The sequence below is a fragment of the Mesorhizobium sp. M0001 genome (assembly GCF_040324255.1).
GTDB lineage: Bacteria > Pseudomonadota > Alphaproteobacteria > Rhizobiales > Rhizobiaceae > Mesorhizobium.
In genome coordinates this window covers 344,914-402,584 of sequence record NZ_JAMYVS010000001.1, presented here as the reverse complement: position 1 = coordinate 402,584, position 57,671 = coordinate 344,914, and the positions used below count along the sequence as shown (strand labels likewise).

Sequence of the window (57,671 nt, the reverse complement as noted above, 5' to 3'; positions counted from 1 at the left end):
GTTGCGGATGGCGTCGACAAGATCGGGTTCGTTGACCTGCTCGAAGCCGCGCGGCGTGCGCTTCATGCGGCCCTCGGTTTCAAGTTCGAAGCCGTTTTTCTTCAGCGTTGAGAGCAGTTTTCGGAAGTCGGCCGGCCGGGCGATGATCGCCTTGCGCATCGCCAGCAGCAGGGACGGCTCCGGATTCCACCAGGCGACATCGGCAAAGCAGCGGTCGATCCCGACATAGACGAAGAACACGCCCTGCTCCATCTTGGTGCCGTCCGGCGACAGCATGGCCGACAAATGCTGGTTGTAGGGCCGCTTGTCCTTGGCGAAGCGCACGTCGCGGTTGATGCGAAACAGTGACTTCTTGCGGTCTCCGCGCAAGCCCAGACCCGCCGCCGCGAAGCGCTCGGTCAGCGTCTCGACCAGATCGCAGAACGGCTCATGCAACTCGCTGTCGTAAAGCGCGCGGTTTTCCTGGAACCATTCGCGGCTCTGGTGGAAGTCGAGCGCCTTGAGGAACGGTATGGCCTTTTGCCCGAACCCTTTGAACGAACCGGCCATCACGCCTTGCCGACCCGTTGCAGCCAGGTGTCCTCGTCGATGACTTCGACGCCGAGTTCGCTGGCCTGCTTCAGTTTGGAGCCGGCGCCCGGCCCGGCCACCAGCAGATCGGTCTTCGCCGACACCGAACCCGCCACCTTGGCGCCGAGCCGTTCGGCCATCGCCTTGGCTTCGGAGCGTGTCATCTTTTCCAGCGTGCCGGTGAAGACGATGGTCTTGCCGGCAACCTCGCTGTCGGTCGACACGGTGACGACATACGGCTTCGGCTTGACCTGTTCGAGCAGTCTGTCGAGCACGTCGTCATTGCGTTCATTGCCGAAGAAATCGCGCAACGCATCGATCACTGTATCGCCAATGCCGTTGATGGAGGGGAAGACGCTGTGCGGATCCTCAGCCGCCGCCGTTTCCTTGCCGACGCGGATCAACTCCTCGATGGTCGAAAACGTCCGGGCAAGCACGGCCGCCGTCGTTTCGCCGATATGGCGGATGCCGAGTGCGAAGATGAAGCGGTCGAGCTCCGGCTCGCGGCGCGAATCGATGGCCGCGAACAGCTTGTCGAGACCTTCATAATTGCGGTCCTCGACACCGCGCACATTCTTGCGCGCCTTGCCCGATGCCGCCTCGCGCAGCCGCGCCTGCTCCTCGCGCCGCTCGGCCAGCGCCCTGGTGACGGCCGGGCGGCGATCCCTGAGGGTGAAGATATCGGCGGCGGTCTTGACCAGTCCCGAATTGAAGAACAGGTCGATATTCTCGGCGCCCAGCCCCTCGATGTCGAGCGCGCCGCGCGACACGAAATGACGCAGCCGCTCCACGGCCTGCGCGGCGCAGATCAGCTCGCCGGTGCAGCGCCGGCGCGAATCCTCCTTGCCGGTCTTCTCGTTGATTTCGCGCGTCGCCGGCGAGCCGCAGACCGGACAAATGTGCGGGAATTCGTAAGGCACCGCATCAGCCGGCCGCTTGTCGACGACCACGCTGACGATCTGCGGAATGACATCGCCCGCCCGTTGTATGACAACCGTGTCACCGATGCGGACATCGATGCCGTCGCGAATCGGCAGGCCGTAGCTGTCGAAGCCCTTGATGTAGTCCTCATTGTGCAGTGTGACGTTTTCGACCACCACGCCGCCAACCGTGACCGGCGCCAGCCGCGCCACCGGCGCCAGCGTACCGGTACGGCCGACCTGGATGTCGATCTTCTGCACCGTCGTCATCGCCTGTTCGGCCGGGAATTTATGCGCAACCGCCCAGCGCGGCTCGCCGGTGACAAAGCCCCAGCGACGCTGCAATTCCAGCTGGTCGACCTTGTAGACGACACCGTCGATGTCGTAGCCGAGCGACGAACGCAGCTCCTCGATCTTGTGGTAGTGCGCGATCAGCTCCTCGACCGACTTCGCCCGCACCATCAATGGGCTGACCTTGAACCCCCACTCGGCGAATTTCTGCACCGAATCATATTGGGTCGGCGCCGGATCCGCTGTCGTGTAGCCCCAGGCATAAGCAAAAAATTTAAGATTGCGGCTGGCGGTGACGGACGCATCCTTCTGTCGCAAGGAGCCCGCTGCCGTGTTGCGCGGATTGACATAGTCCTGGCCGCCCACCGCCGCCGAGCGGGCCTTCAGTGCCTCGAATTCCGCATAGGTCATGTAGACTTCGCCGCGGATCTCGATGGTCTCGGGCCAGCCCGATCCTTTCAGCTTGGCGGGGATGTCGGCGATGGTCCTGAGATTGGCGGTGATGTCTTCGCCGACAGCGCCGTCGCCGCGGGTAGCACCCTGCACGAACACACCGCGTTCATAGCGCAGCGACGCCGACAGGCCGTCGATCTTCGGCTCGGCCGTAAACGCGATGTCGAGATCCTTGTCGCGGTCGAAGAAGCGCCGGCCACGCTCGATGAAATCGGTGACGTCCTCGTCGGTATAGGCCTTGGCGAGGCTGAGCATCGGCACCGCATGGCGCACCTTGGCAAAGCCTTCCGCCGGCGCGGCGCCGACCCGCAGCGAGGGCGAATCCTCGCGCACCAGACCGGGAAAGCGCTCCTCGATGGCAAGATTGCGCCGCCGCAGCGCGTCATATTCCGCGTCCGTAATCGTCGGCGCGTCCTCGGCATGATAGCGCCTGTCATGACCGGCGATCTCCTCGGCCAGCCGCTGGAGCTCATCCGCGGCTTCGCTTTCGCTCAACGATTCGACTGGTTTTTCAGACATGCAGCGGTCCCTGGACAGTGGCGCGACACCATAAATCAGGATTTCGGAAAAAGCATTCCTGAACAGCGGGATGGAGCCATATCCTGACTCAGTCCGAAAGCCTTGCGACGACTACGCTGCAGCAATATTCTCGCGTAGCAGCCGTTCGGCGGCTGCGCGCGCCTCTTCGGTGATGGTGGCGCCGGCCAGCATGCGCGCAATCTCTTCCTGGCGCGCCGCCCGGTCCATCTCGGCAATGCCGGTGGCGACCCTGTCGGTGCCACCGGATTTGGAAATCAGGAAATGCGTTGCCGCGCGCGCCGCCACTTGCGGAGCATGCGTGACCGACAGCACCTGCACGCGCTTCGACAGCCTGGCCAGCCTTTGGCCGATCGCATCGGCCACGGCGCCGCCGACGCCGGTGTCGATCTCGTCGAAGACCAATGTCGGCGCCGAGCCACGGTCGGCCAGCGCCACCTTGAGCGCCAGCAGGAAGCGCGACAGCTCGCCGCCGGAAGCGACCTTCATCATCGGGCCGGGCCTGGTACCGGGATTGGTGCGCACCCAGAACTCGACCTGGTCGATGCCCTCTTCCGTGCGGTTTTCGCCATCGCTGGTCAGCCCGACGATGAACTCGGCCCGTTCCAGCTTCAGCGCTGGCAGCTCGGCCATGACAGCCTTGGTCAGCCCGACCGCCGCGGCATGGCGAAGCGAGGACAGCTGGGCTGCGGAGATATCGTAGGCCTCGCGCGCCGCCGCGGCCTGCTTTTCCAGGACATGCAGGCGCCCCTCGCCGGCATCGAGATCGGCAAGGTCGGCCAACATGGTGTCGCGCAGTTGCGCCAGATCGTCGACAGCGACACTGTGCTTGCGTGACGCCGCGCGCAACGAAAACAGCCGCTCTTCCGCCTTCTCCAGCCGCTGCGGGTCGTATTCGGTGGCGCGCAATGCCGCCTCGACGCCCGATTGCGCGGCATCCAGCGACAGCATCGCCTCATCCAGCGACTTCACCACATCCTCGAGCAGTCCCGGCGCTTCGCTGGCCTTGCGCTGCAGGCGCCTCAGCAGGCTGGCCAGTTGCGGCAGCGGCGAGGACGGGCCTGACAGCACATCCTGTGCATCGTGTATTTCCGAGGCGATCTTTTCCGCCCGCATCATCGTTGCACGCAATTCCGCCAGCTGTGTCTCTTCGCCGGGCTGCGGATCGAGCTTTGCCAGTTCCGCCACCGAGGCCCTGAGATAATCGGCCTCGCGCGCCGCTGCCTCGACCTTGGCGCGGTGCCTGGCAAACTCCTGCTCGGCGCCGCGCCAGTAGCGCCACGCCTCGCCGGTCGCGCGGGCGGCGCCGAGATGGCCGCCAAAACTGTCCAGCAATTCGCGATGCGCGCCTGGATCGACCAGGGCGCGCTCGTCATGCTGGCCGTGGATCTCGACCAGCGCGTGGCCTATGTCGCGCATCAGCGTGACGCTGGACGGCTGGTCGTTGACGAAGACACGGGTACGGCCATCCGCGGTCTGCAGCCGGCGCAGGATGATGTCGCCGTCATCCTCGATGGCGTTTTCGGCCAGCAGCGCGCGCACCGGGTGGTTGCGCGGCACATCGAAGACGGCAATGACCTGGCCCTGGGCAGCACCGTGCCGCACCAGCGAGGCGTCGCCGCGGGCGCCAAGCGCCAGCGACAGCGCGTCGAGAAGGATGGATTTGCCGGCGCCGGTTTCACCGGTCAGCACAGAAAGGCCGGGCTGGAAGTCGATATCCAGCTTCTCGATCAGGACGATATCGCGGATCGACAGTCTGGAAAGCATCAGAACCTGGACCTCAAGCAATTCCAGGAAAAGTGCGTAGCGGTTTTCCGTCCGGAATTGCGTAGAACAAAAAGTTAGGACGGTTCAGCGCCTCAATCAAACCACTGAACCGCTGTGAAGCGGCATGCGACCGATGGAGTCGCAGCGCCGCACTATCTTTTTGTTTGAGCGTCGGATCAATCCGAAAAGCGCGTTCCGCCTCAGTCGATGCTCGGGCGTCAGGCGCCGGTGATCAGCTTGCCGGCCTTGGATATCCACGATCCGGCATTCTCGCGCGGCTCAAGCCCGTTGCTCTGCAACAGCTTGTAGGTATCCTTGTACCATTGGCTGTCGGGATAATTGGTGCCGAGCACAGCAGCGGCGGTTTGCGCTTCCGAGGTCAAGCCCATGGCGTAATAGCTTTCGGCCAGACGCGCCAGCGCCTCTTCGACATGGCGGGTGTTGGAATAGTTCTCGACAACGTTGCGGAAGCGCTTGACGGCAGCAATGTATTCGCGCCGCTCGAGATAATAGCGGCCGATCTGCATCTCTTTGCCGGCCAGCTGGTCGTTGGCGAAACGGATCTTTTCCTTGGCGTCGTCGACATATTCCGACGTCGGCCAGCGCGTCACCAGATCCTGCATCGTCTGCACGGTCTGGCGTGCTTCCTTCTGATCCTGGGTGACGTCCTTGATCTGCTTGTAGTAGCTCAGCCCGATAATATACTGGGCGTAAGCCGCGTCGTCGGTCGACGGATAGAGCGTGAGATAGCGCTTGGCCGAGCCGATCGCTTCGTCATAACGGCCGGCGCGATAGTCGGCGAAGGCGCCCATCACCATCGATTTGCGGGCGAATTCCGAATAGGGGTGCTGGCGGTCGACGGCGTCGAACTTCTTGCTCGCCTCATCCAGGCGGCCGGCATTGAGATTGGCAAGGCCTTGATTGTAAAGGACGTCGGCCGGTTCGGTCTGGTCGACATAGGTCGACAGGTCGACGTCTTTCTCGGACGACATGCAGGCCGAGAGGAAGAGCGATGGCACAACCACCGAAAGCGCCAGGAAAACAGCCCGATACGGCGCTTTCGATTGACCAACTCGCTTGAAGAACATGATTGGATTGCGCCCTTTCGGCGTTAGTTCAATGCCTTTCGCATGGCGTTCCCTCAAAACTGATCCCCACTTTTGAGCGACATGCGCCTAACAGACGGCAGCAGCCATAAACCATAACTGCCTTGCCCAGCAACGCTATGTCTAGCCAATCGCACATTTTTGTGGCGGCTTGGTGTTGCCCCGAATGCTACGCACTTTCACTGGCCGGTGATGCTTTCGTGCAACACCGGCCAGCGTTCAGAGAGCCAGAAAATCGTTAAGAATCAGATCACCCAGGGCGCAAAGACAGGGCCGGTGACGGCGCTCATCTCGGCGGTGCGGCCGCGCTCGCGGCGCGTGGTCTCGACGACCTCGAAGGCCGAACGGTCGGACAGAAGCCGCCGCAAAGCAGCCGCATTCATCCGGTGACCGCCGCGATAGGAGCGGAAGCAACCGATGAAACGGGCGCCGGCCAGCGCCAGATCGCCCATCGCGTCCATCGTCTTGTGGCGAGCGAACTCATTGGGGTAGCGCAGGCCGCCCATGTTGATCACCCGGTTGTCGTCGCCGATCACCAGCGAGTTCTCCAGCGAGGAGCCCAGCGCATAGCCGGCCGCCCACAGCCGCTCGACATCCTTCATGAAGCCGAAGGTGCGGGCGCGCGCGATATCCTGGCGAAAGATGTCGGGGTTGATGTCGGAGGCGAATAGCTGGCGGCCGATCGCCGGGCTTTCGAAATCGATCTCGACCTCGAAGCGCGTGCCGCTATAGGGCCTGAACTCGGCCCAGGACGCGCCATTCTCGATGCGGACGGGCTTGACCACCCTGATGTAGCGGCGCTTGACCGCCAGCGTCTCGATGCCGGCCTGGTCGATGGCTTCCACGAACGCCACCGCACTGCCATCGAGGATCGGAACCTCATGACCGTCGATCTCGATGACGATGTTGTCGATGCCGAGCCCGAAAAGCGTCGCCATCAGATGTTCGACGGTGGCGATATGCTCGCCTGCCGGATCGCCGAGCATGGTGCAGAGATCGGTCGCGCCGACTTCAGCAACCAGCGCGCGGAACTCGCGGCTCTCGCTTCCGTTCGAAAGGTGGAAGAGCACGCCGGTGTCGGCGTCCGCAGGGAGGAAATTGACGGTGACCGGTTTGCCGCTGTGAACGCCGGTACCGGTCAGCGTTGCACGCGATTTCAGTGTCGTCTGATAGTCTTGCAAGACAAACCCCATAGCCCAAACGCCTAAGTCCGCTTTAACCCAAAAGGCGCGGCTCTTTTTTATCGGCAGGCAGGGCCACTTCCCCGAATCCCAGCACACCGAAAGTGCTGCGGCAAAGATAATGGTCCGTCAGGGAGACTCCAAATCACGGTTTCTTACTCTGTGTAACCGCGACAGACCTTGAGCGTCACATCGTAACGCCTTGTTATTAAACCCCTTTAAACGTTAACAGGCAGACAATCTCTCGTCTGCCTGTTAACAAGTGTTACATACCGTTAACGGCTCAGTTGGCCTGGCGGCGCAGGAAAGCCGGTATCTCCAGCTGGTCGTCTTCCTGGGTCGACCTGGTCTGCGGCGTCAACCGGCCCTGATCGTCGAGCTGGCCGCGGCGCGGCGCGTAAAGCTGCGGATCCTGGCTGGCAAGGCGGCGCATTTCCGGCGCCGCCTGGCGCAGTTTCGGTTCGCGCGGCTGTGCCGGCTGCAACCGGGCCGGCTCTTCTTCGCGGCGCGTCAGTCCGTTGGTCAGCCGCTTGAGCAGCCCCATCGGCCCGCTGTTTTCATGGTCGGCCGGACGGCCCTTGGCTTCCACCTCGGCCCGCACCACCGGCGGAAAATCCTCCACCCGCGGCATGCGCTGCGGTGCGGCAGCCACCGGCTGCGGCATTTCCCGCAGCGGCGCCGGTTGCATCACCTGCTGCACGACAGGCTGCGGCTGGGCAGGCGGGGCCTGGAAGATCTTGCTCTGCGGGCGGAAATCTTCCGCCTGGGCCATCGGCGCCGGACGAGCCATTGCCGCCGCATTGGCCTCGGCAAGCTGGATCGCCTCGGCCACCGGATCGGCCGCGCGCTGCTCATAGGTCTGCTGCTGGACCGGTGCCGGACGGCCTTCCGCCCCCGAAGCCGCTGGGCGGCTGACCGGCTTCTGCTGCGGCGGCACGGCCCGGATCGAGATCGGCGCCGCGGCAATTTCAGCTGCCGATTTGTCGATGCCGGTGGCGACCACCGAGACGCGGATGACGCCTTCGAGTTCCTCGTCGAAGGTGGCGCCGAGGATGATGTTGGCGTCCTGATCGACTTCCTCGCGGATGCGGGTCGCGGCCTCGTCGACTTCGAACAGGGTCAGGTCGCGGCCGCCGGTGATCGAGATCAGCAGGCCCTTGGCGCCCCTCATCGAGGTCTCGTCGAGCAACGGATTGGCGATCGCCGCCTCGGCGGCGGCCATCGCGCGGCCCTCGCCCGAAGCTTCGCCGGTGCCCATCATCGCCTTGCCCATTTCGCGCATCACCGAACGCACGTCGGCGAAGTCGAGATTGATCAGACCTTCCTTGACCATCAGGTCGGTGATGCAGGCAACACCGGAGTAGAGCACCTGGTCGGCCATGGCGAAGGCGTCGGCAAAGGTGGTCTTGTCATTGGCCAGCCGGAACAGGTTCTGGTTGGGGATGACGATCAGGGTATCGACACATTTCTGCAGCTCCTCGATGCCGAGATCCGCCGTCTTCATGCGGCGCTGGCCTTCGAAATGGAACGGCTTGGTGACGACGCCGACGGTGAGGATACCCCGTTCGCGCGCCGCGCGGGCAACCACGGGAGCCGCACCGGTTCCGGTGCCGCCACCCATACCGGCGGTGACGAAGCACATATGGGTGTTGGAGAGATGATCGATGATCTCATCGATGCACTCTTCCGCCGCCGCACGGCCCACTTCAGGCTGCGAGCCGGCGCCGAGCCCCTCGGTGACATGCGCGCCGAGCTGGATCAGCCGCTCGGCCTTCGACATGGTCAGCGCCTGTGCATCGGTGTTGGCCACGACGAACTCGACACCGCGCAAGCCCGCGGTGATCATGTTGTTGACGGCATTGCCGCCGCCGCCGCCGACACCGAATACGGTGATCCGCGGCTTGAGCTCGGTGATGTCCGGCTTTTGCAGATTGATCGTCATTGTCTCCGTCCTTTGCCTTTCCCGCCGCTTCGCCGCCGCGGCCGCCTATGGGGCTGTCCCCGTCAATTAGAAACTGTCTCTCAACCACTGACTCATGCGATGCAGTTTTCCGCCCGTCCCGGTCATCCTGAGACCGGAAATTCCTTTCGCCGGATGGCTCTCGAAGCTCGCCATCTGCGGATAGATCAGCAGCCCGACCGCCGTCGAGAAAGCCGGCCCCTTGGCAGCTTCCGGCAGGCCCGCCACGCCGAGCGGGCGTCCGATGCGCACATTGCGTCCCAGAATGCGGCGCGCCGCCTCGGGGAGACCCGCAAGCTGGCTGGCGCCGCCGGTCAGCACGACGCGTTTTCCCACGGCATTGCCGTAGCCCGACTTGTTCAGCCGGTCGCGCAACAGTTCCAGCGTCTCGTCGATGCGGGCGCGGATGACGCGCGTCATCACCGAGCGCGGGATCTGCAGCGGCATCTCGCCGTCTTCGCCGATCGGCTGGATCGAGACCAGGTCGCGATCGTCGGCACTGCCAGGCAGCGCCGAACCATGCATCACCTTCAGCCGCTCCGCGGCGTCGAGCGAGGTCGACAGGCCCTTGGCCATATCGAGCGTCACATGATTGCCGCCGATGGCAATGGCATCGGCGTGGACGAATTTGCCTTCCGAAAACACCGAGATTGTCGTCGTGCCGCCGCCCATGTCGATGCAGGCCGCACCCATTTCCAGTTCGTCGTCGACCAGGGCCGCAAGCCCGCTGGCATAGGGCGTCGCCACCATGCGCTCGACCGAAAGATGCGAGCGGTTGATGCAGAGCTCCAGATTGCGCAGCGGCGCGGCATCGCCCGTCAGCACATGCATATCGACGCCGAGCTGGTCGCCGACCATGCCGCGCGGATCGCGCACGCCGCGCTCGGCGTCCAGCGAAAAGCCGACGGGCAGCGAATGGATCACGTCGCGTTCGGCCTTGAGCGCCTGCTTGGCGCCGGCGGCAAGCACGCGCTTGATGTCGGCTTCGTCGGCCTGATGGCCACCGAGATTGATCGTGGCCGAATAGGTTTCGCTCTTCAGCCGGCCCGCCGTCATGTTGACGATCAGCGAATCCACCGTCAGTCCCGCCATGCGTTCGGCGGCGTCGACGGACAGGCGAATGGCGTGCTCCGCACGGTCGAGATCGACGACCACGCCCGACTTCACGCCTTGCGATTTCTGGTGGCCGATGCCGATTACCTGGATGCGGTGCGAGCGGCCGCGCAACAGCTTGCCGTCCTCGCGCGGCTTCAGTTTCGCCACCACGCAGCAAACCTTGCTCGAGCCGACATCCAGCACGGTGAGCGTGCCGGAACGCCGCGAAGAGGCATCGCTGTTGCCGCCAAGCCAGCTCATATCTTCGTCCCCGACTTGCGCTTCAGATTTTGCGGCTTTTCATTGAGCGCGGCCTGGCGCTGCGTCGCCGCTTCCGGCGTCAGCTGCACCACCAGGCGATCGGAGATGCGCATGTCGACGGCGGCGATGTCCCGCGTCAGAAGCCCGTTGTCGTGGTCCATCCGAACCAGATCGGCGATCGCCTGATCCTCGCCATCCTCGGGCAGCTTGATCGTGATGCCGTTTTCCAGCTTAAGGTCCCAGCGCCGTTCGCCGATGCGGATATAGCCTTTGACCCGAGCCGCGAGCTCGGGAAATTTGTTGATCTTGGCCACGAAGTCGGGGGCCTTGGCCGGCGCGCCGGTGCCGATGATCAGCGGCAGCAGCGCCTGCTTGCCGCCGGAGAACGGCGCGATCACCGCGCCGGAGCGTTCGATGACCGAAAGCTCCGCGCCCTGCTGCCAGAGCGCGAAGGGCTCGCGCTCCTCGACACGCACTTCCAGCGTATGTGGATAGACCTTGCGCACCGCCGCCACTTCGACCCAGGGCAAGGTATCAATACGTTCACGCGCGGCCTCGGCATCGAAGCCGATCAGTGACGTCCAGCCGTCGAGCTCGAGCCGGTCCAATATGTCGATCTCCGAAGTCTGGCGGTTGCCGACCACCTTGATCTGGTCGACGGCAAAGCCGGTCCGGGCGGTGATGCTCTGGACGATGTCGTCGGCATGACCGCCGAGAATGGCGCCATAGAGGCTGCTTGATGCAATGAGCGAAGCCGACAGGATGGCCGCGGAAAAGCGCGGCGCGACGAAGTCGCCGCCGCCCAGGCGCGCCAGCACGCGCACCGGCCGGCGCAGCACGCGCGGCAGCACGAAATGGTCGAACGACAACGGCATGCCGAACAGCGCCGGCCCGGCGCCGCCCCTGCCCTTGTCCTGTCCCCATTTCAACGCAGACACGAAGCGTCCTCCACCATCCAACTCAACAATTTGCCAAACGAGTGCCCGGCCTGGGCGGCGATTTCAGGCACCAAAGACGTCGGCGTCATGCCCGGCTGAGTGTTGATCTCGAGCCAGACAATCTCGCCGTTTTCGGAGTGACGGTCGTCATAGCGGAAGTCCGATCGGGAAACGCCCCGGCAGCCGATAGCCAGATGTGCCTTGAGCGCCAGTGTCTGTATTTTTTGGTAAATATTTGATGAAATTTTAGCAGGGATTTCGTGTTTTGATCCGCCGGCGACGTATTTTGAATCATAGTCGTAGAAGGAATGGCCGGTCGGAATGATCTCGCAGACGCCGAGCGCCACGTCGCCCATGACGGCGCAGGTCAGCTCGCGCCCATGGATGTAGCGCTCGACCATGACGGTCTCGCCATATTTCCATTCGGACGAGCCGATGACCTGCGGCGGATGCGACTGCCCTTCATGCACGATGACGACGCCGAAGCTTGAGCCTTCATTGACCGGCTTGACCACGTAGGGCGGCTTCATCGGATGCTTGTTCTGGATGGCAAAGCGGCTGGCAACCTTCGATTCCGCCACCGCGATGCCGGCAGCCTTGGCGACCTTCTTGGCTTGCTCCTTGTTCATGGCGAGCGCCGAGGCGAGCACGCCCGAATGGGTGTAGGGAATGGCCAGATATTCGAGGATGCCCTGGATGGTGCCGTCTTCACCGAACGGGCCGTGCAGTGCGTTGAAGACGACATCGGGCTTGAGTTCGGTGAGCACGGCGCCGACATCGCGCGCAACATCGACGCGGGTAACCTGGTAGCCTTCATTCTCAAGCGCATCCGCACACGCCTTTCCCGAAGACAGAGACACGGGCCGCTCGGACGAGAATCCGCCCAGGAGGACAGCCACATGCTTGTTCTTCATATCCCGTCATCCCTCTCACGGCGGGCCCGCAACCACGCATTCAGCGACCAGATTGAGTCCGAGTCTCCCGGCAGGTTGCCCCCCCAGACGGAAAACGCGGTCGACGCGTCGAACGACTCAAATCAGGAAACGCTTTAAGGCAGAGAATCAGAGAGTTGATTCGCTGGCAAGTGCTTATGATTCCGACAGATTCACTTTCCGCGAAAACGGCCGGAAAAAGCGTGTTGTGAGTCTTTGGAGCAACGGTGGCGCTGTTGTTTCAGACCGTTTGAAGTTCAAGCATCACATGAACTTCAGCTTGCGCTAAAGAAGCTGTCCGAGGAATTCCTGCACGGCATGGCCGGGGCGGAAATTGCCGAGCCGCTTGATTTCCCACTGCAGGCGGATGCCTGAATTTTCAAGCACGCGGGCGCGCACCGTCTCGCCGAGATATTCGAGGTCGTATCCGGTCGCTGTTCCGGTGTTGATCATGAAGTTGCAGTGCATCGGCGACATCTGCGCGCCGCCGATCATCAGCCCGCGGCAGCCGGCCTTGTCGATTTCCTTCCAGGCCGAGGTGCCTTCCGGATTCTTGAAGGTCGAGCCGCCGGTCTTCTCGCGGATCGGCTGCACCGTCTCGCGATGCGTCTGGACGGCGTCCATGGCCGCCTTGATCGCCTCCTGGTCTTCCAGAACACCTTCGAAAACGGCGGAGGTGAAGATCAGCCCGGCAGGTGCGGCCGAGTGACGATAGGCATAGCCCATGTCTTCATTGCTGAGGGTGTGGAGATTGCCCTTGCGGTCGAGCGCCCGAACCTCGACGACACGTTCCCGCGTCTCGACGCCATTGGCGCCGGCATTCATCCTCAGCGCCCCGCCGATGGCGCCGGGAATGCCGTGATAGAAATGAAAGCCGCCAATACCGGCCTCATAAGCGACGGCCGCGACGCGCTTGTCGGGCGTCGCAGCACCGGCCTTGATGACGGTCGGCGAAACCACCTCGGCTTCGCCAAAGCCCTTGGCCGAAAGCCGGATGACGAAACCCGGAATGCCGCCGTCGCGCACCAGGAGGTTGGAGCCGACACCGACGATGGTGAGCGGGATGTCCTCCGGCACGGCGCGCAGGAAGGCAGCCAGATCCTCCTCGTCGGCCGGCTGGAACAGGGCGTCCGCCAGACCGCCGGCGCGGAACCAGGTGATCTTGTCCATCTCGGCATTGGGTGTGATGCGGCCGCGCAGGCCGGCAAGCCGGTCGCCAAGTTTGTCGAGCAGGTCCTGGCCGCGCATCATGAGACGGTACCGCCGAGTTCCCCAGGCAGCGCATAGGCCCATTGGGTGATGTTGCCGGCGCCCAGGAAGATGACGAAGTCGCCCGGTTTCGCCAACGCGCGGATGACGGGCGAAATCGCGGCAGGGGTTTCGACGTAGCGCGCATCGCGATGGCCCCCGGAGCGGATGCGCGACACCAGCGCCTCCGAGGTCACGCCGTCGATCGGCTCCTCGCCCGCCGCATAGACCGGCGCCACCATCACCGTGTCGGCATCGTTGAAACAGACCGAAAACTCGTCGAACAGATCGTGCAGCCGGGTGAAGCGGTGCGGCTGCGCAATGGCGATGACGCGGCCCTTGGTGGCGCTGCGCGCCGCTTTCAACACCGCCGTGATCTCGACCGGGTGGTGGCCGTAATCGTCGAAGATGTCGACGCCGTTCCACGAGCCGGTGTGGGTGAAGCGCCGCTTGACGCCGGCAAAGGACGACAGCCCTTTCTTGATCGCTTCGGCCGATAGGCCGAGTTCATGCGCGACCGCAATTGCGGCGGTGGCGTTGGAGACGTTGTGGCGGCCGGGCATCGGCAGCCGCAGATCCGATATCGTCGTCTGGCCGCCGGTCTTGCGGTCGCGGATCACCACGTCGAATGCCGAGACGGCACCGGCCATCCGGTGGTTGGTGAAACGCACATCGGCCTGCGCGTTCTCGCCATAGGTGATGACGCGGCGGTCCTCGATGCGGCTGACCAGCGCCTGTACTTCCGGATGGTCGGTGCACATCACGCCAAAACCGTAGAACGGCACGTTCTCGACGAATTGCCGGAACGCCTCGCGCACCTTGTCGAAACTGCCATAATGGTCCAGATGCTCGGGATCGATGTTTGTGACGACGGCGATCTCGGCCGGCAGCTTGAGGAAGGTGCCGTCGCTTTCGTCGGCTTCGACCACCATCCACTCGCCATCGCCCATACGGGCATTGGTGCCATAGGCATTGATGATGCCGCCATTGATCACCGTCGGGTCGAGCCCGCCGGCATCGAGCAGCGTCGCCACCATCGACGTGGTTGTGGTCTTGCCATGCGTGCCACCGATCGCGACCGCCTGGCGGAAGCGCATCAGTTCGGCCAGCATCTCGGCCCGGCGCACGATCGGCAGCAGTTTTTCGCGCGCGGCCTTCAGCTCGGGATTGGATTTCTTGATCGCGGTGGAGACGACCACCACTTCGGCCGCGCCGATATTCTCGGCCTTGTGGCCGACAAAGCATTCGATGCCCTTGTCGCGCAGCCGCTGGACATTGGCGCTGTCGGCCTGGTCCGAACCCTGCACCTTGTAGCCGAGATTGTGCAGAACCTCGGCGATGCCGCTCATGCCGATGCCGCCAATGCCGATGAAATGCACAAGGCCGATGGTCTGCGGCATCTTCATCAATGCGTCCCTTTCCTGAAATCCGAAACGGTTTTTCTGGACGCAATAGCCTCTGTGAGATCAGCGAGCAACCGTGCCGCGTTCGGCCGGCCAGCCGACTTCGCTCCGGCAGCCATGGCCGTCAGCCGCTCGGGATCGTCCATCAGCCCGCCAATGAGAGCCGCGATGCGCTCCGGCGACAGTGACGATTGCGGATGCACCTCGCCGCCGCCCGCCGCGGCAAGGGCGGCTGCGTTCGCCGCCTGATCGTGATCCAGCGCATAGGGATAAGGCACCAGCAGCGCCGGCCGGCCGATGACGGCGATCTCCGAAACCGTCGAGGCGCCGGAGCGCGAGATCACCAGATGCGCCGCGCCCATGCGCTGTGCCATGTCGGTGAAGAAGGGCGAGACCTCGACATGGACGCCGAGTGCCGCATAGCCGGCCTTCACCCGCGCCACGTCGTCGGCGCGGGCCTGCTGGGTGATCACCAGCCGCTTGCGCTGCGCCTCCGGCAGAAGTGCGATCGCCGTCGGCATGGCGTCGGAAAAGAACTGCGCGCCCTGGCTGCCGCCGAACACCAGGAGCCTGAACGGATCCGCCCCTTTGGATGCGGTGTAGGGCGTCTTGGCCGCCTCCAGGATTGGCGGCCTGACCGGATTGCCTGTCGTCACCGTCTTGGCGCCTGTGGCACTTTCATCTTGCGGCAGGAAGCCGCCGGCAATCGCATCGACACGCCCGGACAGCGCCCGGTTGGCGCGGCCCATCACTGCGTTCTGCTCATGGATCAGCGTCGGCAGCTTGCGCCGCGTCGCGGCATAGAGCGGTGGCAAGGTCGGATAACCGCCAAAGCCGACGACCGCATCAGGCTTGATCCTGGCGATGACGGCAGAGGCCTGGCGCACGCCGCGCCAGATCTTCCAGAACGCTCCGAGCAGAGCGGCGGGGTTTTTCGAGCCCATCGTCGCCGACTGGATCGGATGGATGGCGGCGGCCGGGAAATGGCCGGCAAAGCGCTCGGCGCGGTCGTCCGTCGCCAGATGCACGCCCCAGCCGCGCTCGATCAGCTCATGCGCCAGCGCCTCGGCCGGAAACAGATGTCCGCCGGTTCCGCCAGCCGCGAGAAGGATGACACCCCGCGCCATATCACTCCGCCGGCAGGGCGCGCTGCGACAGGGCAAAGCCCATCTGCTTGCGCTTTTCCGGTCGCTTGCGCGTCAGCGCCAGCACCATGCCCATCGAGATGGCAATGGCGATCTGCGAGGAGCCGCCATAGGAGATGAAAGGCAGCGTCATGCCCTTGGCCGGCATCAGTTGCAGGTTGACGCACATGTTGATGACCGACTGCAGGCCGAAGACGGTGACGAGACCGCCGACGGCGTAGCGGGTGAAATCATCATGTTCCTTCAATGCCGTGCTCAAGCCGCGCAGCACGATGAAGGCGAAGATCGACATGATGAAGAAGCACATGATCAGCCCGAACTCTTCGCCGGCGACCGAAAACACGAAATCGGCATGCGCGTCGGGAATGACCCGCTTGACCGTGCCCTCGCCCGGGCCGACGCCGAACCAGTGGCCGTTGATCAGCGCCTCGCGGCCCATGTCGACCTGGAACGTGTCGCCTTCGCCGGTCAGGAATTTGTCGATGCGGGCGGCGACGTGCGGGAACACCGTATAGGCGGCAAACAGGCCGCCGGCGCCGGTGGCGCCAAGCGCGATGATCCATAGCCATGGCAGGCCGGCCATGAAGAACATGACGCCCCAGGTGCCGGTCACCAGCATGGTCTGGCCGAGATCGGGCTGCGCCACCAGAAGCGAGATGACCAGGATCAGCAGCAGCATGGCAAACAAATTGCCGGGGATGTCGGGCTGGCGCTTGTGTTCGGCGAACAGCCAGGCGCAGACGATGACGAAGGCGGGCTTCAGAAATTCCGACGGCTGGATCGACATGCCGACAAACGACACCCAGCGCCGCGCGCCCTTCACCTCGACGCCGATGTAGAGCACGGCCACCATCAGCACCAGCATGATGCCCAGGATGATCAGCGCCATGCGCCGGATCTGCCGCGATTCCAGGAAGGAGACCGCCAGCATCACGCCGAGCGCCGGCACGGTGAAGATGATCTGCCTGGTGGCAAAGTGGAAACTATCGAGGCCGATGCGTTCGGCCACCGCCGGGCTTGCCGCAAAGGACAAGACGATGCCAAGCCCCATTAGCGACAGGAACGCCGCCAGGAACCAGCGATCGATCGTCCACCACCAGGTTGCAACCGGGCTTTTGTCGAGACGGCTTTGCATTATCGTGCCCCTCCGATGGGTTTGACACCCTCGATAGCATTCGCAGCTTGCCTGAAGGCTTCGCCGCGAACTTCGAAATTCTTGAACTGGTCGAAACTGGCGCAGGCCGGCGACAGCAGCACCACCACCTCGCCGTTGTCATCCTTGGCCGAGTCTTTCGCGGCATGGTCGACCGCGGCGGCCAGGGTGCCCGAGATTTCATAGGGCACGGCTTCGCCGAGCGTCGCCGAGAACGCGGGCGCCGCCTCGCCGATCAGATAGGCCTTGGCGATGCGTGGGAAAAAACCGCGCAGCGGCTCGATGCCGCCTTCCTTGGGCAGTCCGCCGGCGATCCAGTAAATGCGCGAAAAACTCGACAGCGCGGGTGCCGCCGCATCGGCATTGGTCGCCTTGGAATCGTTGACAAACAGCACGTGGTCCTTGCGTCCGACCTGCTCCATGCGATGCGCGAGGCCTGGAAAGCTCTCCAGTCCCGCCTGGATCTCGCCCAGGCTCAAGCCGACCCTGAGGCAGGCGGCAACAGCGGCAAGCGCGTTCTGCGCATTGTGCTGGCCGCGCAACGAACCGATGCCTTCGAGGAAGGCGACGCGGCTGTAGCGGCCATGGACGGCTTCCATCAGATCGGAACCGTCTGCGAAATAACCGTCGGTCAGCGGCAGCCGCTTGGAGATGCGGATCACCTCCCGGCCCGCCCTCTCCAGCCGGTCAGCGATCTGCGCGCACCAGGAATCGTCAACGCCGACGATCGCCGTCTCGCTGCCGGCAACCAGCCGCTCCTTGATCGAAGCGTAATGCTGCATGGTGCCGTGGCGGTCGAGATGGTCGGGCGTCAGGTTGAGCAGGATGCCGGCCGTCGGGTTGATCGAGGGCGCGAGATCGATCTGGTAGGACGAACACTCGACGACATAGTCCCGGTCAGCCTGCGGTGGATCGAGCGTCATGATGGCCCGGCCGATATTGCCGCCCATCTGCGTGTCGCGCCCTGCCGATTTGAGGATATGCGCGGTCAGCGCCGTGGTCGTCGACTTGCCGTTGGTGCCGGTGATAGCGATGAACGGCGCATCAGGCGCGCGCGCAATCCGCTCGCGGCAGAACAATTCGATATCGCCGATCACCTCGACGCCGGAGCCACGCGCCAACTCCACCGTCCAGTGCGGCTTGGGATGCGTCAGCGGCACGCCGGGCGAGAGCACGAAGGCCGAGAATTTCGACCAGTCGGCGCCGCGCAGATCGGCGGTCGCAATGCCTTGGTCAGCAGCCTTGGCGACGCTATCGGGATTGTCGTCCCAGGCAAGCACGTCGGCGCCGCCCTCGATCAGCGCGCGCGCCGTGGCGATCCCCGAGCCACCGAGCCCGAAGAGCGAAACGCGTTTGCCCGAAAAGGATGCGGCGGGGATCAAGCGGGTTCCTATCTCAGCTTGAGGGTCGACAGGCCGACCAGCGCCAGGATGACGGCGATGATCCAGAAGCGGATCACCACCTGGCTTTCGGTCCAGCCGAGCTTTTCGAAATGATGATGGATCGGCGCCATCAGGAACACGCGCTTGCCGGTCATCTTGAAGTAGCCGACCTGAATGATGACCGACAGGATTTCCACGACAAACAATCCGCCGACAATGACCAGCACGATCTCGTGCTTGGTGGCGACCGCGACCGTACCGATCAGGCCACCCATGGCCAGCGAACCGGTGTCGCCCATGAAGATCGCCGCCGGTGGCGCGTTGAACCAGAGGAAGCCGAGGCCGGCGCCGATGACGGCGCCAAGCACGACAGCCAGCTCGCCGGTGCCGGGCACGAAATGGATCTGCAGATATTCGGCGAACACCGCATTGCCGGAGAGGTAGGCGATGACGCCAAAGGATGCCGCCGCAATCATGATCGGCACGATCGCCAGCCCGTCGAGGCCATCGGTCAAATTCACCGCATTGCCGGCGCCGACAATGACGAAGCAGGAGAACGGCACGAAGAACCAGCCGAGATTGATGATGAATTCCTTGGCGAAGGGGAAGGTCAGCGACGACGAGAACGGCGCCTGGCCATTATGCATGATCGCCCAGGCGGCGATGCCGGCGATGACGAATTCCAGCGCCAGCCGCGCCTTGCCGGAAAAGCCGAGATGCGACTGCTTGGTTACCTTGAGATAGTCGTCGTAGAAGCCGATCGAACCGAAGCCCAGCGTCACCAAGAGCACCACCCAGACATAGATCGAGGAGAGGTTCGCCCATAGAAGCGACGAGCCGACGATGCCGCACAGGATCATCAGCCCGCCCATCGTCGGCGTGCCGGCCTTCTTGAAATGCGTCTGCGGGCCATCGGCGCGGATCGGCTGGCCCTTGCCTTGCCGCAGCCTAAGCGAATTGATGATGGTCGGCCCGAAGATGAAGACGATCAGCGCCGAGGTGATCAGCGCACCGCCGGTGCGGAAAGTTATGTAGCGGAAGACATTGAAGACCGAGACCTTGTCCGCAAAATCGACGAGCAATGTAAACATACGATTCCGTTCCCCGGACTAGTTCTGTTTCGTGCCTGCGGCTTCCGCCGGATATTTGCCGAGCAAGGCCTCGACCAGCTTTGAAAAGCCGATGCCTTTCGACGATTTGATCATCACCACGTCGCCGGCCTTCAGCGTCGACAACAGCAGCGGCTTCAATTCCTCGGCGCCGGCGCGGTATTCCGTTTTGATCTCGTCGGGCAGGATGTCTGCCAGCGCCTGCATTTCCGGACCGCCGAGAAAGACCGTGTTTGTGCCGGTGCCGACGATCAACTCGGCAAGGGCTGCATGGAGCTTGGCCGAATGGTCGCCGAGCTCGAGCATGTCGCCGAGCACGGCGATGCGCCGGCCCTCGCCCGTGACAGGCGTCGCGTTGAGCAGCGCCATGGCAGCAGCCATCGAGGCCGGATTGGCGTTGTAGCTCTCGTCGATCAGTGTGATCGGTCCCTTCAGCACATGGCGCTTGCCACGGCCGCGTTCGGCGGAGAGATCGGCCAGCGCTTCCGCCACCTTTGCGATGTCGGCTTCAACGAGATGCGCCGCGCCAAGAACGGCGAGCACATTCTGCACCATGTGGCGGCCAGGCGCGCCGAGCCGGGCAACGACATCCTGACCGCCGATCCTGGCGGTGATGTCGGAATGATCGGCATGCAGCTCGCATTTGGTCAGCTTGTAGGTCGACCGTGCATTCTCGCCGAAGCCAAAGACATGTTCGACGCCGGCGGCCCGCGCCATCTTGTCGAGCAGCTTCCAGCGCGCATCGTCGCGGTTGAGCAAGGCCGCACCGCCGGGCTCGATGCCTTCGAAAATCTCGGCCTTGGCCTTGGCGATCTCGTCGAGATTTCTGAAGAAGCCGAGATGCGCCGCGGCAATCATCGTGACGATGGCGACATGCGGCCGGACCATCTTGACCAACGGCCGGATCTCGCCGGGATGGTTCATGCCGATCTCGAACACAGCATAGTTGCAATCATCCGGCATGCGCGCCAGCGTCAGCGGCACGCCCCAATGATTGTTGAAGGACTGCGCCGAAACATGCACCGTGCCGACGGCCGACAGCACATGACGCAGCGCCTCCTTGGTGGTGGTCTTGCCGGCCGATCCGGTCACCGCGATGATTTTTGCGTTGGAACGGGCGCGGGCGGCAACACCGAGTTTCTCCAGTGCTGCCAGCACATCCTGCACGACGATCATCGGCGCCGTCAGCCGCCCAAGCGACGGCAATTTGCCTTCGGCGACGACCAGAACGCCGGCGCCGGCCTTGATCGCCGCGGTCGCGAAGTCATGGCCGTCCATCGCCTCGCCCTTGATGGCGAAGAAGGCGTCGCCCGGCTGCAGGCTGCGGCTGTCGATCGAGATCCCCGAAATTCCCTCCGGCATCGGCCCAAGCGGCCGACCGCCCATGGCGTCGACCAGCGCCTCGGAAGTCCAGAGCACGCTCATGCGGCCCGCTCCCGCAGCGCCGAGCGGACTTCTTCGTGGTCGGAGAACGGAAACGTCTCGGCGCCGATGGTCTGGCCCTCTTCATGGCCCTTGCCGGCAACGATCAGCGTATCGCCCGCTTTGAGCATGGCGACCGCTTCGTGGATCGCCTTGCGGCGGTCGCCGATTTCAATGGCGCCGGGTGCGGCTGCCAGGATCGCGGCACGAATCGTTTCCGGCACTTCCGAGCGCGGATTGTCGTCGGTGACGATGACGACATCGGCGAGCCGCGTGGCGGTTCCGCCCATGATCGGCCGCTTGCCCCGGTCGCGGTCGCCGCCGCAGCCGAACACGACGATGACGCGGCCGGTGGTGAACGGGCGCACGGCGGCCAGCACATTTTCCAGCGCATCCGGCTTGTGGGCATAGTCGACATAGACGGGCGCGCCATTGGCGGTGGCGCCGACAAGGTCGAGCCGTCCCGGTGCCCCCTGAAGTTTCTCTAATGCGATCAAAGCTTTGGCGACCGGCGTTCCAGTGGAAATGGCCAGCCCGGCCGAAACCAGGGCATTGGCGATCTGGAAGTCACCGGCGAGCGGCAGGTCGATCTCGTAGAGCACGCCGTCGGCTTCGACCTCGGCGCGCTGGCGGTGGCGCTCGTGCTCGACCCGCTTCAGGCGCAGGAAATCGCCATGGCGGCCGACCGTCAGCACCTTGAGCCCGGCGTCCTGCGCAGCCTGGATGGTCGGCGCCGACCACGGATCGTCGGCAAAGATGACCGCCGGCGCGCCTTTCGGCAGCAGCGTGTCGAACAGGCGCAATTTCGCGCGATGGTAATCCTCGACCGTCGGATGATAGTCCATATGGTCGCGGCCGAGATTGGTGAAGCCGCCCGCGGCGAGCTTGACGCCATCGAGGCGGCGCTGGTCGAGACCGTGGCTGGAGGCTTCCATCGAGGCATGGGTGACGCCGGCCTCCGCCAATTCCTTGAGCAACTGGTGCAAAGCCACCGGATCGGGCGTGGTCAGCGAACCGTAGTCGTTGCGGCCCGGCGCCACCACGCCGGTGGTGCCAATGGACGCGGCGGCAAAGCCGGCCTGCTCCCAGATCTGCCGGATGAAGGCGGCGACCGAGGTCTTGCCTGCGGTGCCGGTAACCGCGACCATGGTCTCCGGCTGGCTGCCGAAGAAACGTGCCGCGCTCAGCGCCAGCGCCAGGCGTGCGTCGTCGACACTGAGCACCGGGACGGACAGACCGGAAACGGCGCTGGCCTTGCCAACGACAACCGCCGCTGCGCCGCGCTTTGCCGCATCGGCGGCATAGGCCGAACCATCCGCCTTGCTGCCGGCGAGCGCGAAAAAGACCACGCCGGTCTTGACCGTGCGGGAATCCGACGAAATCCCGGTTACCTCCACATCGCGGGAAGATGTTCCCTCGACAGGCAGGATACCGGCTAAATCTCTCAGGTGCATCGAACCCCGTTTATCTCAACAAAATGGCGCGCAGTTGCCGGCGCGCCCTAAGAATCACTGATAGGAAACCAGCGTTGCGCCATTTTCATGGCTGAAATCTGGCTTCACGCCAAGCATGGCGGCTGCCCGCCTGATGATGTTTCCGGCCATGACACCCGCATTGTTGGCGGCGACGTCAGTCATTCCGGGCTTTTCCGGGTGCGGAGCGTCAGCGATCGTAAACACCAGATACTGCGGATCGTCCATCGGGAAGGCGGCGACGAAGGTGTTGAAATTCAGTTCCTTCGAGTAGCGGCCATTGATCACCTTCTCGGCGGTTCCGGTCTTGCCGCCAACGCGGTAGCCGGGGGCCCTGGCGTTTCTGGCCGAGCCTTTCTCGGCATTGAGCGTGTAGAGGTAGCGCATGCCCTCCACAGTCTTTTCGCTGACCACTCTCTTGGCCACCGCCATGGCATCCTGCTCGCTGCGGACCAGGAAAGTCGGCGGGATCAAATAGCCCTGCATCAGCGCCGCGCAGCCGACGGCCGCCTGCAGCGGCGTCGTCGACACGCCATGGCCGAAGGCGATGGTGAAGGAGTTGACCTGCTTCCAGACCTTCGGTTCGGTCGGGCGGGCGACTTCAGGCAGTTCGGTCTGCATCCTGTCCAGAAGGCCAAGGCGATGCAGGAATTCGCGGTGCCCCTCGATGCCGACCATTTCGGCCTCACGGGCCGATCCGATATTGGAGGAGTAAAGGAACACCTCCGGCAATGACAGCACGCGGTTCTTGCCGTGGAAATCGTGGATGGCCTGATGGCCGACCCGGATTGGGTGCGAGGCGTCGAAACGGCTGTTCATGTTCGCTTTGCCGGAATCGAGCGCCATGGCCGAGGTGAAGCTCTTGAAGGTCGAGCCCATCTCGTAGAGGCCGGCCGACATGCGGTTCAGCCGATCCTTGTCCTGCGCATTGAAGGGATTGTTCGGATCGAAATCCGGTACCGAGGCCATCGCCACCACTTCGCCGGTCTTGATGTTGAGCACGACGGCGCCGGCGCCCATGGCCCGATAGCGCTCGAGGCCGGCGGCAATCTCGTCGCGCACCACATGCTGGACGCGCAGGTCGATCGACAGCTGAACCGGCTTCAGATCCTTGGCGATCGCCAAGCCTGAGGCCTGCAGGTCGCTCAGGCCCTGCTCGTCAATGTACTTCTCCATGCCGGAGATGCCCTGATTGTCGATGTTGGTGAGGCCGACAATGTAGGACGAGGTCACGCCGGCAGGATAGAAGCGGCGCTTTTCGGTGCGAAAGCCGATTCCGGGAATGCCGAGCTGCATGATGTCGGCCTGCTGCTTGGGCGTCAGCTGCCGCTGCAGCCAGACGAAGCCGGCGCCGCTCTTCAGCTTGTGATAGGTCTGCTCGGGGTCGATATCTGGCAGAATGGTCGACAGCTTTTCGATCGCCTCGTCGGCATCGACGATGCGGCGCGGCTCGGCAAACAGCGATGCCGTCTTGATGTCGGTCGCCAGCACCTCGCCGTTGCGGTCGACGATGTCGGGACGCGACGCCGTCACCCGGCTTTGCGGCCCATTCGACATGTCGGGGGACTGGAAACCGAGATAGACCAGCCGCCCGGCGATGGTCGAATAGATGCCGAAGAACACCGCCATCGTCATCACGATGCGGGTCTTGGCCTTGCCGCCGGTCGCCTTGCGCGCGCCTTCGACCACGATGGAGCCGTCCTCGCCGGTCCGTGCGCGGCGCTTCAGCAATTTGCCGACCGACGGAAGTTTGGCGCGCATTGGAAATCCAGCGATCATTGGACGATGGCTCCGGTGACCACGGGATCCTTGTCGGCTGGTCCTTTGCCGGAATTGTCGGCCATGCCGCCAAGCCGTTGCGACGACAGGTCCTCGATGTTGAGCGGTTTTGCCGGCAGGTCGTCGAGCCCGACGATCTGCCGCGCATTGACCGGCTCGAGTGCGAGCTGCGATTTGTAGATTTCAGCCAGCTTCTGCAGGCGCGACGGCTGGGTCAGCAGGCTCCAGTCGGCCTTGAGCAGGTCGATCGTGTCCTCCTCATAGCGGATCTGCGCCTCGATCTTCTGCACCGAAGCCAGCTGTTCCTCGGCCTCGCGCTTGGCCTTGTAGGTCAGGGCCGCGGCCGAGACCATGACGGCGATCAGGACTATGTCGCTGGTTCGAAACACGTATTCACCTCTCTCGCGGCGCCTGGATGCCGGGAAGCTTTGGAAGGCCGAAAATGGTGAGATCACCGGCGCGCGCCGGCGCCTCGGTGCGGATGGCGGTACGCAGCCTAGCCGAGCGCGCCCGCGGATTGGCAGCGACCTCGGCATCGCCTGCCGTCACGCCGCCACCAGCCTTGCGGAAGGTCGCAGTGCGCGCGTGCGCCTCGGGCAAATGACGTGAGCCGGTGGCGACGTCGGCGCGGTCGGCGATGAAGCGCTTGACGATGCGGTCTTCCAGCGAATGGAACGTCACCACCGCAAGCCGCCCGCCGGGCTTCAATACCCGCTCGGATGCCATTAGGGCTTTGGCCAATTCGCCCAGCTCGTCATTGACGAAAATGCGCAGCGCCTGGAAGACGCGGGTGGCCGGATGAATCTTGTCCTTCGGCGCGCGGCCGATATGCGTTTCGATGGCGTCGGCGAGATCGAGCGTGCGCTCGAACGGACGTTTTTCGCGGCGTGACTCGATCATGCGGGCAATGCGGCCGGCATTCCGCTCTTCGCCGAGGAAGCCGAAGATGCGGGCAAGGTCGCCTATCTTGAACGAATTGACGACGTCGGCAGCACTCAAGCCCGCCTGCGCCATGCGCATGTCGAGCGGCCCGTCGGTGCGGAACGAGAAGCCGCGCTCGGGCTGGTCGACCTGCATGGAGGAAATGCCGATGTCGAGGACAACGCCGTCGGCGCTTTCGACCTGCTCGTCCAGCGTCGAAAATGGCGCCTGCACCAGCCTCAGCCTGCCGCCGGATTGCTGTTCCAGGCCGCGCCCGGCGGCAATCGCATCGGGATCGCGATCGATCGCCACCACCGAGGCGCCGCTCGCCAGGATCGCCTTGGTATAGCCGCCGGCGCCAAACGTGCCGTCGACGATCACATCGCCGGCTTTGGGTGAGAGCGCCTCCAGCACTTCGGCGAGGAGGACCGGAATGTGGCGGACCGGTCCGCCAACGGCGCTGAGATCATCGCCGTGATCCGCCATCATTCCGGCCGCTCCCCAGCCTTGGCCTCGTGAGCCTTCGTTCCCTGCCGAAGCTGCAAAAGCCGAGCGCGCGCCTGCGCCCCATAGGCGGCCAGCCGTCCAGGCTCCCAGACTTGAAAGAAATTGCCACGGCCGACAAAGGCCACTTCGCTCGTGATGCCCGTATGCTCGCGGATGAAATCGCTCATCGTGATGCGGCCATCCTGATCGAGCTTCAGGAACGTCCCGTCGCCATGGCAGAAGAACGACATATCGTCCGCCGTCTGCAAAAAAGGGTCTTCCAGCGCGATGCGCTGCTCGTAGCGGTCGAGCAGATCGAGCCCGCCGACATCCATCGCAGGCACGTCCAGGCCGCGCAGCGCATAGAGTTCCGAATAGCCGCGCTTCTGCACGACCGCGCGGAAATGCGCCGGAACGGAGACCCGCCCCTTCGCATCGATCCTGTTCACCGCGCTTGACAGAAACCGGTCCATGACACGCTGCAGCCGCTTCCGCCGCCGCACCCCTCTCCATGTTTTCGTCCGCGCCGAAGCGCGTCCCCTGCCGAAAATCCGCTTCGCTCCCAGCGGCAAAACGCCGCAAACGCACAGCCGCCGCGGCTGCCCGATTGGCGTACGCTTTACCCTGACGCGGAACGAAGGCTTTGGTATCGAAATGGGATATCATGGGGCACTATGGGCGTCAACGGGAACAGGCTTCACAAACGCGCGCGCCACAACCGGTGAGAGCAGCTCTGACAACACTCCCGTCTTTATCTCCCATTAAGCCTAACGAACCGTTTAGAGCGGGCTGGCCCAAGCGGAAGCGGCTTGCCGCGCATCACTGCCGCGAATAGCGTCGTCAGTCTTTTCGCTGAGCAACAAGGTCAGAAATCCATGTCCGAAACAGCCAGGTCCCGCGCGGCCTCCCTTGCCCATCTGCGTCGCGACGGACTTGTCAAAGGCGACCCCATCCCATTGCCGCTGACCATGGCCGCTATTTTCCACAACCCGGGCGACGGCGCCGGCTACAGTCAGTACGGCCGTTACAGCAACGCCACCTGGGATGCGGTCGAGCACATGCTGGCGCATCTGGAAGACGCGCCATGCGTCGGCTTCCCCTCAGGAATGGCGGCAATCTCGGCGGTGTTTTTCGGCCTGTTGAAATCCGGCGACCGCGTGCTTTTGCCTTCGGACGGCTACCATGCCACACGCGCGCTGGCCGAACGTTTCCTCAAGCCCTTCGGCGTCGCCTATGATCTGCGGCCGACAGCTACATTCCTCGACGGCGGCTTCGACGGCTACCGCCTTGTCTACGTTGAAACCCCGTCAAATCCGCGATTGGACATTTGCGACATCACAGCCGTCACCGAGGCCGCGCACCAAGCGGGCGCGATCGTCGTCGTCGACAACACCACGATGACGCCGTTCGGCCAGCGTCCGCTCGATCTCGGCGCCGACATCATCGTTGCTGCCGACACCAAGGCGGCCAACGGGCATTCCGACGTGCTGTTCGGCCATGTCGCCAGCCGCAATCCAGATATCATCGCGGCCGTCACCGGCTGGCGCGAGACCGCGGGCGGCATACCCGGCCCGTTCGAGGCTTGGCTGGTGCATCGCGGCCTGGAGACGCTGGACGTACGCTTCGACCGCATGTGTTCTTCTGCCGAGGTGATCGTGAAGCGCCTGAAAGACCATCGCGCCGTTAGCGGCTTGCGCTACCCCGGGCTGGAGGGCGACCCGTCGCACAACCTCGCCCGGGCGCAGATGGAGCGCTTCGGCTTCCTCGTGTCCTTCGAACTCCTCTCCCAGGAAAAGGCCGAGGATTTCATCAACAACTGCACGCTGATGCAGGCGGCAACGTCGTTCGGGGGTGTCCACACCTCCGCCGAGCGGCGGGCCAAGCGAGGAGATTCGGTTCCGCCCGGCTTCGTGCGCCTGTCGGTGGGCTGCGAGCCGGTGGAAGAACTCTGGCAGGCGATCGAGGCATCGCTGGACAAGATCGGCGTCTGAACTGGTGGATTAGGTCACCAAGTCGTCGGCGCCAATATCGCGCCTGCCGTGCAAAACGCGGACGATCTCGATCGCGTCTTCGCCCATGCGATACAGAGTGACATATTCGCCGACGATCAGATGACGAATGCCGGGCGCGATATCATCGCGCGGCGCACCTGAGAACGGGTGCAAGGTGAGCAGTGTCTAGCGCCTCTCCAAAGCGTCCACAAGGCGCATGGCTCCCTTTGGGCTATGTTCCGCAATGTAGTCACCGATGCCTTCGACATCTGATATCGCCTGAGGAAGCAGCCGATATTTCACTCTTCCGAGCCTGCAGCTTCCGACATCCTCTGATATTTGGCTCGCAGCCGGTCCATGAAGGGCTGGCCGTCCACCGCCGGTCCGCTGTCGATCCCCTCCTGAATCAGCCTGCGCAATTCCTCGACCGTGTAGCCGAGAAGATCGCGGCGGTCTTTCCATTGCCGCAGCGCATCACGGATGACTTCGCTGGCCGAGGCATATTCGCCGGCGGCCACGACATCGTCGACCGCCGCCGCCAGTTCCGGCGAAAGCGTGATGCTGCGTTTGTCGACGTGACCTATGATGCGCTCCTGATCAAACCATGACAATCATGGTACGATTAAATCGTACCAGCTTCAAGGATGCGTTTGTCTCGACCCCAGCATGCGTACTTGATTCAATCGCTCAAGCACCTGAATCGCCAGCTGCGCCCGAAGGCGCAGACTGCTGATCCAAAGGATTAATCGCGATATGGGGGAGAAATTGCCAGCTGGCCTGTAAGCCGGGTTTTGTATGGCCCTCGCCCCTTTCGGGGCGAGAACGTGGCGGCCATTCATCTTGGGCGCATGTTGCCATGCGCCTCACGCAACCTACCCGGACGGTGAGCCGGAAACAGCCCTCGAAGGTTTCCCCTCGCACCGTCCCTATTCGGTCTTGCTCCCGGTGGGGTTTACCGTGCCGCTCCTGTTGCCAGTCGCGCGGTGGGCTCTTACCCCACCCTTTCACCCTTGCCCCGATAAATCGTGGCGGTTTGCTTTCTGTGGCACTTTCCCTGGGGTCGCCCCCGCCGGCCATTAACCGGCACCGTGTCTCCATGGAGCCCGGACTTTCCTCACCCGCAGCCTTTCGGCTTTGCGGGTGCGGCCGCCCGGCCAGCTGGCAGAGCGTATAAAGGGGTTCACGTTCCAAAACGCAAATGAAAAAGCAGACTTATGCCGGCGATCCCAATGCCGCCAACTGCACCTTGACCTTGCCGCAATAGGCCGCCGACACCGGGTTCATCCGCGTCGCGGCATGGCCGGCATTGTATTTCAGGATCGTGCCGCAGGTGGTGCCGCCGCCGAGATTGCGCGCCATGGCAAGGTACTTCATGCCGTATTTGATGTTGGTGTCGGGATCGAACAGACCCTTGGCCGAGCCGCTATACCCCATCATCCGCGCCGTTGCCGGCTTGATCTGCATCAGGCCGATTTCACCCGCGCTGCCGACGATGTTCGGCCGGTAGTTGCTCTCGATCTTGATGACCGCCTGGGCCAGCGACACCGGCACGCCTTCGGCCGCAGCATAGCGGGCAATGATTGCCGAATACTGGCCGCCAAGCGCGGCTGCCGCAGTCGACTCCGCAGCGGTGCTTGGGCGGATCGATGCGGTCGTCGTCAGGTCGACGCTCTTCCTGTTGCGCTTAAAATGCCTCTTGGCCGTGGCTTTTCTGGCCTTCACCACGGCTGCTTTGCGCACTTTCGCGGTGGTTGCCCTTTTTGCTTTCGGGTTTGCCTTCGTCATGGTGGCCTTGGCGGGTGCGGCGATGAAGCCCTGGTCTGCCCTCTGGCTCACTGGTGCGGCATCGGCCGTGCTGAAGGCAAAAGTCATTACTCCGGCAGCAATAGCTGCCGTTACAACGGTCAATTTCTGCATGTGGTCCTGTTCTGTTTGGCCGCGCGAAGATCTTCACGCAGCAACGCCTAATCAATATCGGAGCATCCGGGGGGCTGGAGGTCCGATAACTTGCACGAACTGCCTTTGAGGGCGGAATTTGTGTCGAACAAGGCGAGGCAATTCACTTTCAGTGACAGGCTGTAACTTTGATATCAGGAAAAGATTATTTAGACGCAACTGACCTAAGGGAAGTCAGCAGGCTTTGCAGCGTGCTAGACGTAGAGCCGTCGGCGACGCCATCCACCAGGCGTGGTCGGAAATGCCGCTGAAAAGCTTCGACGACGATTTCGGTCTGGCGGTCGAAGACACCTGATATCTCGACGCCATAGCCATAGAGCGCCAGCATCGACTGCAGTGCCTCGACCTCGGCGCCGGTATCGCCGGCTTTCAGCACCGCGCCGCGCCGGACCGGCGCCGCAGGCACGAGATGGCCGACCCCGGCCGCAAACAGCGCCTTCCAGGGGAATTTCTCGCCCGGGTCGATCTTGCGCCCCGGCGCGATGTCGGAATGGGCAAGCACCCTTTGCGCCGTAATGGAATGGCGTTCGATGACACCAAGGCAAAGACCGATCACCGCTTCCACCTGCCGCTTGGGAAAGGCCGAATAGCCGAGCGAATGGCCGGGATTGACGATTTCGATGCCGACCGAACAGGAGTTGATGTCGCGACGACCGAACCAGGAACTTGCACCGGCGTGCCAGGCGCGGTCGCTTTCGCGCACCATCTGGATGATGCGACCGTTCTCATGGACGAGGTAGTGGGACGAGACTTCGCTTGCGGGGTCGCACAGCCAGGCTTCCGCGGCAGCACCCGTCGCCATGCCGGTATAGTGCAGCACGATCATGTCGGGCCTGAGCGTTTCGCGCCGCGGGCCGAAATTCGGCGATACCCTGACCTCCGCGCTTGGCTCGTCGGGCGGGAAGCCGCTCATGCGTGCCTGAGGCCCCGCTCGATCATTTCATAGGCCGCGTTGATCGCCGCGACCCTGGTCGTTGCAATCTTGATGAATTCCTGCGGCAGGCCGCGCGCGATCAGCCGGTCCGGATGATTGTCGGAGACCAGCTTGCGGTATCGCTTCCTGACCTCCTCGAACGGTTTCCCGCGCTCAATGCCGAGCACGATATAGGGATCGCCGGCGCCGAGATTGACGTGCCTGGCCAGGATGGCCTCGTAGTGCACCTCGTCGATGCGGAAAATCTCGGCAATACGGTGCAGGAAAATCCCTTCGCGCTCATGCACCAGCCCGTCCGCCTTGGCGATATGGAACAGACCGTCGAGTATGTCTTCCAGCATGACGCAGTTCGAATGGCCCGAGCCGCACATCTGCGCCATACTCTCGGCATAGGTCTCGAACCCGGCGACGTCGCGCTTGGCCAGATCGTAAAGCCGCGCCACATTGCGGGTCTGTTCTCGCGGCACCTCGAATATTTCCTGGAACGCGCGAACCTCGTCCTGGGTGACGATGCCATCGGCCTTGGCCATCTTGGCTGACAGCGCAATCATCGCCACAGAGAAGGCGACGCGCCGGCGCAGATCGGCGTCACCGGAGAAAACCGTGCGCACGGCCTCGACCACATCGGCGACGCCGGACGTGGCTGAAGATGAAACGCGGTTGATGAAGTCGCCGAGGCGATCCCAAATCGACATGAGCGCTTATTAGGGCCGCCGGCCATCGCTATCAAGCCAAGACAGCGCCGCAGAGGGGATCGAATTCACGCAAGCAACCGACGCGCCAGATCCCAAACCGTAGGAAAGAGCCGGTTCAAGACCCTTGAGCCCCGAATCGACCTAAACGCAGGAAGGCCGGCGCGAAGCCGGCCTCCTCTCTCGTCACGTCAAAGTGACCGAGACTGCTGCTACTGCGCGGGGGCAGGAGCAGGTGTTGCCGGAGCCGGTTCTGCAGGCTTCGGTGCATCCGGCGTCGCCGGCTTCATGGGCTCGGCGGCTGGCGGATTGGTGCTCTGGGTGGTGGTGTTATCCGTACCGCTGTCGCTGCAGGCGGCAACGCCGAACAGGGCCAGGGCGGAAACGGAAGCAAGAATGAGCTTTTTCATGACATCTCTCCTTCAACACACGCTCACATTGCGGTGAACGGTCGAAGGCAAAATGCATCAAACGGCCATGAGTTTCGTAACGTTGCGTTTCCTGATGTAACATCCGCGCACTACCGATTGCGGGCCGGGCGATGCCGAACTAACAGTCTGGACCCAAATGCAATGCCGGAGTTCTGCGTGGACAAGAAATGGGATTTTTGGATCGACCGCGGCGGCACCTTCACCGACGTGATCGGACGTGATCCGCAAGGCGGTTTGCATCCCAGGAAATTCCTGTCGGAAAATCCCGAAGCCTATCCCGACGCGGCCATAGCCGGCATCCGCGAGCTTCTGGGGCTGAAATCCGGCACCGCTATTCCTCCGGGCCTGGTCGGTGACGTCAAGATGGGTACCACCGTTGCCACGAATGCGCTGCTGGAGCGCAAGGGCGACCGTGTGCTTTTGCTCATCACCAAGGGCTTTCGCGATGCGCTGAAGATCGCCTATCAAGCGCGGCCAGACATCTTCGCCAAGGAGATCATTCTTCCCGAACAGCTTTATGAGCGGGTCATCGAGATCGACGAGCGTGTGCGCGCCAATGGCGAGGTCGAGCGCTTGCTCGACATCGCCGCCTGCCGGCCCGCCATCGAACAGGCGAAGGCCGACGGCATCAATGCGGTGGCCATCGTCTTCATGCATGCCTGGAAATATCCCGACCACGAGAAGGCGGTGGCGAAAGTCTGCCGCAAGATCGGGTTCAGCCAAGTCTCGGTCAGCCATGAAGTCTCGCCACTGATCAAACTGGTCGGCCGCGGCGACACCACCGTGGTCGATGCCTATCTGTCGCCGATCCTGTCGCGCTATGTGCAAAGAGTAGCGGGAGAACTGGGCGCGACGCCAATCTCCCCACTTCTGGAGGGTGAGGAGCGGTCGGCCAAAGGCCGAGAAAAAGCCAACGATTTGGCTTTTTCAGCGACGAACGCCCGGAGCCATAGCGAAGGGCAGTCCGCAAAGCGGCCAGAGGGGGTCCTCTCGGAAGGCACCGCCAATGCGCTGAGCCCGGTCGATCCAACCCCACCCGGCGGCTCCGCCGCCACCCTCCCCTCGAGGGGGAGGGAAAACCCTCGCCTGATGTTCATGATGTCGTCGGGCGGGCTTACCGCCGCCGACATGTTTCAGGGCAAGGACGCGCTGCTGTCCGGCCCGGCCGGCGGTGTCGTCGGCATGGTCGAGACGGCGAAACTCGCCGGATTCGAGAAAGTCATCGGTTTCGACATGGGCGGCACCTCGACCGACGTCGCCCATTATGACGGCGATTATGAGCGCGCCTTCGACACCGAGGTCGCCGGCGTGCGCATCCGTGCGCCGATGATGCGCATCCATACCGTCGCTGCCGGCGGCGGCTCGATCCTGCACTACGAAGCCGGCCGTTTCCGCGCCGGCCCGGATTCCGCCGGCGCCAATCCCGGCCCCGCCGCCTACCGGCGCGGCGGCCCGCTGGCCGTCACCGACGCCAATGTCATGCTGGGCAAGCTGCAGCCCGATTTCTTCCCGGCAATTTTCGGCCCAGACCAGGACCAGCCGCTGGACGTCGCCGCCGTGCATAAAAAATTCGCTGCGCTCGCCGCCGAAATCGGCGATGGCCGCACGCCGGAAGCCGTCGCCGAAGGGTTCGTTACCATCGCGGTGGAAAACATGGCCAATGCTATCAAGAAGATCTCCGTGCAGCGCGGCTACGATGTCACCGAATATCTCTTGAACTGTTTTGGCGGCGCCGGCGGCCAGCATGCCTGCCTGGTTGCCGACGCGCTCGGCATGGAGGCGGTACTGATCCACCCCTTCTCCGGTCTGCTCTCAGCCTATGGTATCGGCCTGTCGTCGGTTTTCGCGTCGCGCCAGCAGGCGCTCCTGAAGCCGCTTGCCGAAGAATCCAGGACCCAGATCGGCAGCCTCATCGGCACGTTGAAAAAAGCCGTCATCGCCGAATTGGCAGCGCAAGGCATCGCCGAGGACAAGATTGCGGCAAAGCCGGTGCTGCACATCCGCTATGACGGCACCGACACCACGCTGCCGGTGAATTTCGAAGGCGACTCGATCTTCCAGGCCAGGCGCGATTTCGAAATCGCCCACAAGGCGCAGTTCGGGTTCGTCTATGATGACAAGCCGATGATCGTCGAGACCGTTGGCGTGGAAGGCGCCGAGATCGTCGAGACCACGGCCGAAGCCGTTGCGCCCGCCGGACCGGCAATGGTTGAAGCGGGTGCGTCGGGAACGCGGCGCATCTACACCGAGGGCCGCTGGCATGAGGCCGGCATCCATCGCCGCGAAAACCTGCGCCCATCCAATCTGGTCCCAGGCCCCGCTTTGATCATCGAGCCGAACCAGACCATCGTCGTGGAGCCGGGCTGGCAGGCCGAAATCACCAACCTCAATCACGTCGTCATTCGCCGCACGGAACGGAAAGTTCGCACGGCTGCCCTCGGTACCGAAGCCGATCCGGTGATGCTGGAGGTCTTCAACAACCTCTTCATGTCGATCGCCGAGCAGATGGGCGTCACGCTGCAGAACACCGCCTATTCCGTCAACATCAAGGAAAGGCTGGACTTTTCCTGCGCCGTCTTCGACCGTCATGGAGCGCTGGTCGCCAACGCGCCGCACATGCCGGTGCATCTCGGCTCCATGGACCGCTCGGTCGAAACCATCATCCGGCTGAACTCCGGCGACATCCATCCCGGCGACGTCTTTGCGCTGAACGCCCCCTACAATGGCGGCACGCATTTGCCTGATATCACCGTGGTGACGCCGGTGTTTTCCCTCCCCCTTGAGGGGAGGGTGGCCGCGCAGCGGCCGGGTGGGGTCCTCTCAGAAGGCACCACAAGAGCGTCGAGCACTGCCGCAACGACCCCCTCCGGCGGCTCCGCCGCCACCTCCCCCTCAAGGGGGGAGGAAGTAATCTTCTACGTAGCCTCGCGCGGCCACCATGCCGATATTGGCGGCACGGCACCGGGCTCGATGACGCCGCTTGCCACCACGGTCGACGAGGAAGGCGTGCTGTTCGACAATTTCCGCGTTGTCGATCGTGGAAAATTCCGCGAGACGGAGTTGCACACGCTGCTCACCGACCACGCCTATCCTGCCCGCAACCCACACCAGAACATCGCCGACCTCAAGGCGCAGATCGCCGCGAATGAAAAGGGCGTGGCGGAATTGCGCAAGATGGTCGCCCATTTCGGCCTCGACGTCGTCGAAGCCTATATGGGCCATGTCCAGGACAACGCCGCCGAAAGCGTGCGCCGCGTGCTGGAGCGGCTGCCAGATAGTTCCGAGTACGAATACCCGACCGACACTGGCCAGGTGATCAAGGTGAAGATTACCGTCGATCGGCAAAAGCGCGAGGCGACCGTGGACTTCACCGGAACGTCGAAGGTCGAGAAGAACAATTTCAATGCGCCCGAGCCCGTCGCCCGCGCAGCCGTGCTCTATGCCTTCCGTGTCATGGTCGAGGACATGATCCCGATGAATGCCGGCTGCCTGCGGCCGATCAACATCATCATCCCCGACGGCTCGATGCTGAAGCCCGCCTACCCCGCCGCCGTCGTCGCCGGCAATGTCGAGACCTCGCAGCATGTCACAAACGCCCTGTTCGGCGCCATGGGAGCCATGGCCAATGCGCAAGGCACGATGAACAACCTGACCTTCGGCAACAAGCAGTACCAGTATTACGAGACCATCTGCTCCGGCTCGCCGGCAGGCCGGATGAACTCCGGCCGCGGCTTTGCCGGCACATCCGGCGTCCACACCCACATGACCAATTCGCGCCTCACCGATCCGGAAGTGCTGGAACTGCGCTTTCCCGTCATGCTCGAGGATTTCCACATCCGCGAAGGTTCCGGCGGCAAAGGCAAATGGAGCGCCGGCGACGGCACCAGGCGCACCATCCGCTTCCTCGAAAAGATGGAATGCGCCATCCTGTCCTCGCACCGCAACCGCCCGCCGCAAGGCCTCGATGGCGGCGGTGACGGCGAGGTCGGCTCGACCAAGGTCCGCCGCCAGGACGGCAGCGTCGAGACGCTGAAGGCCTGCGACCAGACCGTGCTCGACGCCGGCGACGCCGTCATCCTGACGACGCCGACGCCGGGCGGGTTTGGCAAGCAATGACGGAGTCTTGCTAGGTGCCGATCAACGGACAATCTGGGCGCGCGAGAATTGCGTTTTGAGGATAAGTACCCATGACCGGGTGACGAACATTCCTGAGGTACTCGGCCGGCGATCTGAGCTTCAACCCGAACTTTTCGGACTCGTTGATGGGATGGCCGATCGGCTGTATCCGCCTTTGCAACCAGTAATGGGGTGGTTAGCCTGGCTGCAGCGGATGCGTGGCGAACTCTTAAAGCTGCCCATTTTGCCGACAGATTTAAGTCACATTAAACGGCCTTTCAATGGGACTCGACTCATCGACCTGCCGGCGTGATAGTCCGCTTGGGTTGAGGGTTTGGCCATGACAGCAGACGTAGAGATGCTAGGTCCTACTATGGACCGCTATTTGACCGAAAACAAAGCTGCTGCGTGCATCTCGATCAAGGCTTCTATCGCCATGCTGAGGGATCGAACTGGCACCATTCTCTCCGACGTTGATCTGGAACAGTTCATCGGGACGATCGCAACAACACTCGGCAAAGCCATCCTGTTCGACCACCATGGCGACAAGGCCTTCAGACTTGGTGCAGGCTGATGCGCAAGACTTTTCACGGATTCTACGAGCCTACGGCGGCAGAGTTTGAAAAAATCTGGTCAGAAGGGCTGCTCGTTCCCGACACCAATGTGTTGTTGCATCTTTTCAGATTCATGCCGAAACAACGGGCGGAGGTCCTGGCTGCATTCCAATCGTTTGGTCAAAGGCTTTGGCTGCCGCATCAGGTAGGTCAGGAGTTTCAGTTGAACTGGCGCTCGGCCGACAGTTCCAACAGAGGCGAGTATCGAAAACTGAAGGACAAGCTCGCGACGAAAAAAGGGGAAGTCGAATCTCTCGTGAGCGCTTTCAGTCGATACGATCCGTGGCCCGCTGGTTCTGGGATGAAGAATATCGGTGGGTTCTTCGATCACCTCGCGAAAGAGGTTGACGATGCCGTCGGCGAGCTCCCCGACGCCCAAGGCGTGTTTGCTGCTGTGACAGATCTATTTGAAGGAAAGGTCGCCGATCAGCCCAAAGATATAGAGGGTCGCGCTAAGGAGGGAACTCGGCGTGCAGCTGCCGAGATACCTCCCGGCTACATGGACAAGCGACCGGGCGACTATCTCATTTGGGCCGAGATGAAGCAAAAGGCCAAATCGACCAATGCACCGATCCTCTTCATCACAGACGACGCCAAGGAGGATTGGTGGCTTATCCAGTCCGGAAAGACAGTAGGTCCGCGCCCTGAGTTAAGGCAGGAATTTTTCGCAGAAACTGGACAGCTGTTTTACTCTTATGCGCCAGCGCGATTCCTGGCGCTGGTTGCAGACCGCACGAAAAATATCGTCTCGCCCGAGACGGTGAAGGAGATGCGGCGAGCTGAACTCGACGCCGTCGCTTCGTCGTGGGCGCATGCTGCGAACTCGCTGAAAAACCGCTCTGTTGAGTGCACAGCAGAACCTGAGCGTTTTATACGGCTGTTGATGAGGTACTGCAATTTTGTGGGAATGCGGGACAGCATCGGGAATGGCTCAGACCGGGCGGAAGGTATTCGACTGGAAATGGAGAAACTGAGGGTTGAACTTTTTTCGCTTCTTAAAGCCGAGACGTTGGAAGAAAGAGTTGGCGTATTTAATGAGTTTGTCGGCTTGGGTGTCAGAGCTCTTCCAGGTCGATGGGGTCATGAAGGGGACGCAGCGCGGTCCAGACTTCAAATGCTTTACGACAAGGCCCATCTCTCGGCCATATCGGATGGTTCACCGTCTGCTTGGGGACCTGGAGATTGAAGCGTTTGGAGGCATAATCCACCATAGCCACAAACATCCCGCCGGTAAAAGGGGCGGGTGATGGCCTTGCGTAGAGCAGCATAGTCCGACAAGCCTGCGTCATTCAGGACAACGATCTCGCCGTCGATAATTGCGCCAGCATGACCTCTATTTCGTCGCATTCGATCTGCTGCACCTTAACGGCCATGACTTGCGGGGTATGGACCTCGACGACCGCCGCGGGCTCAGTTCATTCAATGGAACGGGACAGGCCCGGCGCAGCGGCCTATAGCTGGTAAGCCGGGCTAGACGCTGTGGTGTCACGAGGTCTAGCGGGGATGAATACCAGGGATGCATGGAGGGTGACGTGCTAGAAGAAACCGAAGAGCTTCTTTTCCAGTCAAACTTGGTGCGCCGGGTCAAGAACCTCGCGCTCGGTCCGACGACGCCTTCAAACGCCCTGGTCCCTCTTTACGAGGCAATTTATAATTCAATTCACGCCGTTCAAGATCGCTTCCTACAGGAGTGGGTGAGAGGCGGCCGGATCGGCGTCTCAATTTTCATGGATAATGGCGCTCCAAGCGTTGAAATCAGAGACAACGGAATCGGCCTAGACAACGATAATTTCACGTCTTTTCGGACCTACGATAGCGATCACAAAGCTAAGCGTGGTGGCAAAGGAGTTGGCCGGCTCTCCTGGCTTAAAGTTTTCGATTCCGCCGAGGTCACGAGCGTCTTTGCGCTGGCCGGAGAACTGTATGTTCGGCACTTCTACATTTTGCTGGACAACCTTAGACCGATTCAACAGCACACAGTGAAGCCGGCTCCAGATGGCCAGATCGGCACGGTCGTTAAGCTCATTCGAATGAAACCGGAATATGCGCGACATATGCCGTCACGCACCGATACCATTTTACGGAAAATTGCGGCTCACTTCCTACCCTACCTTGTTTCAAAGGCGAAACCGTCCATAACGATCGAGACCGCGACTGAGAGCTACGATCTAGGCGAGTTTTTGGGTTCCCAAGGAGTAGAACTGGGAGAGCTCGACTTCCCAGTTTCTGAGACCGAGGAGCTGCATCTTGAACACAATCTTCTTCGGCAGGGCGTCCTCGAAGGCAAGGTAAGTCATACGCTGTATCTTGCGGCCCATGATCGAGTGGTAGCATCCTTCGACATCGGCTTGGCGCTCGGCCTAGCGACATATATCGAACGCGACGGACAGCGTTATGCCTATGCAGGCGTTGTGAGTGGAAGCCTTCTGGATGAGGCTGTGAATTCGGAAAGGACAGCATTCGACCTGGATGCGGAAACCATCGAATTGACAAAGAGGGGGGCACTTGCTGAGATCAAAATTATCTTAGGCCCGCAACTCGACAGGGTCATAGACAAGCAAACAGATCTCTTGCGAAATGTGGTCAAAAAATATCCTCGCTTTTCATATCTGCTGAGCAATCCCAGGGATTTCGTGGCCGATAAAATCCCGCGCAATTTTCGCACTTCCGAACAAATCTACCAGCATCTGGCATTGTACGATTTTCGGGAGAACCGCGACATTGAACGTAAGGTCGAGGTGCTCTCGAAAGAGAAAGTCTCTGATGAAGATCCGGTCCAAAGCGGTGTTCAAGCTATTGTGAGCCGGTTGACAGCCCAAGAATTCTCAGTGCTTGCGGACTATACGGTACGAAGAAAGGTGGTGTTGGACCTGTTGGAAAGAAGGCTGGGCTACCGGCCTGACGGCACAATGAAACAGCATGCGGAGGAGGCTCTGCATAGCTTCGTCGTTCCTATGAGGGTTACGAATAGCGAAATCCATATCGACAAGCACAACCTTTGGATCATCGATGACAAACTTACGTACTATGAGCATTGGGCCTCGGACAAAAAGCTGAAAACCCTTTTGGCCGAGAGCGATTCAGGCAGTCGGCCGGACGTTCTCCTGTTCGGAGGCAGAACTGCCTATCACCGCCCAGGAACTGACCAACCGGTCGTCATCATTGAATTTAAAAAGCCGGTTCGAAACGACTACAATGATGACGAGAATCCATTCACTCAGATCTACGGCTATATCGAGGAGCTTCGCGCTGGCAAAGTCCTGGACCGGTCTGGCGGCCTTATCCAAGAGATTTCGGAAACCACACCGTTCTTTTGCTACATCATCGCGGACCTAACACCCAATCTCCGAAAATGGTTGAGGATGGCCCAGATCAACGTCCCGCTACCCGGAGGCGGCGGGTTCTACGGCTATAACGATGACTATAAGGCATTCATTCAAGCGCTGAGCTACCGCTACGTGCTGAAAGACGCACGAATGAGAAACGAGGCGTTCTTCAAGCAACTCGGTATTTGAAAGCTGATCGCGGCCGCCGGCCGAGAGTAGCTTTCTGATGCCAAATGAAGTTGCGCGGAGGTGCCAAACGATTTTGCGCGCTACAGCCTGAACTCGCGTCAACAGGCTGTCACCCGCCTGTCATGCCCCTGAGTTACCCGCTTGCGGCAAAGCAAATGGGGAATCACTTTGCCATGACGGACGTCTCCTCGGATCTCGTTTTTCGCCGCGGCAAGGAAGTTGGAAAAGCCGTCTACCAGAACCGCCCGCTGTCGAAGGCCGGCATCTCGGAGCGGCTGTTCGCCCTCTTGTTTTCCGGTCTCGTCTATCCGCAGATCTGGGAAGACCCTGAAGTCGACATGGAGGCCATGCAGCTTGGCCAGGGTCACCGCGTCGTCACCATAGCGTCGGGCGGCTGCAACATCCTCGCCTACCTCACCCGCTCGCCTGAACGCGTCGATGCGGTCGACCTCAACGCCGCCCACATCGCCTTGAACCGGATGAAGCTGGAGGCGGTGCGGCATCTGCCCTCGCAGGGCGATCTGTTCCGTTTCTTCGGCGCCGCCGGCACCAGCCACAATTCGCAAGCCTATGACCGCTTCATCGCGCCGCATCTCGACCCGGTCAGCCGCCACTATTGGGAGCGTCGCAGCTGGCCCGGCCGCCGGCGCATCACCGTCTTCGACCGCAATTTCTACCAGACCGGCCTGCTCGGCCTGTTCATCGCCATGGGCCACCGCATCGCCAAATTCTTCGGCGTCGATCCCGCCGGTATCATGGCGTCGAAGAGCCTCGCCGACCAGCGCCGCTTCTTCAACGAAGAGCTGGCGCCGGTCTTCGACAAGAAGCTGTTGCGCTGGGCTACCTCGCGCAAGGCTTCGCTGTTCGGCCTCGGCATTCCGCCGGCGCAGTACGATTCGCTGATCACCTCGGGCGATGGTTCGATGGCCAGCGTGCTGAAGGCCCGGCTGGAAAAGCTCGCTTGCGATTTTCCGCTGAAGAACAACTACTTCGCTTGGCAAGCCTTCGCCCGTCGCTATCCCAATCCGGGTGAGGCCGCCCTGCCCGCCTATCTAGAAGAGGCCAACTACAAGGCGATCCGCAACAATGTCGATCGCGTCGGCATCCACCACGCCAATCTGATCGAATTTCTGGCCGGCAAGGACGCAGGCACCGTCGATCGTTTCGTCCTGCTCGACGCGCAGGACTGGATGACGAACGACCAGCTCAATGCCCTTTGGTCGGAGATCACCCGCACCGCCTCGGTCGGCGCCCGAGTCATCTTCCGTACCGCCGCCGAGCCCAGCCTGCTGCCGGGCCGCGTCTCGATCTCGCTGCTCGACCAGTGGACCTACGAGGACGAGGCCTCGCGCGACTGTTCGGCCCGCGACCGCTCGGCCATCTATGGCGGCTTCCACCTCTATGTGAAGCGCGCGGCATGAGCGCGAGCGAGCTGCCGGCCGACCATGCCGAACTGATGGACGGCGTCTATCGCTGGCAACGCCATATCTACGACCTGACCCGCAAATACTATCTGCTTGGCCGCGACCAGATGATAGCCGGGCTGGATGTGCCGGCGAATGGCAGAGTGCTCGAACTTGGCTGCGGCACCGGCCGCAACATCGCGCTTGCCGCCCGCCGCTATCCCGACGCCCGCCTCTACGGCCTCGACATCTCGGCCGAGATGCTGGAGACGGCGAGCAAGGCGATCGGCCGCGACGGCCTGTCCGGCCGCGCCGTGCTGGCGCGCGGCGACGCCACCGATTTCGACGCCAAGACGCTGTTCGGCATCGAGCGCTTCGACCGCATCTTCGTGTCCTATTCGCTGTCGATGATCCCCGGCTGGGAAAAGACGGTTTCAGCAGCCCTTGCGGCACTCGCACCCGGCGGCTCGCTGCATGTCGTCGATTTCGGCCAGCAGGAAGGCTTGCCCAACTGGTTCCGGACATTGCTGCGCGGCTGGCTCAAGAAATTCCATGTCACGCCACGTGAATCATTGCGCGAAGTCTTGGAATCGGAATCTCGGCGAACCGGCGCAAGCTTCTGTTTCCGCGCGCTTTATCGCGGCTATGCCTGGCTGGCGGTCGTCAAGATCGCGCACTCTTACCTCCCCCTCGATGGGGGAGGCCGCGCCGAAGGCGCGGGTGGCCAGGCACCCCGCCCCGGCGCTACGCGCCGACCCTCCCCATCAAGGGGAGGGTAAAGGGAGCTAGCGCAGTGCCTTCATCAGCGCGCCGACCATCACCTGCGGCCGGTAGCCGAGCTTGGCCGGCGTCAACCCCAGCCGCACCACCACCAGTTGCTCCGACGGGATGATGGCGACCGTCTGGCCGTCATGGCCCTCCATCCAGTAGGTATCGTTGGGCAGGCCGGCGGCGACGCCGGCGCCGGGATTTCCTTCGTCCCCCGGGGCTTCGATCCAAAGTTGCCCCTTGCCGTAGACTTTCGAGGCCGGTGCCGGTTCGCGCATCCAGTCGACGAAACCGGCCGGCAGGATCTGGTTGCCGTTCCAGACGCCGCCCTGCAGCAGGAATTGGCCGAACCGCGCCCAGTCATGCCCCGTGGCATAGAGGTAGGATGAGCCGACAAAGGTACCCTCCTCGTCGGTTTCGAGCACCGCGCTTTGCATGCCGAGCGGCCCGAACAGCGCTGCCCTTGGCCACATCAGCGCCTTGTCCTTGTCGCCGATAGCATCCTGCCACAGCCGCGACAGCATCACCGCCGTGCCGCTCGAATAGGAAAAGACCTTGCCGACGTCGCCGGTCAGCGGCTTGGCCTCGGCGAAGCCCGCCATATCCGGTTCGAGGTAGAGCATGCGCGTCACATCGGCAACGTCGCCATAATCCTCGTTGAACTCGAGTCCGCTCGACATCGCCATCATATCGGCAAGGCTGATGGCGGCGCGGCCGTCCGCCTTCCATGAGCCGAACAGGCCCTGATTGGTCACCGCCATCTTGCCGTCCTTGACCAGCGTGCCGACGAGCGCGGCGTTGACTGTCTTGGTCATCGACCAGCCCAGCAGCGGCGTTTTCGCCGAAAAGCCGTCGCCATAACGCTCCGCAACAATGCGGCCATTTTTGACCACCACCACGGCGCGCATGCCGATGCCGGTCATCGCCGCACCGTCGAGGATCTTGTTGATTTCGGGATTTTGCGAGGCATCGACTCGATCTCCCTCGGGCCACAGATCGCCCTTGGTGGCCGCCGACGCCTCGGCAGGGATTGACGTGCGCCGTGCCTTGCCGACGTCGCCATCAGGAACCGAGGCGCAACCCAGGCCGGCGCGCGCAACAGCAACGCTCTTGCCGAGGAAGCCAAGCAGCCCGGCCGAGACGGTCCCCCTGTTCTTGTCGACCGACACCTTCATCAGCCTGAGAAGCGGATGGCCGGGCGCCTGCACGTCGATGGCAAGCACCTCATTGGGATCACGGCCGGCGATAAAAACATTCGAGCAGACAATCTTGGCGGAATAGCCGGAACCGACGCGGATCAGTTCGGGCGGCGCGACGTAGAGCCAGGTAAACAGGGCGGCTATGGCCAACACGACCAGGCCGAGCAGCCATTTGATGATCTTCACGGCGATCCGCATCTTTCCGTCCCTGCTTTTCCGCTGCCCGTGGCTTGCGGCCCGATTTATGTCATCGATTTGCCGCCATTGCTTCCGCAAAATCGGTGTTCTTGTCGAGCGCCGTCAACCTGTTATCAACCATGATCGGCGATCACTGGTGCATGTCGCCCAAAAGTGCGCAGCGGTTTTGGAACAACGACATGCACGAAAATAGCGTATCAGGCGATGCTGTGGGGCGATCGCCTGAGGGGCACCTGCAACGACAACCCAACAGCGACCGGCTGATTCCGGCTCGGGAAATGCGATGCGCCGTTTCGCGGCCCTCATCACGTTGACGCTGCTGGCCGCCTGCTCGACCGCCGGCGATCTCGTGCCCTCGATGTCGCCATCCAGCAGCCCGACGGTTGCCGTGCGCGCACCGCGTTTCGAAGACTCCAAGCCGCATGAATGGGATAGCGGCGCGCCTTGGAACTATGCCGTTCACGGCACCGACGTCTCCAAATACCAGACCTCGGTCGACTGGCCGACGGCCAAGGCCAGCGGCATCTCCTTCGCCTTCATCAAGGCGACCGAGGGCGGCGACCGTTTCGACGAGTATTTCAACGAGCATTGGTCGCGCACCAAGGCCAATGGCATTCCGCGCGCGGCCTACCATTTCTTCTATTTCTGCACGCCTGCCGCCACCCAGGCGCGCTGGTTCATCCAGAACGTGCCCGTCGACCGCTCGGCCATGCCGCCGGTGCTCGACATGGAGTGGAACCCGCAATCGCCGACCTGCCGGCTGCGCCCGGATTCAGCGACGGTGCGGGCCGAAATGACCACCTTTCTCGAGATGATCGAGCGGCACTATGGCAAGAAGCCGATCATCTACACCTCGGTCGACTTCTTCGACGATAACGACCTTGCGACCTTCCGCGGCTATCCCTACTGGCTGCGCTCGGTGGCCGGCCACCCCCGCCAGAGGTACGGCAGCCACCCTTTCACCTTCTGGCAATACACCGGAACCGGTATCGTGCCCGGCATGAACGGCAAGTCCGATATCAACGTCTTCAACGGCACTGAGGCAGCCTGGAAAAAGTGGCTGCGGCAGAACACCCGTTGACACCGGCTCTACCGCCTGCTTTTCGACGTCCCATGCGCACCTACCTGCAGCCACTGGGATATTTACGCCGGAAACAGTCGAAGAGCCGCCTGCGCTCCGGGCTGCTCGCGGCCCTGCTGCTCGGCGCTACGGCGATGCCGGCGGCGGCGCAGGAATGCGGCGGCGACTTCGAAACCTGGAAGCAAGGCGTGGCGGCGGAAGCCAAGGCAGCCGGTGTCGGCGCTGTCGGCCTTAACGCGCTGGAGGCCGCCACCATCGACGACAAGGTGCTCGCGCGTGACCGCGCCCAGGGCGTCTTCGCCCAGACCTTCATTCAGTTCTCCAACCGCATGATCTCGGCCTACCGGCTGAAGCAGGGCGCGGCCAATCTGAAGAAATACGCCGAAATCTTTGCGCGCGCCGACCAGCAGTTCGGTGTCCAGGCGCCGATCATCACCGCCTTCTGGGGGCTGGAGACCGATTTCGGCGCCGTACAGGGCGATTTCCACACGCTGAGCGCCTTGGTGACGCTGTCGCATGACTGCCGCCGCCCGCAGCTGTTTCGGCCGCAACTGCTGCCGCTGTTGACGCTGATCGATCGCGGCGTCGTTCCGGCCGACGTCACCGGCGCCTGGGCCGGCGAGATCGGCCAGACGCAGATCCTGCCTTCCGACTATCTCGCGCGCGGCGTCGACGGCGACGGCGACGGCATCGTCGACCTCAGGCGCAGCGTACCCGACGTGATCATGACCACGGCCAACAAGGTGCTGTCGCGCGGCTGGAAACGCGACCAGCCGTGGATCGAGGAAGTGCGCGTGCCCGAGGACATGCCCTGGGAGCAGACCGGCCGCACCAACAAGCTGCCGCTGTCTCAATGGGCCGCGTGGGGCGTCACTAATCCCGATGGCACGCCGCTGATCGACAATGGCCTGAAGGCCGGCCTGGCGCTGCCGATGGGCCGCAAAGGTCCGGCCTTCCTCGCCTACGACAATTTCGACGTCTATCTCGAATGGAACCAGTCCTTCACCTACGCGCTGACCGCCGCCAACTTCGCCAGCCGGCTGGCCGGGGCAAAGCAGTTCGACCCGCGCAATCCCGAAACCGGGCTCAATGGCGACCAGATGAAGGAATTGCAGACCAAGCTCGAAGCCAGGGGCTATGACGTCGGCACCGTCGACGGCATTCTGGGCACCAACACCCGCGAAGCCATCCGCAAGGAACAGATGCGGCTCGGCATGCCGGTCGACGGCTGGCCGACGCCGGAGCTTTTGGGGAAACTGTGAGTAGAATCTGCCCAAGCTGGGTTCCTTATTCCCTACTCCTTGCCCGGACGAAGTCGATAAATGCCCGCAAAGCCGGGGGGACGTGCCTCGAACTCGGGTGATACAGGAAGAAGCCTGGAAAGCTGGGCGACCAGGGCTCTAGAAATCTCATGAGCCTGCCCGCATTGATCCAGGACTGGACCTGATAGTCGATCATGTAGGCAACGCCTGCTCCACCCAGCGCCGCGTTCAGCATCAGCTCGGTGTCGTTAACAGTCAGGCTGCCCTCGACGGCGATTTCCAGAGACCGTTTGCCGCGCGCGAACTCCCATCGATAGAGGTTGCCGCCACCAGGCCACTGGAATGTTATGCATTGGTGCTGATGCAACTCCTGCGGATGGCGCGGTATGGCCCGATTTTCGAGATAGACGGGAGCGGCCACCGCCGCCATCTGCAAATCCCCGCTCAGTTTCACTGCCACCATGTCCTTCTCCAGCCGCTCGCCAAGCCTGATTCCGGCATCGAACCGTCCTCGAACAATGTCGGTCAGCGTATCGTCGACGATGACGGTCAGCGCGATATCAGGATAGGCGCGTTGGAAGTCGCCAAGGATCGGGCCGATGAACCGCACCGCGGCAACACGCGGCACGTTTATTCGTAGCGAACCCGCCGGCCGATCACGCGCGGCTTGAATGTCCGCTACGGCGCCCTCCAGCTCTTCGAACGCAACGGCAAGGCGCGCAAACAGCGTCTCGCCGGCACCAGTGGGTGAAACACTACGCGTCGTGCGATTCAGCAACCTGATGCCGATGCGAGCCTCCAGTTGCCGAATCGACTGGCTGAGCGCCGGCGGGGAAACACGCAGCCGGGCGGCGGCGCGGACGAAACTACGCTCTTCCACGATTGCGGCGAATGCCTTGAGCTCGGCGAATTCAGAACCGCGCATTGTGTATCCCTAGATTAACAAGCTAGTCAGATAATAGGCCATTATCTGATCAGTTGCATGGCCCTATTTCTCGACTAGCGGACCCGTCAGATGAAACCGGCACGGGCCTGAATGATTGAAGGAAACGTATCATGCCCAAGTCCTTGCAAGGCAAAACCGCACTCGTCACCGGCAGTTCGCGCGGCATTGGGCGAGCCATCGCCGAAGGACTCGCCTCCAAGGGCGCTGCCGTCGTCGTCAACTATGTCGGCAACCACGAAGCCGCTGACGAGGTCGTGGCCGCCATCGCCGGCAGGAGAGGAAAGGCGATCGCCGTCCAGGCCGACATATCAAGCGTCTCGGATATTCATCGCCTGTTTGACGAGGCTGAGAGTGAGTTCGGCGCGATCGACATCGTGGTTGCCAATGTCGGCGTCGCCGTCATCAAGCCTCTGACGGAGGCAACCGAAGCCGATTTCGACCATGTCTTCGGCACCAATGCCAAGGGCACCTTCTTCGTGCTTCAGGAAGCAGCGCGCCGTGTGCGAAACGGTGGCCGCATCATCGCGGTCTCCACCGGCGGCACCAAGATGTTCTTCACGCAAACGGCGCTCTATCTCGGCAGCAAGGGCGCCGTCGAACAATTCGTCCGTGTGCTCTCGCGTGAACTCGGACCGCGCGGCATCACCGTGAATGCGCTGTCGCCTGGCTTCACCGACACGGACCTGCTTCCCGAGCGCGATCGCGCCGTGGCGGCCGGCATGTCTCCATTTGGCAGGATCGGCGCGCCCCGCGACGTTGCCGATGTCGCGGTCTTCCTGGCCAGCGACGAGGCCCGCTGGCTGACCGGCGAGAATATCCAGGCCGGTGGAGGCGTCGCCTAATCCGCCATTGTCTCCAGGCTGGCGAATCCCTGCGGCGCATCGCCTTCATCGAAGGGTGTCGTCACCTCGACGAAGGTATCGGGATAAAAGCCGTTGAAGCGGGTTCTCAGCGACAGCGAATAGGCACCGATATGGCCGATCTCGATCCAGTCGCCGGTGTCGACGGTTTCCGGCAGCCAGAACGGCCGCGACAGGATGTCGACGGAATCGCAGGTCGCGCCGCAGACCTTGAACGGCACGATGTTCTTCTCCTCGCCATTGCGCGAGCGGATCGCCGGATCGGGGATGAAGCGGGCCGGCAGTGTGATCTTGCCGGTCCAAGAATCCGACAGCGACGCCCAGATGCCGTCATTGATGTAGAGCCGCTTGCCCTTGCGCAGCAGCACCCGCACGATCAGCGAGAGGCAGCGCGCCACGATCACCCGGCCGGGCTCGGCCACCAACGGGATCTGGTCGAACTGGTATTCCCTGAGGTCGCCCGACAGCCGCGACATGATCTGGCCGAGCGACGGCATCTCGATCTGCTTGCGATTGGGGTCATGGCCGTACTCGGCGGGAAAGCCGCCGCCGACATCGAGCCCCGCAATGTCGAAGGTCAGCCGGTTGCGCACCCAATCGGCGGAGGCCAGCGCCCGTTCATAGGTGTCGGGATCCTCGATCTGGCTGCCGACATGGAAGCACAGGCCGACCTTGTAGCCGGTGCGGTTGAGCCGCTCGGCGAGTTCCACCGCATAGGCCGGCCCGGCGCCGAATTTCTTCGACAGTTCATAGGCCGCCGAACCCTTGGTCTGGATTCGCACGAACACGCTGATGGAGCCCGGATCGATGTCAAGCGCCCGCACCACCCGCGTCAGCTTGGTGATCTCGTCCTCATGGTCGAGCGAAATGACGCGGATGGCGTATTTTTCCAGCGCAAGCTTGATGTCCGACTGCGCCTTGACCGGATGCATGTAGAGCATCTCGGCGTCGGGTGAGACGGCGCGCACTGCGGCGAACTCGCCGGGCGAGGCCACATCGAAGGCGGTGACGCCGGCTTCGACCAGCGCCTTCAGCACGATCTGCTCGCCATTGGTCTTGACTGCGTAGGCTGTCTTGCCGGGAAACATGCCCATGAACTGTTTGGCATCCGCCTTCAGCACCTGCGGGCGAAAGCAGTAGACCGGATCGTCCGGCCGAAGCGCCAGCGCCGCCTCGCGGGCATTCTCGAATCGCTGCATGGACGAATCCCCTGACTTCTCGGCTGCGCACAATTAATCCAAGCTAGCGGCCAAAGAAAACAATTCTGTGTCTGGCGGGCACTGACCCAGCGGCGCACCCTCTGGCAGCATTGTTGCCAGCAATCAGGTTTCGGGTGGCTCTTGTCGCCGGACCCGATATGCCTTCTGCCTGAGTGGCTGGCATTGATGCCGCGGGGAAGGACGTTCACGATGGCAATAGCCACGACAGCCGTGCAGCGCGGACCGATGACGCTGAGGGACTGGGGACAGCTTCTGCTGCTCGGCGCCATCTGGGGCGGCTCGTTCTTCTTTGCCCGCATCGCCGTTGCCGAAATGCACCCGCTGGTGCTGGTGCTGTTTCGCGTTGCCATTGCGGCCATTGCACTGCAGCTCTATCTCGGCATTCGCGGTCCGTCCTTCCGCCTCGCCTTCCCGCATGCCGGCCTGTTTTTCCTTTTGGCGCTCGCCAACAATGTCGTCCCGTTCTCGCTGATCTTTGCCGGCCAGACCGCGCTTGGCGCCGGCGTCGCCTCGGTGCTCAATGCGACGACGCCGTTCTGGACGCTGATCCTCGCCAACGCGCTGACAGCGGACGAAAAGCTCTCCTGGAACAAGCTTGCCGGCATCGGGCTCGGCATCGCCGGCACCGCTGTCATGATCGGCCCCGGCCTGCTGGCCGGGCTCGGCGGCCCGGTCTGGGCGAAATTCGCGCTGATCGGCGCCTCGCTGTCATACGCCGTCGCGCTGATGATTGCCCGCCGCTTCAAGGGCGTGCCCTCGCCGGTCATCGCCACCGGACAATTGACGGCGTCGACCATCATCATGATCCCGGTGGTGCTGCTCACCTATGGCCCGGCCGGCCTGTTCTCGGCCTCGCCGCCGGTCTGGACGGCGGTGCTGGCGCTGGCGCTGCTCTCCACCGCCTTCGCCTACATCCTCTATTTCAACCTCGTCGCCTCGGCCGGCGCCACCAACGCCTCGCTGGTCACGCTCATCGTCCCGGCCAGCGCCATCCTGCTCGGCCTCCTGTTCCTCGGCGAGCGGCTCGCTCTGTTCGAGTTCTGCGGCATGGCACTGATCGCGCTTGGCCTGTTGACGATCGACGGGCGGTTGTTTGGTCGGCGCTAATGCCTGTCGACCAAAAGTGCGCAGCGGTTTTGGGACAACGACGCGCTTTAGGTCTGGTAGCGCTGCCATGCCTCGCTTTCGCCACGGCCGCGTCACAATTTATTCACAGGCTGCCAGCGGCTTTTGCCGAAGAGTTTCAATGCCTAACGACAGGTGGCAGGTCGCAAATTCCACAATCGCGTCGCATTGCAGCATATTTTCCGCTTGCCTGTGGCACAAATGCCCCTAGACTCCACCCATAGCTCTTGAAGAGGAGACTATGACATGGGACTTACGAGGCCAATCAACGCATTGATGATCTGTGCTGCATTTGCCTTCATTGGCGCCCTTATCATAGGTGTTCTTCCGTAACCGCCGGAGCGGAAGAACAGCAGCAATAGCCCACAAATTCGAAAGGCCGGGTGTTTCGCCCGGCCTTTTGCATTTCAGATTTCATACCACGATGAAGCTCAGGCGGCGGCGGATCCAGCTGCCTCTGTTTCGTGGGAGCGGATGCCGATCATATGGCAGATGGCAAACACCAGGTCGGCCCGGTTCATGGTGTAGAAATGGAAGTCGCTGACGCCGCGCTCGACGAGATCGAGCACCTGCTCGGCCGCCACGGCAGACGCCACGAGCGCATGCGTCTGCGGATCGTTGTGCAGCCCTTCGAACCGCTCGGCCAGCCATGCCGGCACCAGCGCGCCGCAGCGTGCGGAGAAATTGGCGACCTGGGTGAAATTGTGCACCGGCAGGATGCCGGGCACGATCGGGATGTAGATGCCGGCGCGGCGCGCCTTCTCGACGTAACGCTCGTAGAGATCGTTGTCGAAGAAGAACTGGGTGATCGCCCGCGTCGCGCCATTGTCGGCCTTGCGCTTCAGCATGTCGAAGTCGGTGGCAAAGTCCGGACTTTCCGGATGCTTTTCGGGATAGGCCGAGACCGAGATGTCGAAATCGCCGGCGTCCTTCAGCGCTCCGACAAGTTCGGCGCCATTGGCATAGCCATCGGGATGCGGCCGGTAGGCCGTACCGACACCCGCCGCCGGATCGCCGCGCAACGCAACGAAGCGCTTCACGCCCATATCGGCGAATTCGCGGACGACGGCATCGACCTCATGGCGGGCGGCGTCGACGCAGGTCATGTGCGCCGCCGGCGTCAGCGCCGTCTCGTTCAGGATGCGCTTGACCGTGCGCGCCGTGCGCTCCCGCGTCGAGCCGCCGGCGCCATAGGTCACCGAGACGAATCTCGGCTTCAGCGGCTCCAGCCTGGTGACGGTGTCCCAGAGCCTGGCTTCCATCTCGTCGGTCTTCGGCGGGAAGAACTCGAAGGAGACGCGGACCTTGTCGCCAATGTCGGGACGGCGGGAAAAGCGGAACTGGTTCATCAGGCGATTTCCCCCATAGGGTACGCTTTGGTGGGTTGGGTGTCATTTGAAGGCTCGGCGATCAGCATGCGGCGGTCGCGGCCGAGCCACAGCTTGACGGTGAGCCTGGCTTCGTTGCCGCCGCGCGGCTCGAATTCCTGGGCATCCTCGAGATCGAGCCCGGCATCGGCAAACCATTCGGAGATCTGGCGGTCGGAAAAGCCCAGCCTGACATGCGCATGCAGGTCGCGCAGGAATTCCAGTGCATGCGGCGCGAAATCGACGATCACCAGCCGGCCCGACGGGCGCAGCAGCCTTGCCGCCTCGCGGATGGCGCGGGCGGGATCGTCCAGATAGTGCAGCACCTGATGGATGGTGACGAGGTCGAAGGCGTCGCGCTCGACCGGCGGCGCGAAAATGTCGCCTTGGCGGACCTGGGCATTGGCGATGCCTGCCTTGTCGAGATTGGCCCGCGCCACCGTCAGCATTTCGCGCGACATGTCGATGCCGACACCGCGCCGGTAGAGCGGCGAAAATATCTCCAGCAGCCGCCCGGTACCGGTGCCGAGGTCTAGCATCGACTGGAATGGCCGCTTGCCGACCAGCTTGAGGAGTGCGGCTTCCACCGCGCGGTCCGGCACATGCAGCGAGCGGATGTGATCCCAGCTGGCGGCGTTCTCGGAGAAATACTCGGCGGCACGGTCCTGGCGCTTGCGCTTGACCGATGCCAACCGCTCGAGATCGCGCTCGACCTGTGGATCGGCGCCGCGAATGCCAGAGACCAGCCCCATGACGAAGTCGCGCGCGGAATCCGTATCCGACAGCCGGAAGAAGGCCCACGAGCCCTCCTGGTAGCGGCCGATCAACCCGGCCTCCAGCAGCAGCTTCAAATGCCGCGACACCCGCGGTTGCGACTGGCTGAGGATCTCGGTGAGGTCGGACACGGTGAGATCGCCGCGCGACAGCAGCGCCAGGATGCGGAGCCGGCTCGATTCGGCCGCAGCCTTCAACGTATCAACCATCGTATCGAGCGAAACATGCATCGGCGCGTTCTCGTTGAAAAAGATATAAACATATGTTTATGTCAGCTTTGACGACATGGCAAGGCCTATGTCGCTTCCTGACAAGAAAATGCCGCACACATGATCCCCGCCTGAGAGAACCGCTTTTCCCTGACGATCGGCTGGAAACTTGTGCTAGGGCGAAAGCCATGTTCGAGAAGCGCGACGGCGAAAAGCTCCTGCAGACTGACCCGGCTGACATGCCGGCGGATGGCCATATCGTGTTCATCGGCCGCATCGCCTCGCCATGGAAATCCAGGCAAACCTGCCCAAAGAACATGCGCGCGGCGCGCGAGGCCGGACAGGCGGCCACGGTTCTCATCGACCCTGCCTATCGCGACGGCCTGCTTGCGCTGGAGCGGGCCAGCCACATCGTCATCCTGTCCTGGCTGCATCACGCGCCGCGGGCATTGATTGTCCAGAGACCCCGCCATGCGGCTGAGCCGAAAGGCGTTTTCTCGCTGCGCTCCCCTGCCCGGCCGAACCCAGTCGGGCTGCATATCGCCGGCCTGATCGCCGTCGACATCGACCACGGCCGCATCGCCATCGACGCCATCGATGTGCTCGACGGCACCCCGGTGATCGACATCAAGCCCTATTTCGCCTCGACCGACGCCTTTCCCGAGGCGACCATTGCCGGGCGTGACGAAAAATGAGCGCGCCCACCGGCCGCCGCCGCGCCATCGCCAAGGCGCTGACCGCACTGCTGCCCCTGGCACCCTATGCCGATATGGAGAAAATCCGCACCGAGGCCGGCGCCGTGCACATGAAGACGCTGCCGCCGGGCATCGCGGTCTGGCTGGCGACGATCGCCCATATCAGGCACGGCCATACCGACTATGAAAAGCTGCTGGCCGAGGGCTATGACCGCGACTCGGCGCGGTTCTTCGTCATCGAGCAAACAAACATGGTGCTGACCCGTTGGCGCGCCACGCGCCTGCTCGATGCAGAGGACGAAGAGGAATAACTTCAGCTACCGTCGCTTCAATACGGCAACCGCATTGTAGGGCTGGCCGTCGGCCTGGCCAACCCAGGTCCAGGACAGGTTCCCTTTGAAAAATCGGACGGTGATGCCGCCACCGTCGATGCACTTGTCCTGGCCGTAGCTGATGTTTTCCCGGTATTCCGCCGAACTGTCGTCGCGAGAAATCTGGGTCAACGATCCGCCGATTGTCATTGCGATCGCCCAATCGGCGCCGGCAGCACCGGCCGGACTTTGATGACCGCTGCCGGTCCAGACGCCGTTGAGCCCCGCCGCGTTGACCACGCAAGGCACGTTCTGAAAGATCGGCGTCAGCTCGCTGCCCGTCTTCTCGCAACGATAGGTCTGGCCGTTCTGGCACAGCGCCTCGCCCTCGCGAGCGCATTGCGCGAAGGCATGGCCAGTGACGAAGACGAGGAAAATTGCAAAGCTGATGGTCCGAAAAGATCTGCCCATTTTGCCCCTCCCGGCCGGATATTTTCAAGCCGGACCATAGGGCATATCGAATGTGCTACCTAGGACAAACAGCGATGGTTGGGTGGCCCTATGCCGCCTGCAGGGGACCACTAGCTTGAATCTGCCGCATCAAGCCGAAGGGACCAATCGCCATGAACCGAAGCGCAGCAGCCGGTAGCATTGTGCCATTGCCGGCTTTGTCGGATCGCCATATCGATCCGCATTCCTATCCCGACGGCATCGCCTTTCTCGATGGTCAGTATCTGCCGATGTCGCAAGCCAAGATCTCGGTGCTGGATTGGGGCTTCCTGCATTCCGACGCCACCTACGACACCGTGCATGTCTGGGACGGGAGCTTCTTCCGACTCGACCTGCATCTCGACCGCTTCTTCGCCGGCTTGCAAGAACTGCGCATGACGATCCCGTCCGACCGCGATGGTGTGGCCGAGATTCTGCACAATTGCGTGGCGCTGTCGGGCCATCGCGCCGCCTATGTCGAAATGCTGTGCACACGCGGCGCCTCGCCGACCTTCAGCCGCGATCCGCGCCAGGCGGTCAACCGCTTCATGGCCTTCGCAGTTCCCTTCGGCTCGGTCGCCAATGCCGAGCAGTTGCGGCGCGGCCTGCATGTCGCCATTAGCGACAAGGTGCGCATTCCGCCGGTCTCGATCGATCCGGCGATCAAGAACTACCACTGGCTCGACCTCGTGCGCGGCCTCTACGACGCTTATGACCGTGGGGCCGAAACCGCATTGATTCTCGACTTCAACGGCAATGTCGCCGAAGGCCCCGGCTTCAACGTGTTCTGCGTCAAGGACGGCAGGCTGTCGACGCCAGCCGCCGGCGTGCTGCCCGGCATCACCAGGCGCACCGTCTTCGACCTCTGCGCCGAGGCAGCGCTTCCCACCACGGCCGTCGACGTCAGCGTTGCCGCGCTGAAGGCTGCCGACGAAGTCTTCATCACTTCCACCGCCGGCGGCATCATGCCGGTGACAGTGATCGACGGCGCTGCTGTCGCCGACGGCAAGATAGGCGGGATCACAAAGCGCTTGATGGCGCTCTACTGGCAAAAGCATGACGACCCGGCCTGGTCGAGCCCGGTGCGCTATCCCTGACCGGCGAAGGTCCTGCTCCACACGATGACGTGACCAAAAAGATTCCCCCTCGCCTCTGGAAAATCGCTCGACGCACCGTATATCGCGGAAGCGGAGAAGCCTCCGCTTCCCAGTTCACGGCCCGCATGGGCAAGGATTCCACGTCATGACAAGCAAGGTTTGGTTCATCACCGGATCGTCGAAAGGTTTTGGCCGAGTCTGGGCCGAGGCCGCACTCGCTCGCGGCGACCGTGTCGCCGCAACCGCGCGCGATGCCGGCACGCTCGCCGATCTCGTCGCGAAATACGGCGATAATGTCGCCGCGATCAAGCTCGACGTCACCGACAAGAAGGCTGTCGATGCGGCCATCGCCGAGGCGCACAAGCGCTTTGGCCGGCTCGACGTCGTCATCAACAATGCCGGCTATGGCCATTTCGGCGCCATCGAGGAAGTCAGCGAACAGGAAGCTCGCGACCAGATCGAAACCAATGTGTTCGGCGCGCTCTGGGTCACACAGGCGGCTTTGCCGATCATGCGGGCGCAGGGCTCCGGCCATATCATGCAGATCTCGTCGATCGGCGGCGTCAACGCCTTTGCCTCGCTCGGCCTTTACCATGCCTCGAAATGGGCGCTCGAAGCCTTCAGCCAGTCGCTCAGCATCGAGGTCGCCGAATTCGGCATCCATGTGACGCTTGTCGAACCGGGCGGCTTCTCCACCGATTGGTCCGGCGCCTCGGCCAAGGTCTCCAAAGCGATCGAGGCTTACGCGCCGGCCCGTGCCAAGATGGCGGAACGCCGCGCCAACTCGGTCGCCGGCGACCCCAAGGCCACCGGACCGGCGATGCTTGAAATCGTCGACGCGGCCGAGCCGCCGCTGCGCGTCTTCTTCGGCGATGGCGGCCTACCGATGATCAAGCAGGAATACGCCAACCGCATCGCGCTGTGGGAAAAGTGGGACCACGTTTCCGTCGAGGCGCAGGGCGCCAAGAAGAACCGCAAGGCGGCCTGAGCGCGTCTTGAAATCCGGCTGCGTCGCCCCGGCGGCGCAGCCCGTGCCCTAGCCCGGTACTAGGATCGATAAATCCACTGCTCGGGCACGCGCACCGAGATCTCTTCCCCTGTTGTCATACGACCCGGTTTCTCGACCCAAGCAACGAGGCCGCGCAGCCGTTTCGCCGCCTTCGGGAAGGCCAGCGCGCCGGCCTCCCGATCGGCCATCTCGGCGTTTTCGGCGATCGAACGTCCAGCAAGCCGGCAAGGCCCGTTCTGCGCATCGACCTTGATCGTCACGCCACTTCTAAAGAACAGCAGCGTGCCTGACGGCAGCATCGAGAGATGCGGCACGCCTTCGATCAACAGATTGGCGCCGATCCATTCCGGCTTGATCTCGGCCAGCCCCATCCGCTCGGCAACGACGGCGAGTTCATCCGCGGCTACGATTGATATCTGCCGCTCGTTGCGGATTTCGGTGCCGCGCGGATACCAGGGTTCGCGACCGCCCGAACGACGGGTGGCGCCGGCGTGGAAGTCGCCGTCGATGCCTTCGAAACCGAGCTGCAATGCTTCCACTGGGCGCGTCTGAAAGTGATTCGACGGTGCGGCGTAGAGCGCCGTCACCCTGGCTACGAGTTTTCGCGCTGAAATGATCTCGATCGGAGCCTCAGGGAAAAGATCCAGCATGGCTTACTCCTTGTGCAAGATCGCATTAGCGATAGCCATGAGCCCGGTCCAGTCCAAAGCAATGATGATCCGATCAAGCGGGCTGATGGCAGCCGATCACGATCTTCTTACCGCGGATCGCATATCCTATCGTACTGCGCCGCATTGCAGCCGTGCTGCACCGGCCTCATGGTGAGACAAGTCTGCGGAGGTTTCCATGCGTCCCGGGACTGCAATCGCGCTGCTTTGGCTGATCTGGGTCGTGTCCTGGTTTCTAGCCGCCTTCTGGGCCGACCCGGCGAAAAAGCGTGCCGGCATCCAGGAGGAGCTTCGCTATCGCGCTTTGTGGTTGTTCGGCGCGGTGCTGCTGTTCATTCCCGCGCATGGCTATGCCGGCCGGCTGCGATTCTGGTTTCCGACCCTTGCCGAAGCGTGGATCTGCGCAGGGCTTGTTGCCGTTGGCCTGTTGTTCGCCTGGTGGGCGCGGTTGCATCTCGGCCGTTTCTGGTCGGCTTCGGTGACGGCCAAGGCCGAACACCGTGTCGTCGACACCGGTCCCTACAGAATGGTCCGCCACCCGATCTATACCGGACTGCTTCTGGCGATCCTTGCCACAATGGCGGCCAAAGGCACGGTCTGGGGCATCGCCGGCGCGATTCCTCTCACCATCGGCATCGTCATGAAGGCAAGGCTGGAGGAACGCTTTCTGCGCGGAGAACTCGGCAACGCCTATGACGATTATGCCCGCAGCGTACCGATGCTGGTGCCGTTCATGCCGGCCTGATTACAGCATCCGCAAAAGCGCGCCGCCGATCGAATAGCCGGCGCCGAAGGCGCACAGCACGCCGAAATCGCCGGGCTTCATGTCGGCGTGGTTTTCCGACAGCGCGATGATGGCGCCGGCGCCGGCGGTGTTGCCGAGCCGCTCCAGCACCATCGGCGCGCGGTCGTGGTCGACCTCGTGGCCGAAGGCCAGTTTCAGGATCATGGCGTTCATGCGCGCATTGGCCTGATGCAGCCAGAAGCGCCTGATGGCTTGCGGCGTCAGCCCGTGCTCGGCGAGGAATTCGACAATGAATTTGTGGCCGGCGACGGTGACTTCCTTGAACACCTTGTTGCCGACCTGCTTGATCAGATTGCCTTCGAGGTTGATCATGTAAGGATCGTCCTGGGCGGTGCGGGTGTGATAGCCCAGATTGGTGCGGATATTGTTCGACATCTGCGTCCAGGTGCGCGTGTCCAGCACCTC

Annotated in this window: 51 protein-coding genes, 1 other RNA gene and 1 pseudogene (2 of these 53 only partly in view); 17 read left to right on the top strand and 36 right to left on the bottom strand. The window is 62.7% G+C overall.

Annotation, left to right across the window (positions count from 1 at the left end; all coding sequences use genetic code 11):
* The 21 genes from NKK50_RS01860 to mraZ all read right to left on the bottom strand — a co-directional run.
* Window positions 1-549: the 5' portion of a DUF2461 domain-containing protein gene (locus NKK50_RS01860; RefSeq protein WP_352543047.1), read on the bottom strand. It extends 144 nt beyond the left edge of the window; only the first 549 of its 693 coding nucleotides appear in the window; it begins with the start codon at window positions 547-549; its stop codon lies beyond the left edge, outside the window.
* Window positions 549-2,753, bottom strand: a complete 2,205-nt coding sequence (gene ligA / locus NKK50_RS01855) for an NAD-dependent DNA ligase LigA (protein ID WP_023744607.1) — start codon at window positions 2,751-2,753, stop codon at window positions 549-551. The genes NKK50_RS01860 and ligA overlap by 1 nt, the downstream gene beginning before the upstream one ends.
* A 111-nt stretch (window positions 2,754-2,864) precedes the next feature.
* Window positions 2,865-4,538, bottom strand: a complete 1,674-nt coding sequence (gene recN, locus NKK50_RS01850) for a DNA repair protein RecN (protein WP_023833903.1) — start codon at window positions 4,536-4,538, stop codon at window positions 2,865-2,867.
* 218 nt (window positions 4,539-4,756) lie between these two features.
* Window positions 4,757-5,626, bottom strand: coding sequence for an outer membrane protein assembly factor BamD (locus NKK50_RS01845; RefSeq protein ID WP_023668284.1), 870 nt, complete (start codon window positions 5,624-5,626; stop codon window positions 4,757-4,759).
* 263 nt (window positions 5,627-5,889) lie between these two features.
* Entirely contained in the window at window positions 5,890-6,837 is a 948-nt protein-coding gene (gene lpxC / locus NKK50_RS01840) for a UDP-3-O-acyl-N-acetylglucosamine deacetylase (RefSeq protein WP_023668283.1), read from the bottom strand.
* A gap of 271 nt (window positions 6,838-7,108) precedes the next feature.
* Window positions 7,109-8,767 (bottom strand): cell division protein FtsZ, encoded by a 1,659-nt coding sequence (gene ftsZ / locus NKK50_RS01835; protein WP_023744605.1) that lies wholly within the window; start codon window positions 8,765-8,767, stop codon window positions 7,109-7,111.
* Between the two features lie 66 nt (window positions 8,768-8,833).
* The gene (gene ftsA / locus NKK50_RS01830) at window positions 8,834-10,141 is read right to left on the bottom strand and encodes a cell division protein FtsA (protein WP_023688034.1); all 1,308 of its coding nucleotides are present in this window, start codon (window positions 10,139-10,141) and stop codon (window positions 8,834-8,836) included.
* Window positions 10,138-11,079, bottom strand: a complete 942-nt coding sequence (locus NKK50_RS01825; protein ID WP_023688033.1) for a cell division protein FtsQ/DivIB — start codon at window positions 11,077-11,079, stop codon at window positions 10,138-10,140. Before NKK50_RS01825 ends, ftsA begins: the two co-directional genes overlap by 4 nt.
* Window positions 11,067-11,993 (bottom strand): D-alanine--D-alanine ligase, encoded by a 927-nt coding sequence (locus NKK50_RS01820; protein WP_023744604.1) that lies wholly within the window; start codon window positions 11,991-11,993, stop codon window positions 11,067-11,069. The genes NKK50_RS01825 and NKK50_RS01820 overlap by 13 nt, the downstream gene beginning before the upstream one ends.
* Before the next feature lie 303 nt (window positions 11,994-12,296).
* Window positions 12,297-13,262 (bottom strand): UDP-N-acetylmuramate dehydrogenase, encoded by a 966-nt coding sequence (murB, locus tag NKK50_RS01815; protein WP_027050618.1) that lies wholly within the window; start codon window positions 13,260-13,262, stop codon window positions 12,297-12,299.
* The gene (gene murC, locus NKK50_RS01810; RefSeq protein ID WP_023668277.1) at window positions 13,259-14,665 is read right to left on the bottom strand and encodes a UDP-N-acetylmuramate--L-alanine ligase; all 1,407 of its coding nucleotides are present in this window, start codon (window positions 14,663-14,665) and stop codon (window positions 13,259-13,261) included. Before murC ends, murB begins: the two co-directional genes overlap by 4 nt.
* The gene (murG, locus tag NKK50_RS01805) at window positions 14,665-15,789 is read right to left on the bottom strand and encodes an undecaprenyldiphospho-muramoylpentapeptide beta-N-acetylglucosaminyltransferase (protein ID WP_023829246.1); all 1,125 of its coding nucleotides are present in this window, start codon (window positions 15,787-15,789) and stop codon (window positions 14,665-14,667) included. Before murG ends, murC begins: the two co-directional genes overlap by 1 nt.
* 1 nt (window position 15,790) lies before the next feature.
* Window positions 15,791-16,942 (bottom strand): putative lipid II flippase FtsW, encoded by a 1,152-nt coding sequence (gene ftsW, locus NKK50_RS01800; protein ID WP_023668275.1) that lies wholly within the window; start codon window positions 16,940-16,942, stop codon window positions 15,791-15,793.
* Entirely contained in the window at window positions 16,942-18,342 is a 1,401-nt protein-coding gene (gene murD / locus NKK50_RS01795; protein ID WP_023712435.1) for a UDP-N-acetylmuramoyl-L-alanine--D-glutamate ligase, read from the bottom strand. The genes ftsW and murD overlap by 1 nt, the downstream gene beginning before the upstream one ends.
* Window positions 18,343-18,350: 8 nt before the next feature.
* Window positions 18,351-19,433 carry a phospho-N-acetylmuramoyl-pentapeptide-transferase gene (gene mraY, locus NKK50_RS01790; RefSeq protein ID WP_023668273.1) on the bottom strand — a complete coding sequence of 361 codons (1,083 nt, stop codon included), beginning with the start codon at window positions 19,431-19,433 and terminating at the stop codon, window positions 18,351-18,353.
* Window positions 19,434-19,451: 18 nt separating this feature from the next.
* On the bottom strand, window positions 19,452-20,876 hold the full coding sequence (locus NKK50_RS01785) for a UDP-N-acetylmuramoylalanyl-D-glutamyl-2,6-diaminopimelate--D-alanyl-D-alanine ligase (protein ID WP_023821779.1): 1,425 nt from the start codon (window positions 20,874-20,876) through the stop codon (window positions 19,452-19,454).
* Window positions 20,873-22,327, bottom strand: a complete 1,455-nt coding sequence (locus NKK50_RS01780; RefSeq protein WP_023821780.1) for a UDP-N-acetylmuramoyl-L-alanyl-D-glutamate--2,6-diaminopimelate ligase — start codon at window positions 22,325-22,327, stop codon at window positions 20,873-20,875. Before NKK50_RS01780 ends, NKK50_RS01785 begins: the two co-directional genes overlap by 4 nt.
* Window positions 22,328-22,381: 54 nt before the next feature.
* Window positions 22,382-24,106, bottom strand: coding sequence for a peptidoglycan D,D-transpeptidase FtsI family protein (locus NKK50_RS01775; protein WP_023682141.1), 1,725 nt, complete (start codon window positions 24,104-24,106; stop codon window positions 22,382-22,384).
* A 14-nt stretch (window positions 24,107-24,120) separates the two neighbouring features.
* A complete protein-coding gene (gene ftsL / locus NKK50_RS01770; protein ID WP_023682142.1) occupies window positions 24,121-24,513 on the bottom strand; it encodes a cell division protein FtsL in 393 nt (130 codons plus the stop codon).
* 4 nt (window positions 24,514-24,517) lie between these two features.
* Window positions 24,518-25,534 carry a 16S rRNA (cytosine(1402)-N(4))-methyltransferase RsmH gene (gene rsmH, locus NKK50_RS01765; protein WP_023714771.1) on the bottom strand — a complete coding sequence of 339 codons (1,017 nt, stop codon included), beginning with the start codon at window positions 25,532-25,534 and terminating at the stop codon, window positions 24,518-24,520.
* A complete protein-coding gene (gene mraZ / locus NKK50_RS01760) occupies window positions 25,531-26,004 on the bottom strand; it encodes a division/cell wall cluster transcriptional repressor MraZ (RefSeq protein WP_023682144.1) in 474 nt (157 codons plus the stop codon). The genes rsmH and mraZ overlap by 4 nt, the downstream gene beginning before the upstream one ends.
* Before the next feature lie 402 nt (window positions 26,005-26,406).
* Here mraZ and NKK50_RS01755 point away from each other — a divergent pair, with 402 nt between their 5' ends.
* The gene (locus NKK50_RS01755; RefSeq protein ID WP_023735971.1) at window positions 26,407-27,522 is read left to right on the top strand and encodes a cystathionine gamma-lyase; all 1,116 of its coding nucleotides are present in this window, start codon (window positions 26,407-26,409) and stop codon (window positions 27,520-27,522) included.
* A gap of 9 nt (window positions 27,523-27,531) precedes the next feature.
* Here the strand turns inward: NKK50_RS01755 and NKK50_RS01750 are convergent, their stop codons facing one another.
* The 7 genes from NKK50_RS01750 to NKK50_RS01720 all read right to left on the bottom strand — a co-directional run bounded on the left by NKK50_RS01750 (window position 27,532) and on the right by NKK50_RS01720 (window position 31,514).
* On the bottom strand, window positions 27,532-27,696 hold the full coding sequence (locus NKK50_RS01750) for a type II toxin-antitoxin system RelE/ParE family toxin (RefSeq protein WP_245259999.1): 165 nt from the start codon (window positions 27,694-27,696) through the stop codon (window positions 27,532-27,534).
* A gap of 125 nt (window positions 27,697-27,821) precedes the next feature.
* Window positions 27,822-28,106, bottom strand: coding sequence for a type II toxin-antitoxin system ParD family antitoxin (locus NKK50_RS01745; protein ID WP_023735972.1), 285 nt, complete (start codon window positions 28,104-28,106; stop codon window positions 27,822-27,824).
* 180 nt (window positions 28,107-28,286) lie between these two features.
* Window positions 28,287-28,684: RNase P RNA component class A (rnpB, locus tag NKK50_RS01740), an RNA gene on the bottom strand.
* A 50-nt stretch (window positions 28,685-28,734) separates the two neighbouring features.
* Entirely contained in the window at window positions 28,735-29,439 is a 705-nt protein-coding gene (locus NKK50_RS01735; RefSeq protein WP_023729353.1) for a lytic transglycosylase domain-containing protein, read from the bottom strand.
* Between the two features lie 184 nt (window positions 29,440-29,623).
* Entirely contained in the window at window positions 29,624-30,391 is a 768-nt protein-coding gene (locus tag NKK50_RS01730; protein ID WP_023833907.1) for an N-acetylmuramoyl-L-alanine amidase, read from the bottom strand.
* On the bottom strand, window positions 30,388-31,107 hold the full coding sequence (locus NKK50_RS01725; protein WP_023744594.1) for a J domain-containing protein: 720 nt from the start codon (window positions 31,105-31,107) through the stop codon (window positions 30,388-30,390). Before NKK50_RS01725 ends, NKK50_RS01730 begins: the two co-directional genes overlap by 4 nt.
* A gap of 209 nt (window positions 31,108-31,316) precedes the next feature.
* Window positions 31,317-31,514, bottom strand: a complete 198-nt coding sequence (locus tag NKK50_RS01720; RefSeq protein ID WP_023668260.1) for a hypothetical protein — start codon at window positions 31,512-31,514, stop codon at window positions 31,317-31,319.
* A 177-nt stretch (window positions 31,515-31,691) separates the two neighbouring features.
* On the opposite strand from NKK50_RS01720, the gene NKK50_RS01715 reads away from it, so the two are divergent.
* From NKK50_RS01715 to NKK50_RS01685, 7 genes and pseudogenes are all read left to right on the top strand, one after another.
* On the top strand, window positions 31,692-35,651 hold the full coding sequence (locus tag NKK50_RS01715; RefSeq protein ID WP_023833908.1) for a hydantoinase B/oxoprolinase family protein: 3,960 nt from the start codon (window positions 31,692-31,694) through the stop codon (window positions 35,649-35,651).
* A gap of 340 nt (window positions 35,652-35,991) precedes the next feature.
* The gene (locus tag NKK50_RS01710; RefSeq protein WP_155923539.1) at window positions 35,992-36,225 is read left to right on the top strand and encodes a hypothetical protein; all 234 of its coding nucleotides are present in this window, start codon (window positions 35,992-35,994) and stop codon (window positions 36,223-36,225) included.
* Window positions 36,225-37,451: a PIN-like domain-containing protein gene (locus NKK50_RS01705; RefSeq protein ID WP_023744590.1), complete on the top strand. Its 1,227-nt coding sequence runs from the start codon at window positions 36,225-36,227 to the stop codon at window positions 37,449-37,451. Before NKK50_RS01710 ends, NKK50_RS01705 begins: the two co-directional genes overlap by 1 nt.
* Window positions 37,452-37,584: 133 nt before the next feature.
* A pseudogene (locus tag NKK50_RS01700) lies at window positions 37,585-37,671 on the top strand (ATP-dependent DNA ligase); the annotation flags it as partial.
* Between the two features lie 126 nt (window positions 37,672-37,797).
* A complete protein-coding gene (locus tag NKK50_RS01695; protein ID WP_196814977.1) occupies window positions 37,798-39,780 on the top strand; it encodes an ATP-binding protein in 1,983 nt (660 codons plus the stop codon).
* A gap of 122 nt (window positions 39,781-39,902) precedes the next feature.
* Complete coding sequence (locus NKK50_RS01690) at window positions 39,903-41,201, top strand: BtaA family protein (RefSeq protein WP_352543046.1); 1,299 nt, start codon at window positions 39,903-39,905, stop codon at window positions 41,199-41,201.
* Window positions 41,198-41,962: a class I SAM-dependent methyltransferase gene (locus NKK50_RS01685; RefSeq protein WP_352543045.1), complete on the top strand. Its 765-nt coding sequence runs from the start codon at window positions 41,198-41,200 to the stop codon at window positions 41,960-41,962. Before NKK50_RS01690 ends, NKK50_RS01685 begins: the two co-directional genes overlap by 4 nt.
* Window positions 41,963-41,968: 6 nt before the next feature.
* Here NKK50_RS01685 and NKK50_RS01680 read toward each other — a convergent pair whose 3' ends face one another.
* Entirely contained in the window at window positions 41,969-43,348 is a 1,380-nt protein-coding gene (locus NKK50_RS01680) for a serine hydrolase domain-containing protein (protein ID WP_023690860.1), read from the bottom strand.
* Between the two features lie 283 nt (window positions 43,349-43,631).
* On the opposite strand from NKK50_RS01680, the gene NKK50_RS01675 reads away from it, so the two are divergent.
* Complete coding sequence (locus tag NKK50_RS01675) at window positions 43,632-44,429, top strand: glycoside hydrolase family 25 protein (RefSeq protein ID WP_023833911.1); 798 nt, start codon at window positions 43,632-43,634, stop codon at window positions 44,427-44,429.
* Window positions 44,430-44,461: 32 nt separating this feature from the next.
* Entirely contained in the window at window positions 44,462-45,691 is a 1,230-nt protein-coding gene (locus tag NKK50_RS01670; RefSeq protein WP_023682152.1) for a lytic murein transglycosylase, read from the top strand.
* 25 nt (window positions 45,692-45,716) lie between these two features.
* Here the strand turns inward: NKK50_RS01670 and NKK50_RS01665 are convergent, their stop codons facing one another.
* On the bottom strand, window positions 45,717-46,616 hold the full coding sequence (locus NKK50_RS01665) for a LysR family transcriptional regulator (protein ID WP_023682153.1): 900 nt from the start codon (window positions 46,614-46,616) through the stop codon (window positions 45,717-45,719).
* 131 nt (window positions 46,617-46,747) lie between these two features.
* On the opposite strand from NKK50_RS01665, the gene NKK50_RS01660 reads away from it, so the two are divergent.
* Window positions 46,748-47,479 carry an SDR family oxidoreductase gene (locus NKK50_RS01660; RefSeq protein WP_023682154.1) on the top strand — a complete coding sequence of 244 codons (732 nt, stop codon included), beginning with the start codon at window positions 46,748-46,750 and terminating at the stop codon, window positions 47,477-47,479.
* On the opposite strand, the gene NKK50_RS01655 is transcribed toward NKK50_RS01660, so the two are convergent.
* A complete protein-coding gene (locus NKK50_RS01655; protein ID WP_023668250.1) occupies window positions 47,476-48,696 on the bottom strand; it encodes an alanine racemase in 1,221 nt (406 codons plus the stop codon). The two genes, NKK50_RS01660 and NKK50_RS01655, sit on opposite strands and share 4 nt — an antisense overlap.
* A gap of 210 nt (window positions 48,697-48,906) precedes the next feature.
* Between NKK50_RS01655 and NKK50_RS01650 the strand changes: the two genes are divergently transcribed.
* Window positions 48,907-49,824, top strand: a complete 918-nt coding sequence (locus NKK50_RS01650) for a DMT family transporter (protein ID WP_023699616.1) — start codon at window positions 48,907-48,909, stop codon at window positions 49,822-49,824.
* Between the two features lie 449 nt (window positions 49,825-50,273).
* On the opposite strand, the gene metF is transcribed toward NKK50_RS01650, so the two are convergent.
* The gene (gene metF, locus NKK50_RS01645) at window positions 50,274-51,191 is read right to left on the bottom strand and encodes a methylenetetrahydrofolate reductase [NAD(P)H] (RefSeq protein ID WP_023690856.1); all 918 of its coding nucleotides are present in this window, start codon (window positions 51,189-51,191) and stop codon (window positions 50,274-50,276) included.
* Window positions 51,191-52,213 (bottom strand): ArsR/SmtB family transcription factor, encoded by a 1,023-nt coding sequence (locus NKK50_RS01640; RefSeq protein WP_023833913.1) that lies wholly within the window; start codon window positions 52,211-52,213, stop codon window positions 51,191-51,193. The genes metF and NKK50_RS01640 overlap by 1 nt, the downstream gene beginning before the upstream one ends.
* 167 nt (window positions 52,214-52,380) lie before the next feature.
* Here NKK50_RS01640 and tsaA point away from each other — a divergent pair, with 167 nt between their 5' ends.
* Window positions 52,381-52,887 carry a tRNA (N6-threonylcarbamoyladenosine(37)-N6)-methyltransferase TrmO gene (gene tsaA / locus NKK50_RS01635; RefSeq protein ID WP_023714782.1) on the top strand — a complete coding sequence of 169 codons (507 nt, stop codon included), beginning with the start codon at window positions 52,381-52,383 and terminating at the stop codon, window positions 52,885-52,887.
* Window positions 52,884-53,198: a DUF2293 domain-containing protein gene (locus NKK50_RS01630; RefSeq protein WP_023668245.1), complete on the top strand. Its 315-nt coding sequence runs from the start codon at window positions 52,884-52,886 to the stop codon at window positions 53,196-53,198. Before tsaA ends, NKK50_RS01630 begins: the two co-directional genes overlap by 4 nt.
* Window positions 53,199-53,204: 6 nt before the next feature.
* Here the strand turns inward: NKK50_RS01630 and NKK50_RS01625 are convergent, their stop codons facing one another.
* Entirely contained in the window at window positions 53,205-53,669 is a 465-nt protein-coding gene (locus tag NKK50_RS01625) for a hypothetical protein (protein ID WP_352543044.1), read from the bottom strand.
* A 152-nt stretch (window positions 53,670-53,821) separates the two neighbouring features.
* Here NKK50_RS01625 and NKK50_RS01620 point away from each other — a divergent pair, with 152 nt between their 5' ends.
* Window positions 53,822-54,784 (top strand): D-amino acid aminotransferase, encoded by a 963-nt coding sequence (locus tag NKK50_RS01620; protein ID WP_023749907.1) that lies wholly within the window; start codon window positions 53,822-53,824, stop codon window positions 54,782-54,784.
* A gap of 145 nt (window positions 54,785-54,929) precedes the next feature.
* Window positions 54,930-55,772, top strand: coding sequence for an SDR family oxidoreductase (locus NKK50_RS01615; protein WP_023833914.1), 843 nt, complete (start codon window positions 54,930-54,932; stop codon window positions 55,770-55,772).
* A 59-nt stretch (window positions 55,773-55,831) separates the two neighbouring features.
* On the opposite strand, the gene NKK50_RS01610 is transcribed toward NKK50_RS01615, so the two are convergent.
* Window positions 55,832-56,443, bottom strand: coding sequence for an MOSC domain-containing protein (locus tag NKK50_RS01610; RefSeq protein WP_023697036.1), 612 nt, complete (start codon window positions 56,441-56,443; stop codon window positions 55,832-55,834).
* Between the two features lie 196 nt (window positions 56,444-56,639).
* Between NKK50_RS01610 and NKK50_RS01605 the strand changes: the two genes are divergently transcribed.
* Window positions 56,640-57,206, top strand: a complete 567-nt coding sequence (locus tag NKK50_RS01605; protein WP_023823181.1) for a methyltransferase family protein — start codon at window positions 56,640-56,642, stop codon at window positions 57,204-57,206.
* Here NKK50_RS01605 and NKK50_RS01600 read toward each other — a convergent pair whose 3' ends face one another.
* A protein-coding gene (locus NKK50_RS01600) for a beta-ketoacyl-ACP synthase III (RefSeq protein ID WP_023833915.1) crosses the window boundary here: on the bottom strand, window positions 57,207-57,671 show its 3' portion. It continues 657 nt past the right edge of the window; only the last 465 of its 1,122 coding nucleotides appear in the window; its start codon lies beyond the right edge, outside the window; the stop codon is at window positions 57,207-57,209.

Coding starts and splice junctions, on each gene's coding strand:
- ligA (WP_023744607.1), bottom strand. CDS start 2,753: ATGTCTGAAAAACCAGTCGAATCGTTGAGCGAAAGCGAAGCCGCGGAT.
- recN (WP_023833903.1), bottom strand. CDS start 4,538: ATGCTTTCCAGACTGTCGATCCGCGATATCGTCCTGATCGAGAAGCTG.
- NKK50_RS01845 (WP_023668284.1), bottom strand. CDS start 5,626: ATGTTCTTCAAGCGAGTTGGTCAATCGAAAGCGCCGTATCGGGCTGTT.
- lpxC (WP_023668283.1), bottom strand. CDS start 6,837: ATGGGGTTTGTCTTGCAAGACTATCAGACGACACTGAAATCGCGTGCA.
- ftsZ (WP_023744605.1), bottom strand. CDS start 8,767: ATGACGATCAATCTGCAAAAGCCGGACATCACCGAGCTCAAGCCGCGG.
- ftsA (WP_023688034.1), bottom strand. CDS start 10,141: ATGAGCTGGCTTGGCGGCAACAGCGATGCCTCTTCGCGGCGTTCCGGC.
- NKK50_RS01820 (WP_023744604.1), bottom strand. CDS start 11,993: ATGAAGAACAAGCATGTGGCTGTCCTCCTGGGCGGATTCTCGTCCGAG.
- murB (WP_027050618.1), bottom strand. CDS start 13,262: ATGATGCGCGGCCAGGACCTGCTCGACAAACTTGGCGACCGGCTTGCC.
- murC (WP_023668277.1), bottom strand. CDS start 14,665: ATGAAGATGCCGCAGACCATCGGCCTTGTGCATTTCATCGGCATTGGC.
- murG (WP_023829246.1), bottom strand. CDS start 15,789: ATGGCGCGGGGTGTCATCCTTCTCGCGGCTGGCGGAACCGGCGGACAT.
- ftsW (WP_023668275.1), bottom strand. CDS start 16,942: ATGCAAAGCCGTCTCGACAAAAGCCCGGTTGCAACCTGGTGGTGGACG.
- mraY (WP_023668273.1), bottom strand. CDS start 19,433: ATGTTTACATTGCTCGTCGATTTTGCGGACAAGGTCTCGGTCTTCAAT.
- NKK50_RS01785 (WP_023821779.1), bottom strand. CDS start 20,876: ATGAGCGTGCTCTGGACTTCCGAGGCGCTGGTCGACGCCATGGGCGGT.
- NKK50_RS01780 (WP_023821780.1), bottom strand. CDS start 22,327: ATGCACCTGAGAGATTTAGCCGGTATCCTGCCTGTCGAGGGAACATCT.
- NKK50_RS01775 (WP_023682141.1), bottom strand. CDS start 24,106: ATGCGCGCCAAACTTCCGTCGGTCGGCAAATTGCTGAAGCGCCGCGCA.
- rsmH (WP_023714771.1), bottom strand. CDS start 25,534: ATGATGGCGGATCACGGCGATGATCTCAGCGCCGTTGGCGGACCGGTC.
- mraZ (WP_023682144.1), bottom strand. CDS start 26,004: ATGGACCGGTTTCTGTCAAGCGCGGTGAACAGGATCGATGCGAAGGGG.
- NKK50_RS01755 (WP_023735971.1), top strand. CDS start 26,407: ATGTCCGAAACAGCCAGGTCCCGCGCGGCCTCCCTTGCCCATCTGCGT.
- NKK50_RS01735 (WP_023729353.1), bottom strand. CDS start 29,439: ATGCAGAAATTGACCGTTGTAACGGCAGCTATTGCTGCCGGAGTAATG.
- NKK50_RS01730 (WP_023833907.1), bottom strand. CDS start 30,391: ATGAGCGGCTTCCCGCCCGACGAGCCAAGCGCGGAGGTCAGGGTATCG.
- NKK50_RS01725 (WP_023744594.1), bottom strand. CDS start 31,107: ATGTCGATTTGGGATCGCCTCGGCGACTTCATCAACCGCGTTTCATCT.
- NKK50_RS01720 (WP_023668260.1), bottom strand. CDS start 31,514: ATGAAAAAGCTCATTCTTGCTTCCGTTTCCGCCCTGGCCCTGTTCGGC.
- NKK50_RS01710 (WP_155923539.1), top strand. CDS start 35,992: ATGACAGCAGACGTAGAGATGCTAGGTCCTACTATGGACCGCTATTTG.
- NKK50_RS01705 (WP_023744590.1), top strand. CDS start 36,225: ATGCGCAAGACTTTTCACGGATTCTACGAGCCTACGGCGGCAGAGTTT.
- NKK50_RS01690 (WP_352543046.1), top strand. CDS start 39,903: ATGCCCCTGAGTTACCCGCTTGCGGCAAAGCAAATGGGGAATCACTTT.
- NKK50_RS01685 (WP_352543045.1), top strand. CDS start 41,198: ATGAGCGCGAGCGAGCTGCCGGCCGACCATGCCGAACTGATGGACGGC.
- NKK50_RS01680 (WP_023690860.1), bottom strand. CDS start 43,348: ATGCGGATCGCCGTGAAGATCATCAAATGGCTGCTCGGCCTGGTCGTG.
- NKK50_RS01675 (WP_023833911.1), top strand. CDS start 43,632: ATGCGCCGTTTCGCGGCCCTCATCACGTTGACGCTGCTGGCCGCCTGC.
- NKK50_RS01670 (WP_023682152.1), top strand. CDS start 44,462: ATGCGCACCTACCTGCAGCCACTGGGATATTTACGCCGGAAACAGTCG.
- NKK50_RS01665 (WP_023682153.1), bottom strand. CDS start 46,616: ATGCGCGGTTCTGAATTCGCCGAGCTCAAGGCATTCGCCGCAATCGTG.
- NKK50_RS01660 (WP_023682154.1), top strand. CDS start 46,748: ATGCCCAAGTCCTTGCAAGGCAAAACCGCACTCGTCACCGGCAGTTCG.
- NKK50_RS01655 (WP_023668250.1), bottom strand. CDS start 48,696: ATGCAGCGATTCGAGAATGCCCGCGAGGCGGCGCTGGCGCTTCGGCCG.
- NKK50_RS01650 (WP_023699616.1), top strand. CDS start 48,907: ATGGCAATAGCCACGACAGCCGTGCAGCGCGGACCGATGACGCTGAGG.
- metF (WP_023690856.1), bottom strand. CDS start 51,191: ATGAACCAGTTCCGCTTTTCCCGCCGTCCCGACATTGGCGACAAGGTC.
- NKK50_RS01640 (WP_023833913.1), bottom strand. CDS start 52,213: ATGCATGTTTCGCTCGATACGATGGTTGATACGTTGAAGGCTGCGGCC.
- tsaA (WP_023714782.1), top strand. CDS start 52,381: ATGTTCGAGAAGCGCGACGGCGAAAAGCTCCTGCAGACTGACCCGGCT.
- NKK50_RS01630 (WP_023668245.1), top strand. CDS start 52,884: ATGAGCGCGCCCACCGGCCGCCGCCGCGCCATCGCCAAGGCGCTGACC.
- NKK50_RS01625 (WP_352543044.1), bottom strand. CDS start 53,669: ATGGGCAGATCTTTTCGGACCATCAGCTTTGCAATTTTCCTCGTCTTC.
- NKK50_RS01620 (WP_023749907.1), top strand. CDS start 53,822: ATGAACCGAAGCGCAGCAGCCGGTAGCATTGTGCCATTGCCGGCTTTG.
- NKK50_RS01615 (WP_023833914.1), top strand. CDS start 54,930: ATGACAAGCAAGGTTTGGTTCATCACCGGATCGTCGAAAGGTTTTGGC.
- NKK50_RS01610 (WP_023697036.1), bottom strand. CDS start 56,443: ATGCTGGATCTTTTCCCTGAGGCTCCGATCGAGATCATTTCAGCGCGA.
- NKK50_RS01605 (WP_023823181.1), top strand. CDS start 56,640: ATGCGTCCCGGGACTGCAATCGCGCTGCTTTGGCTGATCTGGGTCGTG.